Origin of the sequence: Cupriavidus gilardii, from assembly GCF_017598945.1 — a bacterium.
In the GTDB taxonomy this organism is placed as follows: Bacteria; Pseudomonadota; Gammaproteobacteria; order Burkholderiales; family Burkholderiaceae; genus Cupriavidus; species Cupriavidus gilardii_E.
In genome coordinates this window covers 1-57671 of the sequence record NZ_JAGFTW010000005.1, presented here as the reverse complement: position 1 = coordinate 57671, position 57671 = coordinate 1, and the positions used below count along the sequence as shown (strand labels likewise).

Annotated in this window: 45 protein-coding genes (1 of these 45 running past the window's edge); 10 read left to right on the top strand and 35 right to left on the bottom strand. The window is 64.5% G+C overall.

The window, feature by feature from the left end; translation table 11 throughout:
* Positions 1 to 680, top strand: partial view of a TolC family outer membrane protein gene (locus J5T34_RS02565; RefSeq protein WP_208578385.1) — the 3' end only. Its footprint begins 715 nt before the window's first position; the window shows 680 of its 1395 coding nt (coding positions 716-1395); its start codon lies off the left edge, out of view; it ends in the stop codon at positions 678 to 680.
* A 127-nt stretch (positions 681 to 807) separates the two neighbouring features.
* On the opposite strand, the gene J5T34_RS02560 is transcribed toward J5T34_RS02565, so the two are convergent.
* The 4 genes from J5T34_RS02560 to J5T34_RS02545 form a co-directional block, all read right to left on the bottom strand.
* Positions 808 to 1635, bottom strand: coding sequence for an META and DUF4377 domain-containing protein (locus J5T34_RS02560; RefSeq protein ID WP_244258663.1), 828 nt, complete (start codon positions 1633 to 1635; stop codon positions 808 to 810).
* A gap of 112 nt (positions 1636 to 1747) precedes the next feature.
* Positions 1748 to 3139, bottom strand: coding sequence for a lipid IV(A) 3-deoxy-D-manno-octulosonic acid transferase (waaA, locus tag J5T34_RS02555; protein ID WP_208578539.1), 1392 nt, complete (start codon positions 3137 to 3139; stop codon positions 1748 to 1750).
* 2 nt (positions 3140 to 3141) lie between these two features.
* Entirely contained in the window at positions 3142 to 4272 is a 1131-nt protein-coding gene (waaC, locus tag J5T34_RS02550; RefSeq protein ID WP_208578384.1) for a lipopolysaccharide heptosyltransferase I, read from the bottom strand.
* The gene (locus J5T34_RS02545) at positions 4253 to 5638 is read right to left on the bottom strand and encodes a phosphomannomutase/phosphoglucomutase (RefSeq protein ID WP_208578383.1); all 1386 of its coding nucleotides are present in this window, start codon (positions 5636 to 5638) and stop codon (positions 4253 to 4255) included. Before J5T34_RS02545 ends, waaC begins: the two co-directional genes overlap by 20 nt.
* Before the next feature lie 346 nt (positions 5639 to 5984).
* Between J5T34_RS02545 and J5T34_RS02540 the strand changes: the two genes are divergently transcribed.
* Genes J5T34_RS02540 through J5T34_RS02520 form a run of 5 tightly spaced genes read left to right on the top strand, consistent with a single transcriptional unit; the run spans position 5985 to position 12018 of the window.
* The gene (locus tag J5T34_RS02540) at positions 5985 to 7160 is read left to right on the top strand and encodes a glycosyltransferase family 4 protein (protein ID WP_244258662.1); all 1176 of its coding nucleotides are present in this window, start codon (positions 5985 to 5987) and stop codon (positions 7158 to 7160) included.
* Positions 7161 to 7170: 10 nt separating this feature from the next.
* On the top strand, positions 7171 to 8487 hold the full coding sequence (locus J5T34_RS02535; protein ID WP_244258661.1) for an exopolysaccharide biosynthesis polyprenyl glycosylphosphotransferase: 1317 nt from the start codon (positions 7171 to 7173) through the stop codon (positions 8485 to 8487).
* Positions 8487 to 9644, top strand: coding sequence for a glycosyltransferase (locus tag J5T34_RS02530; RefSeq protein WP_208578376.1), 1158 nt, complete (start codon positions 8487 to 8489; stop codon positions 9642 to 9644). The genes J5T34_RS02535 and J5T34_RS02530 overlap by 1 nt, the downstream gene beginning before the upstream one ends.
* 32 nt (positions 9645 to 9676) lie before the next feature.
* Positions 9677 to 10894, top strand: a complete 1218-nt coding sequence (locus J5T34_RS02525) for a lipopolysaccharide biosynthesis protein (RefSeq protein ID WP_347880629.1) — start codon at positions 9677 to 9679, stop codon at positions 10892 to 10894.
* Complete coding sequence (locus tag J5T34_RS02520) at positions 10891 to 12018, top strand: glycosyltransferase family 4 protein (protein WP_208578374.1); 1128 nt, start codon at positions 10891 to 10893, stop codon at positions 12016 to 12018. The genes J5T34_RS02525 and J5T34_RS02520 overlap by 4 nt, the downstream gene beginning before the upstream one ends.
* Here the strand turns inward: J5T34_RS02520 and J5T34_RS02515 are convergent.
* The 20 genes from J5T34_RS02515 to rfbB form a co-directional block, all read right to left on the bottom strand.
* Positions 11996 to 13114: a glycosyltransferase gene (locus tag J5T34_RS02515; protein ID WP_208578372.1), complete on the bottom strand. Its 1119-nt coding sequence runs from the start codon at positions 13112 to 13114 to the stop codon at positions 11996 to 11998. The genes J5T34_RS02520 and J5T34_RS02515 overlap by 23 nt on opposite strands.
* A gap of 1 nt (position 13115) precedes the next feature.
* Positions 13116 to 14219: a non-hydrolyzing UDP-N-acetylglucosamine 2-epimerase gene (gene wecB, locus J5T34_RS02510; protein WP_208578538.1), complete on the bottom strand. Its 1104-nt coding sequence runs from the start codon at positions 14217 to 14219 to the stop codon at positions 13116 to 13118.
* A 49-nt stretch (positions 14220 to 14268) separates the two neighbouring features.
* The gene (gene glf / locus J5T34_RS02505) at positions 14269 to 15420 is read right to left on the bottom strand and encodes a UDP-galactopyranose mutase (protein ID WP_208578537.1); all 1152 of its coding nucleotides are present in this window, start codon (positions 15418 to 15420) and stop codon (positions 14269 to 14271) included.
* Between the two features lie 11 nt (positions 15421 to 15431).
* Positions 15432 to 18737, bottom strand: coding sequence for a glycosyltransferase (locus tag J5T34_RS02500; protein WP_208578371.1), 3306 nt, complete (start codon positions 18735 to 18737; stop codon positions 15432 to 15434).
* A complete protein-coding gene (locus J5T34_RS02495) occupies positions 18724 to 20094 on the bottom strand; it encodes an ABC transporter ATP-binding protein (RefSeq protein ID WP_208578370.1) in 1371 nt (456 codons plus the stop codon). Before J5T34_RS02495 ends, J5T34_RS02500 begins: the two co-directional genes overlap by 14 nt.
* Positions 20084 to 20917, bottom strand: coding sequence for an ABC transporter permease (locus J5T34_RS02490; RefSeq protein WP_208578369.1), 834 nt, complete (start codon positions 20915 to 20917; stop codon positions 20084 to 20086). Before J5T34_RS02490 ends, J5T34_RS02495 begins: the two co-directional genes overlap by 11 nt.
* A 738-nt stretch (positions 20918 to 21655) precedes the next feature.
* On the bottom strand, positions 21656 to 22735 hold the full coding sequence (locus J5T34_RS02485) for an MraY family glycosyltransferase (RefSeq protein ID WP_208578368.1): 1080 nt from the start codon (positions 22733 to 22735) through the stop codon (positions 21656 to 21658).
* A gap of 5 nt (positions 22736 to 22740) precedes the next feature.
* The gene (locus tag J5T34_RS02480) at positions 22741 to 23532 is read right to left on the bottom strand and encodes a glycosyltransferase (protein WP_208578367.1); all 792 of its coding nucleotides are present in this window, start codon (positions 23530 to 23532) and stop codon (positions 22741 to 22743) included.
* Positions 23529 to 25574: a glycosyltransferase family 2 protein gene (locus tag J5T34_RS02475; RefSeq protein ID WP_208578357.1), complete on the bottom strand. Its 2046-nt coding sequence runs from the start codon at positions 25572 to 25574 to the stop codon at positions 23529 to 23531. The genes J5T34_RS02480 and J5T34_RS02475 overlap by 4 nt, the downstream gene beginning before the upstream one ends.
* Before the next feature lie 9 nt (positions 25575 to 25583).
* Complete coding sequence (locus J5T34_RS02470) at positions 25584 to 26975, bottom strand: glycosyltransferase family 4 protein (RefSeq protein WP_208578356.1); 1392 nt, start codon at positions 26973 to 26975, stop codon at positions 25584 to 25586.
* Positions 26976 to 27123: 148 nt separating this feature from the next.
* Positions 27124 to 28701 carry a glycosyltransferase family 4 protein gene (locus J5T34_RS24090; protein WP_208578355.1) on the bottom strand — a complete coding sequence of 526 codons (1578 nt, stop codon included), beginning with the start codon at positions 28699 to 28701 and terminating at the stop codon, positions 27124 to 27126.
* Positions 28698 to 29462, bottom strand: coding sequence for a glycosyltransferase family 2 protein (locus J5T34_RS02460; protein ID WP_208578354.1), 765 nt, complete (start codon positions 29460 to 29462; stop codon positions 28698 to 28700). Before J5T34_RS02460 ends, J5T34_RS24090 begins: the two co-directional genes overlap by 4 nt.
* Positions 29463 to 29566: 104 nt before the next feature.
* Positions 29567 to 32155, bottom strand: coding sequence for a methyltransferase domain-containing protein (locus J5T34_RS02455; protein ID WP_208578353.1), 2589 nt, complete (start codon positions 32153 to 32155; stop codon positions 29567 to 29569).
* Between the two features lie 62 nt (positions 32156 to 32217).
* A complete protein-coding gene (locus J5T34_RS02450; RefSeq protein ID WP_208578352.1) occupies positions 32218 to 33675 on the bottom strand; it encodes an ABC transporter ATP-binding protein in 1458 nt (485 codons plus the stop codon).
* On the bottom strand, positions 33665 to 34495 hold the full coding sequence (locus J5T34_RS02445) for an ABC transporter permease (RefSeq protein ID WP_208578350.1): 831 nt from the start codon (positions 34493 to 34495) through the stop codon (positions 33665 to 33667). The genes J5T34_RS02450 and J5T34_RS02445 overlap by 11 nt, the downstream gene beginning before the upstream one ends.
* 140 nt (positions 34496 to 34635) lie before the next feature.
* Positions 34636 to 35586 carry an NAD-dependent epimerase/dehydratase family protein gene (locus tag J5T34_RS02440; RefSeq protein WP_208578349.1) on the bottom strand — a complete coding sequence of 317 codons (951 nt, stop codon included), beginning with the start codon at positions 35584 to 35586 and terminating at the stop codon, positions 34636 to 34638.
* Complete coding sequence (gene rfbC / locus J5T34_RS02435) at positions 35583 to 36134, bottom strand: dTDP-4-dehydrorhamnose 3,5-epimerase (RefSeq protein WP_208578348.1); 552 nt, start codon at positions 36132 to 36134, stop codon at positions 35583 to 35585. The genes J5T34_RS02440 and rfbC overlap by 4 nt, the downstream gene beginning before the upstream one ends.
* A 7-nt stretch (positions 36135 to 36141) precedes the next feature.
* Positions 36142 to 37020: a glucose-1-phosphate thymidylyltransferase RfbA gene (gene rfbA / locus J5T34_RS02430; RefSeq protein WP_208578347.1), complete on the bottom strand. Its 879-nt coding sequence runs from the start codon at positions 37018 to 37020 to the stop codon at positions 36142 to 36144.
* Positions 37021 to 37027: 7 nt separating this feature from the next.
* Complete coding sequence (gene rfbD, locus J5T34_RS02425) at positions 37028 to 37945, bottom strand: dTDP-4-dehydrorhamnose reductase (RefSeq protein ID WP_208578346.1); 918 nt, start codon at positions 37943 to 37945, stop codon at positions 37028 to 37030.
* Positions 37935 to 38999 carry a dTDP-glucose 4,6-dehydratase gene (rfbB, locus tag J5T34_RS02420; RefSeq protein WP_208578345.1) on the bottom strand — a complete coding sequence of 355 codons (1065 nt, stop codon included), beginning with the start codon at positions 38997 to 38999 and terminating at the stop codon, positions 37935 to 37937. Before rfbB ends, rfbD begins: the two co-directional genes overlap by 11 nt.
* Before the next feature lie 236 nt (positions 39000 to 39235).
* Here rfbB and J5T34_RS02415 point away from each other — a divergent pair, with 236 nt between their 5' ends.
* Positions 39236 to 40084, top strand: coding sequence for a symmetrical bis(5'-nucleosyl)-tetraphosphatase (locus J5T34_RS02415; protein WP_208578344.1), 849 nt, complete (start codon positions 39236 to 39238; stop codon positions 40082 to 40084).
* 33 nt (positions 40085 to 40117) lie between these two features.
* Here the strand turns inward: J5T34_RS02415 and J5T34_RS02410 are convergent, their stop codons facing one another.
* From J5T34_RS02410 to J5T34_RS02380, 7 genes are all read right to left on the bottom strand, one after another.
* Positions 40118 to 40939: a lysophospholipid acyltransferase family protein gene (locus J5T34_RS02410; RefSeq protein WP_208578343.1), complete on the bottom strand. Its 822-nt coding sequence runs from the start codon at positions 40937 to 40939 to the stop codon at positions 40118 to 40120.
* Positions 40940 to 41077: 138 nt separating this feature from the next.
* Positions 41078 to 42388, bottom strand: coding sequence for a dihydroorotase (locus J5T34_RS02405; RefSeq protein WP_208578342.1), 1311 nt, complete (start codon positions 42386 to 42388; stop codon positions 41078 to 41080).
* A 106-nt stretch (positions 42389 to 42494) separates the two neighbouring features.
* Positions 42495 to 43466, bottom strand: a complete 972-nt coding sequence (locus tag J5T34_RS02400) for an aspartate carbamoyltransferase catalytic subunit (RefSeq protein WP_006575889.1) — start codon at positions 43464 to 43466, stop codon at positions 42495 to 42497.
* A 107-nt stretch (positions 43467 to 43573) separates the two neighbouring features.
* Positions 43574 to 44137 carry a bifunctional pyr operon transcriptional regulator/uracil phosphoribosyltransferase PyrR gene (gene pyrR / locus J5T34_RS02395; protein ID WP_208578341.1) on the bottom strand — a complete coding sequence of 188 codons (564 nt, stop codon included), beginning with the start codon at positions 44135 to 44137 and terminating at the stop codon, positions 43574 to 43576.
* Positions 44134 to 44601 carry a Holliday junction resolvase RuvX gene (gene ruvX / locus J5T34_RS02390; RefSeq protein WP_244258659.1) on the bottom strand — a complete coding sequence of 156 codons (468 nt, stop codon included), beginning with the start codon at positions 44599 to 44601 and terminating at the stop codon, positions 44134 to 44136. The genes pyrR and ruvX overlap by 4 nt, the downstream gene beginning before the upstream one ends.
* Positions 44594 to 45166 (bottom strand): YqgE/AlgH family protein, encoded by a 573-nt coding sequence (locus J5T34_RS02385; protein ID WP_174106782.1) that lies wholly within the window; start codon positions 45164 to 45166, stop codon positions 44594 to 44596. The genes ruvX and J5T34_RS02385 overlap by 8 nt, the downstream gene beginning before the upstream one ends.
* A gap of 162 nt (positions 45167 to 45328) precedes the next feature.
* Positions 45329 to 46069 carry a 16S rRNA pseudouridine(516) synthase gene (locus J5T34_RS02380; RefSeq protein ID WP_208578339.1) on the bottom strand — a complete coding sequence of 247 codons (741 nt, stop codon included), beginning with the start codon at positions 46067 to 46069 and terminating at the stop codon, positions 45329 to 45331.
* Positions 46070 to 46165: 96 nt separating this feature from the next.
* Between J5T34_RS02380 and J5T34_RS02375 the strand changes: the two genes are divergently transcribed.
* Positions 46166 to 46786, top strand: coding sequence for a deoxyribodipyrimidine photo-lyase (locus tag J5T34_RS02375; RefSeq protein ID WP_208578338.1), 621 nt, complete (start codon positions 46166 to 46168; stop codon positions 46784 to 46786).
* 95 nt (positions 46787 to 46881) lie between these two features.
* Here J5T34_RS02375 and J5T34_RS02370 read toward each other — a convergent pair whose 3' ends face one another.
* From J5T34_RS02370 to hemC, 3 genes are read right to left on the bottom strand one after another with little or no spacing between them, the layout of a single operon-like run.
* Entirely contained in the window at positions 46882 to 48072 is a 1191-nt protein-coding gene (locus J5T34_RS02370) for a heme biosynthesis protein HemY (protein WP_208578337.1), read from the bottom strand.
* Between the two features lie 3 nt (positions 48073 to 48075).
* On the bottom strand, positions 48076 to 50382 hold the full coding sequence (hemDX, locus tag J5T34_RS02365) for a fused uroporphyrinogen-III synthase HemD/membrane protein HemX (RefSeq protein ID WP_208578336.1): 2307 nt from the start codon (positions 50380 to 50382) through the stop codon (positions 48076 to 48078).
* Positions 50383 to 50391: 9 nt separating this feature from the next.
* The gene (gene hemC, locus J5T34_RS02360; protein WP_208578334.1) at positions 50392 to 51393 is read right to left on the bottom strand and encodes a hydroxymethylbilane synthase; all 1002 of its coding nucleotides are present in this window, start codon (positions 51391 to 51393) and stop codon (positions 50392 to 50394) included.
* A 171-nt stretch (positions 51394 to 51564) separates the two neighbouring features.
* On the opposite strand from hemC, the gene ppc reads away from it, so the two are divergent.
* Positions 51565 to 54648 (top strand): phosphoenolpyruvate carboxylase, encoded by a 3084-nt coding sequence (ppc, locus tag J5T34_RS02355; RefSeq protein ID WP_208578331.1) that lies wholly within the window; start codon positions 51565 to 51567, stop codon positions 54646 to 54648.
* A gap of 70 nt (positions 54649 to 54718) precedes the next feature.
* Here the strand turns inward: ppc and J5T34_RS02350 are convergent, their stop codons facing one another.
* A complete protein-coding gene (locus J5T34_RS02350; RefSeq protein ID WP_208578330.1) occupies positions 54719 to 55882 on the bottom strand; it encodes a PDDEXK nuclease domain-containing protein in 1164 nt (387 codons plus the stop codon).
* 184 nt (positions 55883 to 56066) lie between these two features.
* On the opposite strand from J5T34_RS02350, the gene argH reads away from it, so the two are divergent.
* Positions 56067 to 57476, top strand: a complete 1410-nt coding sequence (argH, locus tag J5T34_RS02345) for an argininosuccinate lyase (protein ID WP_208578325.1) — start codon at positions 56067 to 56069, stop codon at positions 57474 to 57476.
* Positions 57477 to 57671 lie beyond the last annotated feature (195 nt).

Sequence of the window (57671 nt, the reverse complement as noted above, 5' to 3'; positions counted from 1 at the left end):
AGACGAATCCGCAGGTCAGCCTGGCCCGCTACAACCTTGAGACGGCGCAGCGCGAATACAACAAGGCGCGCGCCGGCCATCTGCCCTCCGTCGATCTGGTGGCCTCGTACGGCTATCAGGATTCGTCGGGCCTGATACAGCAGCAGGTCAATGTCGCGAGCCGTTACAACAGCGCGCAGATCGGCGTGCAGCTGACCATTCCGATCTACGCCGGCGGACAGATCCAGTCCCGCGCGCGCGAAACCTTGGCGCTGGCCGACCGCGCCGCCAGCGACCTCGAATTCGCCCGCCGCACCGCCGCGCAGAACGCGCGGCAGACCTTCTCCGGCGTGTCCAACGGACTCGCGCAGGTGCGCGCGCTCGAAGCGGCCGAACGCTCGGCGCAGACCGCGGTGGAATCGAACCGGCTCGGCTACGAGGTGGGCGTGCGCATCAACATCGACGTGCTGAACGCCGAGGCCCAACTGTTCTCGACCCGCCGCGATCTCGCCCGCGCCCGCTACGACACCATCATGAACGGCCTGCGCCTGAAGGCCGCCACCGGCTCGCTCAGCGAAGACGATCTCGTGCAGATCAACACGCTGCTGACCTTGCCGCCCGGCTCGATGTACAAGCTGCCCGAGCCGCCAAAGGCCGCGGCGCCGGGGGCAAAACCGGCGCGGACGGCAAAGCGCGGTTAAAACCAGTCGGCGAGAAATCAGCAGCGGCTAGCGTGATGCCGGTTGGGTTCTCCCTCTCCCCCTCAGGGGGAGAGGGCTGGGGAGAGGGGGTGTTCACTACCACCCACGGTAAAAAACCAGCTTCCCTTCAATTGGCCCGCGTACGCCGCTGCACCTCCAGCAGCTCCCAGCGGATCGCCGATGCGTCGGCCGGGGGATTGGGCACGCGGTACTCGCGCACGCGCACCGTGTAAGCGATGCCCGGCTCGAAGTCGAGCCCTTCGATCGGCCCGTACCACAACTGCCAGGCGCCATTCGGATCCTCGCGGAAGCGATAGCAGGTCTGCTTGCCGACGCCGGTACATTCGACCCGCTGCGAGTCGATATAGACGATCTTCTCGACGCCCGGCGCGGCCTTGGCCTGCTGGTCGTCGAGCCGATCGCCGCGGCGGCCCACGCCCTCGCGCTCGACGAAATGCAGCAGATCGCCATCGGCGGTCTTCCAGATGATCTGACGACCGGTGGAGCCCCCCGACGGCTGCGTGCCGACCGTCGTGAACGGCGATTGCATCGCCTTGAGCAGGCCGTTTTCCACCTCCATCAGCGGCGCCGGGCAGGCGCGGCGGGTGGTGGCGACGCGATCGAAGCGCATGCCGCTGTCGGTCTTGCCGTAGCTGCCGGTCATGCGGTTGCAACCGGTGCTGCCGGTCACCGTGCCTTGCGCCGCATCGATGCCGGCGTTGAACTCGAACAGCACCGGCTCGCCGTTATCGCCGTGCGGGATCTGTTTCAGCGAGCCGTCGGGCATCTGCCAGCGCACCAGCTCCCAGCGGCTGGGCCCGCCGGGTCGGGTCTCGCTCAGGGTCGGTGTCGCCGACGGCGAGTCGGGGGCCGGCGCGGTGGCGCAGCCGGTCATCGCCGCGCCCAGCAGCGCTGCGGCCGCGGCGGCGGTACCCATGCGGAAGGACAGGGACATCGGTTCGCTCCTCGGGTTGGCGGAATGCATCGATGACGATGATGCATCCCGAAGCAAAGAGAATGCCGGACACGCCCGGCAAGTGTACGCAATCGTTTTGACGTGGCCGGGATCAGCGAGTGCCCTCGCTCGCGGCCGGCGCGGACCCGTCGGCCGCCTCGCCGGCATCGCGGGCATCGCCGGTCCTGGCCGGCGCCGGCAGCGCGGGCACCAGCGCCTCGACCGTGCGCGAGGTCGCGCCGCGATGCTCGCCGGCAAAGGCGCGCGCCTGCGTCTGCATGCGCGCCAGCCGCTCGCGATCGGACAGCAGCACCGCGGCGGTATGCATCAGCTGTTCGGCACTGTCGACGCGCAGGCAGGCGCCGGCGGCGATGGCATCGTCGGTGGCCTGGGCAAAGTTGAAGGTATGCGGACCGATCAGCACCGGCGTGCCGACCGCGCAGGCTTCGATCAGGTTCTGCCCGCCCAGCGGCAGCAGGCTGCCGCCGATAAAGGCGACATCCGACGCCGCAAAATACATGGCCATTTCGCCCATCGAATCGCCCAGCAGCACATCGGCCTCGATCGGCTGATCGAGCTGATCTTCACTGAGCGCGCTGCGGCGCTGCAACGTGAACCCGGTCTGCGTCACCATCGCCGCCACCGCATCGAAGCGCTGGGGATGGCGCGGCACCAGCAGCAGCGCCGGCGGACGCGCCGTGTCCGCTCCCTGGCCCCATACCTCTCCGCACAGCTTGTGCCAGCGCGACAGCGCGTCCAGCAGCATCGCTTCCTCGCCCTCGCGCGTGCTCGCCGCGGCCAATACCGGCCGCGTGCCGAAGGCCCGGCGCAGCCGTTGTCCGCGCTCGATCTGCTCGGCCGATGGCTGCATGTCGAACTTCAGATTGCCGGTCACGCGCACCGCCGCCACGCCCAGCGCCCGGAAGCGCTCGGCATCGCCCTGAGTCTGCGCCAGCACCTCGGTGAAGTCCGCATAAATCGCCGCCGCGGCGCGCCCGAAGCGGGCGGTACGGCGGAAGCTGCGCGGCGACAGCCGGGCATTGACCAGATACAGCGGCACGCCGGCCAGGCGCGCGCCGCGCACCAGGTTCGGCCAGACCTCGGTCTCCATCAGCATGCCGGCCTCCGGCCGGAAATGCGCCAGGAAACGCCGCACCAGCGCCGGCACGTCGTACGGCAGGTAGCACTGCACCAGCCGCGGCTCCTTGCCGAACAACTCGGCGCCGGTCTGCCGGCCGGTCGGCGTCATATGGGTCAGCACGATGCGATGGGCGGGATAGGCGGCCAGCAACCGCGCGATCAGCGGCTGCGCGGCGCGCGTTTCGCCGACCGAAACCGCATGGACCCAGATCCACGGGCCTTGCGTCGGCAGCCCATCGTAGCGCCCGAGCCGTTCGCCGACGTGCTGCAGATAGCCGGGCTCCTTGCGCGCGCGCCACGCCAGCCGTGCCAGCGCGGCCGGCAGGATCAAACCCCAGGCCAGGTTGTACAGAACACGCAGCAGCATCAGCCTTCCCGTCCAAGCCCGCGCACGCGGCGCGCCGCGGCATGGACCTCCTCGACCGTCGGCGCCTCGCCGTCGTCGCCGACATTGGCGATGCGTGGCGACCAATAGCCCTCGGTCTTCCAGCGCCAGGTCGCGGTATAGATTTCCACGGTCGGCCGGCACAGCGCCGCGGCGATATGCACCAGCCCCGTGTCGACGCCGACCACCAGTTCGGCGCGGTTGATCAGGCCAAAGCCCTGCATCACCGTGAAGCGCGGCAGCACGCGCGAGCCGGGCACACCGGCGGCGATGCGTTCGGCGGCTTGCCGCTCGGCCTCGTTGCCCCAGGGCAGCATCACCGCCAGCCCCTCGGCGAACAGCCGCCGGCCGAGCTCATGCCAGTGCTCCAGCGGCCAACGCTTCTTCGCGCCCGCGGTCGCATGGAAGCACACCGCGTAGCGCGTCGGCAGATCCGACCACAGCGGATCGTTGGCATGCAGCAGGCGTGCCTCGTCGCCGAAGAAACGCGGCGGCTCCGCAGGGGCCACGCCGGTCAGCGCGGCACCGAGCAGGCGCGAACGGCGCACCGAATGGGTCTGCAGCGGGACCTGAACCGGATCGGTGTAGAACAGCCGCGCGGCCGGCTCGTAGCCCGAGCCCTGCGTCGCATTGGCCAGCCCGATCACCGGCGCGCCCGCATAGCGGCGCGCGATGCGCGACACCACCGCGGTCTTCAGCAGGCCCTGCGTTTCGATCACCGCGTCATAGGCATCCTCGCGCAACGCGCGCCGAAAGCTGCCGAGCTCGCCCCAGACGTCGCCGGAAAACAGGCCCTTGCGCCAGCGCCGCAACGCGAACGGAATCACGCGCCGCACCTGCGGCAGCAGCCGCACCAGTTCGACATAGCCCTCCTCGACCACCCAGTCGATCTCGCAACCGGGCCAGCGCGCGCGCAGATCGTGGATCAGCGGCATGTTGTGCACCACGTCGCCGAGCGAGGACACCTTGACCACCAGGATGCGCGGCCGCTCCGGCATGCGCACGCCCAGCGGGCGCGGCATGCCGGCAACCTCGATCGCCTCGGCGGCGGCGCTGTCCTGCAACGGAACTGCCGGTTCGACCGGCATCCGCTCAGAACGGCAGCTGGGCATCCGGCTTCTCGGCCAGGATCACGCGCTTGAACTCCGCCTGGATGCGGGCCAGCGCGGCGTCGTTATCGGCCTCGAAGCGCATCACCACCACGGGCGTGGTGTTCGACGGACGGGCCAGCCCGAAGCCGTCGGGATATTCCACCCGCACGCCGTCGATCGTGATGACCTCGCGCGCGCCTTCGAACTTCGCGTTGGCGCGGATCTTGTCGAGCAGCGTGAAGGGCTCGCCCTCGGCGCACTTCAGCTGCAGCTCGGGCGTGCACAGCGAATTGGGCAGCGCGTTGAGCACCGCGCTCGGATCGTCATGCCGCGACAGGATTTCGAGCAGGCGCGCGCCGGTGTAGAGGCCGTCGTCGAAGCCATACCAGCGGTCCTTGAAGAAGACGTGGCCGCTCATCTCGCCGGCGATCGGCGCGCCGGTTTCCTTCAGCTTGGCCTTGACCAGCGAATGGCCGGTCTTCCACATCAGCGGCTCGCCGCCATGCTCGCGGATCCACGGGGCCAGCTTGCCGGTGCACTTGACGTCGTAGATGATCTGCTGGCCGGGATTGCGCGACAGGATCTCCTCGGCAAACAGCATCAGCTGGCGATCGGGGAAGATGACCTGGCCGTCCTTGGTGACCACGCCGAGCCGGTCGCCGTCGCCGTCGAAGGCCAGGCCCAGCTCGTTGTCGGTCTCGCGCAGGCAGCGCATCAGGTCCTGCAGGTTCTCCAGATGCGCCGGGTCCGGATGGTGGTTGGGGAAGTTGCCATCGACGTCGCAGAACAGCTCGGTCACTTCGCAGCCCAGCGCGCGGAACAGATCGCCGACGAAGGCGCCGGCCACGCCATTGCCCGCATCGAGCGCGATCTTCATCGGCCGCGCCAGCTTCACGTCGCTGGCGATGCGGTCCAGATACTGCTCGCGGATGTCGACCTGCTGGTAGGCGCCCGCACCGCTGGCAAAGCGCTCGTCGACGATGCGCTGGCGCAGGCCCTGGATCTGCTCGCCGTAGATCGCCTTGCCGGCCAGCACCATCTTGAAGCCGTTGTAATCGGGCGGGTTATGGCTGCCGGTGACCATGATGCCCGAGGTCGCGCGGCGGCCGGCGAGCTCGATATTGGTACCGAAGTACACCATCGGCGTGGCGACCATGCCGAGGTCGATCACGTCCATGCCGGCGGCGCGCAGGCCCTCGACCAGCGCCGACAGCAGATCCGGTCCGGACAGGCGCCCGTCGCGGCCGACCACGACCGCCGTCTCGCCGGCCTCGGCGGCAGCGGAACCGAAGGACAGGCCAATGGCGCGGGCGACGTCACGAGTCAGGGTCTTGCCGACGATGCCGCGGATGTCGTAAGCCTTGAAGATGGAGGGGTCGATTTGCATGCAGCTTCCTGGAAGTGAAGGGAGCGGGCGCCCCGCCAGGGGCAGGCAACCAGGCAGTTCGTATGCCCTGCCATGTGCCCGAAACGGCGCGCCAAAACCTGTATTTTGCCGGATTGCGATCAGGCACGGCAGTTATAATCGGTTCGGCCGGGCAGTTCGGTGTCCTGACACACGCCATCGCACGCATGATTTGCTGCAACGCCCGCCGCAATTTTGGCCGCCAATTGGGCCGCCATTTCCGATATCGCGCCCTCCTGCCACCGTGCCCTTGTCGCCGCGCTCGTTTCCCCATTTTCCGGCGCGCCGGTCCCTGCGCCGGTCCACGCGTTTGTCCGAGCCCCAGCCCTTGTCCTCGTCCGCCCTGCCGGCGGACCGGCAACAGGCCGGGCGGCCCCGCATCGCCTATCTGATCACCAATTCGGAGATCGGCGGCGCGCAGGCCCACGTGACCACGCTGCTGGAGGCGTTGGGCGACCGCGTGGAAGCGATCGTGCTGGCCGGGGGCGACGGGCCGCTGCTGACCATCGCCCAGGCGCTCGGCGCCCGCACGATCCGGCTGTCCCTGCTCGACAACGCGCTGTCCCCCGTGCGGGCGGTCGCCGCGCTGCGCGAACTGATGCAGGCGCTACGCGAGGCCGATCCGGACCTGATCCACGCACACAGCGCCAAGGCCGGTGCCTTGGGGCGACTGGCCGGCTGGCTGCTCGGCATCCCGGTCGTCTATACCGTGCACGGCTTCGGCTTCAAGCCCGCCGCGCCGCGCCGGCAACGGCTCGCGGCCCGCGTGGCCGAATGGCTGCTGGCCCCGCTGACCGCGCGCCTGATCTGCGTGGCGCAGGCCGAGCGCGAACTGGCGCGGCGCCTGCCCCTGCCGGCCCGGCGGATCGCCGTGATCCACAACGGCATCGCTGATGTCCACGAGCGCGCGGACGCTGGCGCCCCAATGCATCGCATCGTGATGGTTGCGCGCTTTGCCGCCCCGAAACGGCCCGATCTGCTGATCCGCGCCTTCGCGCAACTGGCCGATTCCACGCTGGCCGGCTGCGAACTGGTGATCGCCGGCGATGGCCCGCAACTCGCGGCCATGCTGGCGCTGGCCGAACGGCTTGTCCCTGGCCGCGTGGTGCTCCCCGGCAACGTCGCGGCGGTGCCCGCGCTGCTGGCATCGGCCCAGGCCTTCGTGCTGGCCTCGGACCATGAGGGCTTTCCGCTGTCGATTCTGGAAGCGATGCGCGCCGGCCTGCCGGTCGTCGCCACCGATCTGCCCGGTATCCGCGAACAGCTCGACGACGGCCGCTGCGGACTGCTGTGCGAGCCGGACAGCGTGCCGGCGCTGGCCGATGCACTGACGCGGCTGGCCAGCGACGCCACGCTGCGGATGTCGCTGGGCACGGCCGCACGCCAACGCTGGTCGCTTCACTATGGCGTGACGGCGATGGCCGATGCGACCTGGTCGATCTACGGTCAGCTTCTGCCCGCCGCCACGGGCGCCACCGGGCCGCTGGCCCGGGACAGGGTCTGAGGGGATGCGCATGAACAAGGCATCGGACACCGCCCGTCCCGCCCTGGCCATCCGCGCCCGCGGCTCCGAAACGATGCGCCGCGCCAGCCGTATGCTCGGCTGGGCCTTGCTCGGCCTGCTGCCGTTCGCGCTGAACATGGGACTGGCCGAAGCCGCCCACCAGGCCGGCTACGTGACCCACGTATTCCCGCGCACGCTGCTGTGGTCGATTGCCCCCTATCTGCTGGCCTTCGTACTGCTGCACCGCTCGCTGCATCTGCCGGCGATGGAAGGCAACAGCCTGGTCGGGCTCGCGGCGACGCTGCCCTTCGTCGCGCTGCTGTTCGCCTTCGCCGCCTTCCAGATCCCCTATTCCCGCGGCGCGCTGCTGCTCGGCTATCTGACCACGCTGGCGTGGATCTGGGCCGGCTATCGGCGCTACGTGCAGAACTACGTGCCGGTGTTCGGCTACACCGATCCGGCGGCGCTGGCCCAGCTGCAGCAGCTGCTGGCGATGCCCGGTGCGCTGCCGCCGGGCCGCACGCGCTTCGAGCCGATCGCATCGATCGAGGATGCGGTGCACTGCGACGGCCTGATGCTCGACCGCAGCGCCGCCGCGGACCCGGAACGCACGCGGCTGCTGGCGCGCTACAAGATGAGCCATGTGCGGATCTACTCGGTCGAGCGCGTCGGCGAGATGCTGACCGGCCGGCTGGGGCTCGACCATATCGACGAGAACTTCCTCGACGATCATGCCGCGCATTATTTCTACGGCTATCTGAAGCGCTTCATCGATGTTGCCACGGTGCTGTGCCTGGCGCCGCTGGCCTTGCCCGCCGCCCTGGCGGTGGCGGTGGCCATCCGCATGGATTCTTCCGGCCCCGCACTGTTCCGGCAGACACGCGTCGGCCTGCTCGGCAAGCCGTTCACGATGCTGAAGTTCCGCAGCATGGAAACCGCGCCGCAGGACACCGCGCGCTTCGCCGCTCGGCGCGACCCCCGCGTGACGCGCGTCGGCCGCGTGATCCGCAAATACCGGCTCGACGAGATTCCGCAGCTGTGGAATGTGCTGACCGGCGACATGAGCCTGATCGGCCCGCGCCCCGAGCAGGCGCCGATGGTCGAGCGCTTCGCCGACACGATCCCCTACTACCCGTACCGGCATCTGGTGCGGCCTGGCCTGTCCGGCTGGGCGCAGGTCCAGCAGGGCTATGCGGGCACGCATGAAGAGACCGTGACCAAGCTGAGCTACGACCTGTATTACGTCAAGCATTGCAGCTTCGCGCTGGATTTGCTGGTGGCGGTGAAGACGGTGAGGACGTTGTTGACTGGGTATGGGGCGCGGTGATGGACGTACCGACGATGCCGCGCGCACCGCTGCGCATCGCGCTGGTGACCACCGGGCTGCGGCTCGGCGGCGCCGAGCAGCAGGTCGCCGCGCTGGCGAGCCGCTTCGCGGCACTCGGCCACGCCGTGCTCGTTGTCAGCCTTACCGCCGGTCGCGAAGTCACGCTGCCGGGCGAAGTCACCACGGTGTCGCTGGCCATGAGCAAGACACCCTGGTCGATCGCCGCTGCCCTGTTGCACGCGCGGCGGTTGCTGCGGCAATGGCAGCCTGACGTACTGCACAGCCATATGGTCCACGCCAACCTGTTCGCGCGCGCCCTGGTGGCGCTGGGCGGCATGCCCCCGCTGGTCTGCACTGCCCACAGCGTGCGAGAAGGCGGCAAGGCGCGCATGCTGGCCTATCGCTGGACCGACCGGCTGGCCACGCTGACCACGCACGTCAGCGCCGAAGGCAGGCAGCGCATGATCGAACTGCGTGCCGTGCCGCCAGAGCGCATCGCGGTCGTGCCGAACGGCATCGACACGCAGCGCTTTCGGCCGAATCCGGCCTGGCGCGCCGACACGCGTGCCGCCCTCGGCATCGCGCCAGAACAACGGCTGGTATTGCATGTCGGGCGGCTGGTGGAAGAGAAAAACCAGGCGCTGCTGCTCGACGCCTTCGCCCATGTGGTGCAACTGAGCGGGCCCGACGCCGACGTCCAGCTGCGCATCGCCGGGGACGGTCCGTTGCGCAGCAATCTGGCGGCGCGCATCGCCGCGCTTGGCCTGGCCCGGCACGTGCAATTGCTCGGTACACGAGACGATGTCCCGCGGCTGCTCAACGCGGCGGACCTGTTCGTGCTGTCTTCCGATATCGAAGGCATGCCGCTGGTGGTGGGAGAAGCCCTGGCGTGCGGCTGCCCGGTCGTCGCGACGGACGCCGCCGGCGTGGCCGACATGCTGAGCCATCACGGCAAGGTCGTGCCGCGCGGCGACGCGCCGGCCCTCGCCCGCGCCATGCTCGGTGCGCTCGAGACCGGGCGTGGCAGCGCCGCCGACGAGGCGGCGCGGCATCGGCATATCGATACGACCCTGGGACTGGACGCCGTCAGCGCGCAATGGCTGGCCTGCTATGGACGGCTCGCCAGCACTCGCCATGCGCGCACGGAGCTGGCCTGATGCGGCGGCGGGTAGCGGGAAATTTGCTTTGGATGCTGGCCGAGCGCGGGCTGCAGGTGGTGGCGGGCATCGGCATCGTGGCGATGCTGGCGCGTGGCCTGGGGCCCGAGGGATTCGCGCATTTTCAGTATGCGCAGGCGGTGGTGACGATCGCGGCGTCGGTGGCCTTGATCTGCGGCGGCGAAGTCGTCGTGCCATGGCTGGTGCGGGAGCCCGCCGTGGCGGCGCAGCATCGGCTGCTGAGCCACGCGTTTCTGCTGCGCGCGATGGCGGGCGCGGCAGGCTATGCGCTGATGTGCGGCTATCTCGCCCTGGTTGGCGCGACACCGGAGGTCTGGATCGTCGCCCTGTTGCTCGGCGTGGCCATCCTGCTGCGCGAACCCGCCGGCGTCGTCAGCGCCTGGATGCAGGCGCATACCAATAACCGGCCGGGCACCGTGTTCAGCCTGGTGTCCTTGAGCCTGAAAGTCGCCGCGGTCGCCGGCCTGTTCCTCGCCGGCACGGCTTCCGCCCCCGCTTTTGCCATCGCCTTCGCCGCCGAACCCGTGGTGCTGGCCACCCTGCTCGGCGCCTACTACCTGCTGAAGGTACCGCTGCGGCGCGTGCCGTTCGACACGCGCATGGCCAGTCAACTGCTGCGCGGCGGCATGCTGTTCTGGGTCAGCTTCATGACGATGATGGCGGTGCGGCGAGTCGATCAGCTGATTCTGCAGCCGGTGGTGTCGGCGGAGACGTTCAGCGCTTATGCCGCCACCATGCAGATCCTGGACAACTACGCGGCCGCCGCGACGATCATTGCGGCGGGTGTCGCGCCGGTCTATGTCTACGCGAAAACCGATGCGCATGCCGCACGGCGGAATATCGGATGGCTGGCGCTGCTGCTCGGCGGCGTAGGGCTGGCCGGCGCCACAGTGATCGCCGCAAGTTCGCACTGGATCGTCCACCTGCTGTACGGCGAGCGGTTCGGGGCCGCCATCGCCCTGCTCGGCGTCGCCGCGTTTGCCAGCGTGCTGCTGTTTGTCGATATGGCGCTGACGTTGCTGCCGGTGTATTTGAGAAAGCCGCAGTGGATCGCAGCCAAGTGGGCCGGCACGTTGGCCGTGGTACTGGCGTTCGATTTCGTCGCCGTGCCGCGGTATGGCGCGTGGGGGGCAGTGGCCGGTTATGCGCTGGGCAATGCCGCAGCGGTGCTGGTGGGACTCGGCATCTGGTGGCGATGCCGGTCGGTGGCGCGAGTGCGAGTGGCATGACTGGCCGCCAGCAGAGACCGACGGTCTGTTTTCTGACAGGCACTCTGAATGCGTTCGCGGGCGCCGAGCGCATGACCGCGGTGATTGCCAACGAGCTGTCTCGGCGCGGCTACGCGGTGCATATCGTCAGCCTGTGGGATGCCGCCAGTTGCTTTGCACTCGAGCCCACGGTCCGGCACGAGGCCTTGTTTGCGCAGCGTCCCTCGTTCAAACGGCGGTATGTCGACACGGTGCTCGGCATTCGCCGGTATGTGAAGCGCCATCGGATCGATGTGCTGATCGAGGTGGACACCATGCTGACGCTGTTCACGCTGCCCGCCTGTGTCGGGCTACCGATCCGTCGGATTGCATGGGAGCACTGCAACTTCGATCAGGATCTGGGACGGCGCGCCCGGCGAATCGCCCGCCGTCTTGCCGTACGGACCTGCGAACACGTCGTCGTGCTGACCGACCGTGACCGCCGCAAATGGGAAGCCGCCCTTCCGTGCCGGAACATCGTCGTCATCCCGAACGCGTTGCCGCTGGCGATGCCGGTGGAGCCGGCGCCCGGCACTTCGACGATCGCGCTGGCGGTCGGGCGACTCACCCATGCCAAGGGCTTCGACGTCCTGCTGCATGCTTGGGCGCTCGTCCATCGGCAGTACCCCGATTGGCGGCTCGATATCGTCGGCGATGGAGAGCTGCGCGATGAACTGGTGAACCTGCGCGACGCATTGGGTCTGCAGCATTGCGTTCGCTTGCTGCCGGCACGAAAGGAGCTGGAACCGCTGTATCGGCAGGCGTCCCTGTTCTGCCTGCCGTCGCGCTACGAAGGGTTCGGGCTCGTGTTGCTCGAGGCCATGGCGTTCGGACTGCCCGTCGTGTCCACCGATTGCGAAACCGGGCCGAGAGAACTGCTGACCGGTCGCGATGTCGCGATCGTCGTCCCGCCGGACGATGCCGCAGCGTTCGGCACCGCGATTTGCACGCTGATTCGTGATCCGCATCGCGCCAGGGCGATCGGCCAGGCGGGCCGAGCATTCGCGGCGCGCTACGAAGCACCGGCAATCGGCCGGCAATGGGAGACGCTTCTGGGTGGGCCAGAAGGAAACGGCGAAACCGTCAGTCCCGCGTCCTCGATCTGAGCAGCGTGACGGCGTGGTTGAAGCGGCCTTGCCAGTCGTGCTGTTCGCGGAACTGCGCGATGTCGCTGGTCGAGGGTGAGTGCCGGGTGGTCCGCGCCCACAGCGAGCGCCAATCCATCCCCTTTTCGATGCGATCGGCCTGTCCGTATTCGATACGCCGCCGCATTTCTCCGAAGGCCGAGGACCACACCGGCACACCGAGCGCGCGCAGCTCGTAGAACTTGATGGGATCGACCGATGCCGTGAGCGCGTTGATCTTGAATGGGATCAAGCCGGCCGCGAAGGTCCGACAATGTTCGATCGCCTCCTGCATCGTGCATTCCGGAGCGACCCGAATGTTCGGTGGCAAGGACGGTACCAGGCTGCGTACCGGGCCGATCAGCTGGACCTGCTGCTCGGGCAGTGCCCGCGCGAGTTCCACGACCAGGTCCCAATCGAACCACTCGCCCATGGTACCGACAAAGCCGATCGCCGCGCCGGTCCGTCGCGTACAGTTCTCGACCGGGGGCAGCCTGCTCATGTCGTAGCCGTTCGGCACCACGTCCACCGCGGCTTTTCCTCCCGTCAGCCTCAGAAACTTCTGCTTCAGGCCATTCGCCGAGCAGATTACGACGTCGACCATGTCCGCAATCTGCCGTTCCACCCGGGACATGCTCCGGCGCGATATCCCCTGGTAGAACAGCGGATAGTCGTCCATTGCATCCAGAAACCGGCATTTCGCGTCGAAGGTTCGCAAAGCGCGCACTGCGAGCTTCGATGGCCGGCCGACTCCAACAATGGCCGGCCCGCGCAGACAGAACTGCTCGCATTGCCGCCAGGCCGCACGCCAGAAGAATTGATTGATCAGTTCCGAACCGGGAAGGGGCTCGATGGGCAGCGCGCGCGTCCGCTGCGTCGTCACGCGGCTCACCGGAACATGTCGCGCAACGGGTCCCTTTGCCAACAGCGAAAAATCGGCAAACCGCGGCAACCGTGTCGGATAGGGATCGACCCAAAGTACCTCGGCGTCCGCCTTCGTCACCATGTGCTGGACGAAGTAATGGGGCCGCTGCCAGTAGCTGGCCATCGGCACCGGAGCGAAATAGAGCAAGCGCATGTTATCCGGCGTAGCGCTCGCGCAGCACGTTGACGATGCGCTCGGCCGCCCGTCCGTCCCCGTATGGCGAGACGCCCCGCGCCATCGCCGCATACGCGGCAGGATCGTCGAGCAGCCGCTGGGTGTTCGATACGATCGCGTCGTAGTCCGGGCCCACCAGCCTGACGACGCCCTGCACCACGGCCTCCGGGCGTTCGGTCTCCCTGCGCATCACCAGCACCGGCTTGCCCAGAGCCGGCGCTTCCTCCTGGACGCCGCCGGAGTCCGTCAGGATCAGATACGCCTTCTTCATCGCCGCCACGAACGGCAGGTAGTCGAGCGGCTCGCACAGCGTGATGCGCGGATGCCCGCCGAGAATCTGGTGCGCCAGCGTATGAACGTTCGGATTCGGATGTACCGGGTAGAGAATCTCCACGTCCGGATTGCTGTCGGCAATATCGCGCACCGCCAAGAACGTTTGTCTCATCGCCTCGCCGAAGTTCTCGCGCCGATGCGAAGTGACCAGGATCAGGCGACGCCCGTCGGTGACGGCCGGCATGGCGCTATCGCAGCGAGCGGACACATCGAGCAGCGCGTCGATCACCGTGTTGCCGGTGACGTGAATCGCAGCCTCCGGTATCCCTTCTCTTCTGAGGTTTTCGCTGGAGTTCGTGGTCGGGCAGAAATGCCATTGCGCAAGCCGCCCTGCCACCACCCGGTTCATCTCCTCCGGGAAGGGATTCGCCATGTCTCCGGTGCGAAGCCCCGCTTCGACATGACCGATCGGAATCCGATGATAAAAACAGGTAAGCGCCACCGCCATGACGGTCGTGGTATCGCCCTGCACCAGCACGGCCTCCGGCTTCTCGGCTTGCAGTGCATCGTCCAGATCGAGCAGCAGTCTCGCGGTCAGCGTGGTCAGCGCCTGATTGGGCCGCATGATGTCGAGATCGATATTCGGCTCGATATTGAAGATCTTCAGGACCTGATCCAGCATGTGGCGATGTTGCGCGGTGGCCAATACCCGCACCTCGGCCCAGGGCTCCCGCGCCAGCGCGCGAATGACCGGGGCCATCTTGATCGCTTCCGGACGGGTACCCACTGCACAAAGGATCTTTCGTTTCATGGCAGGTCCGATACGACAGGGATGAACGGTGGACCGCAAGCGGCCGGGCTCAGATGGGGTCGACCACGAACGCCGGCATCGCTTCGCCCGCGGCAGTCGCAGCGATATATTTCTCCACCACGTCCAGCGCCTCGGCGATGGTGACGTGCATGTCCAGATACCGATAGGTGCCGAGCCGGCCGACGAACGTCACATGCGTTTCCGCGCGCGCTCTGTCGATGTATCGCGCCAGCTGCGCCTTCTCGTTGACCAGACGAATCGGGTAGTAAGGCGTATCGCCTTCCTCGCAGAAGCGGCTGTATTCCTTGAAGATCACGGTCGGCTCGTGACTTTCCCACGGCGCAAAATGCTTGTGTTCCGAGATGCGGGTCCACGGCACCTCGATATCGCCGTAGTTGATCACCGCATTGCCCTGGTAATCGCCCTGATGGCGCTCCTCTGCGAAATCCAGCGTTCGGTATCCGAGCCGGCCATCCGAATAGCCGAACCAGCCGTCGATCGGTCCGCTGTAGAACAGGTGGCGATACCCGGCCGCCATATCGCGCGACATGGGGGTATTCAGGTGCACCGTGATGGCCGGGTGTTCCAGCATCTTCTCCACGATGTACGTGTACCCGTTTCGAGGCATGCCCTGGAAGTTGCTGGCGTAGTAGTTGTCGTCGTAGTTGAAGCGAACCGGCAACCGTTTCAGAATGCTCGCCGGTAGTTCCGAGGGATGCATGCCCCATTGCTTCATGGTGTATCCCTTGAAGAACGCCTCATAGAGGTCACGCCCCACAAAGCGCAGCGCCTGCTCCTCGAAGGTCTTCGGCTCGACAATGGAGGTGTCGGCCTGCGATTCCAGAAACGCCTGCGCCTGCGCCGGCGAGAACGTCTTGCCAAAGAACTGGTTGATAGTCAGCAGATTGACCGGCAGCGAAAAGACACGCCCCTGCGTGATGGCCTTCACCCGGTTCGTGAAGGGCATGAATTCATCGAACTGCTGGATGTAGTTCCACACCCGTTCGTTGCTCGTATGGAAGATATGCGGGCCATACTTGTGGATCAGGATGCCCGTCCCGGCATCGCGCACCGCATGGCAATTCCCCGCGACATGGCTCCTTGCCTCGAAGACCTCGATCTCGTATTCCCCCGTCAGTGCCAGTTCACGCGCGATCACTGCGCCCGACAGACCGGCACCCGCCACAGCGATCTTCTTCATGGCCGCTCCTTTCAAAGGATGCGAAAGTTCCGATTCAGCTCATTGCTGATCGCCCAATTGGTCCGTTGCCACCACTGCATCAATTCGCGCTTCGCGGTGTCGTCATCGCTGTAGGTCAGGTAGAACCACGCGTGATGAAACGCGATATTGAGCAGATAAGGTCGACGCTCCGAACTCGCGGGCAACGACTCATACAGCGAAATGATGTTGCGCAGAATCCTGTGGTTGTCTGGCGCCCGCTTTCGTGCCACCTCGGGCGCGACCGACTGTCCCGGTCTGCCGATGTAGTAGCGGTAGAGCGCGAGGTTTTCGTAAGCCACCTTCCCGATGAATTTCTGCGGGAAGGCGATGTATTCCTGATCCACATAGAACGACTTTTCCGTGATGCGGATGTCGTTGTCCTTCAGCAAACTCGTGCGGTAGGTGATGGCATGCATGTGTGCATAGGACAGGCTCGAGTTGTCGACCATCAACTGCCGGTAGAAGTCGGCCACCGCATAGTCCCTTTCCTCCAGCCGTTCGGCATACGAGACCAGTTCACTGCGACCGCCGTCGAAGCTGCGCAGATAGTTAGTGACCACCATGTCGGTGTCCACCTTTTGCAGATAGTGGAGGTGCTCCGTCAGGTCGACCGGATCCAGCCAGTCGTCGGCATCGACGACCTTGAAGTACTTCCCGGTCGCCTCGCGAATACCGACGTTGATGCACGACCCATGGCCGCCGTTCTCCTTGTCGATGACCCTGACGGTATCGGGGTACTTTTTCTCGTATTCCCGCGCCAGCTCCAGGGAGCCATCCTTGGACCCGTCGTTGACGACGATCACCTCCAGCCGGCCGAGCTGGGATGGCGCGACCATGCTGTCCATGCAACGCGGCAGCAATGCCTCCATGTTGTAGGTCGGTACCACCACCGTCAGCAATTTGCCGTCTGTGGTATTCACCATGGACAGCATCGCCGTTTCGATGGCCATGGCGCGCGAGGCCCAGGTATTGGCCTCCGCGTCCCGGCGCAGCCTTTCGCGATGCTCCGGATCGTTCTTCAGCGTCAGCGCATGGCTGACCTTGGCCACAAAGTCCTCCTCGTCGTCGGCGACCAGGCACGACTCGTACTTGCGGCACTCGTCCATGCCACTGGTCACCACCGGAATGCCCTGCGCCATGTATTCGAACATCTTCAATGGCGAAACCGACTTGGTCAGGTCGTACTCGCGAAACGGCACGATCCCGGCATCGAAGAACCGCGAGAAGTACTTGAGGCGGTGGTATTTCTGCGCCGGCAGAATGTGGACGTTGGGCAGTTCGGAAATACGGCTCTGGGCAAAGGCGCCCTTTCCCCATTCGTAGTCGTAGCCGATCATGACAATGTTCACGTCCGGTCGGGCCCGGGACAGTGCCTTGATCAGGTCGTAATTCATCCAGGCGGCGAAGCTTCCGTAGTAGCCCACGATCGGCTTGCCTTCCTCGACGACCGCCTGGATCTCCTCCGGAACCGGAGGGTTGTCTTCCAACGTCCAGTCTTCCAGGCGCACGCCGTTCGGCGCGCAAATCAGGTTCCGCTTGCGGTAACGCGAACACTGCCGATAGAGATTGTCGGCCGACGCCACCACCAGCACGTCCTCGTCCCGCAACAGATATTCGTGACGCAGCAGACAGAAATCCGAAATCCCGGGATTGATGTCTTTCGAGATTTCGTCGATGAAGTCGTACATGAAGGTGTAGCCCAACCGCTTCAGCCGCTCGATATCCTGCAGCGAGGTGCCCGGCTCCGTTCCGACGAGGTGATAGAACAGCGGCGCCCGGCTCTCCACCGCGAGCAGGTCGATAAACTGGCGCCAGATATCGCGATCGTCGAAATTGACCAGAAAGAGGTGCTCGCTGTCGCGCTTGATGCAGTCGGTGAAGTCTTCCTGGTAGACCGGGTTCATCGCGCAAAGCACCAGATAACCGGCAGACATCAGGTAATCGGCGATATGGTGAGGCCGCTGTTTGAAGACCTCATGCCATCCCATGCAGCACGACCCCATGACAAAGACGCCCGCGTACTGCCTGTCGCGCAGGTAGGCCAGCAACTCGTCGGCGCGTCCGTTCGCCCGTACGTCGACGCGCATTACCGCGTGCTCGGCCGGTGCAAAGCTCTGTGCTCTGGAAAGGTAGGCTCGGGTTCGATCCACAGCCACCCGCGGCCCATATAGCCGCATGTAGTTCAGGAACAGTCCGAGATTGCGTCGGTTGGCGTTACGCGCGCAACGGGCCAGGAACCGTCCGCCGCGAAACAGCGTGCGGACACCGCGATAGCGCAGCGACCCTTCCGGCAAGACCCGCTTGCGTACCCGATGCAGTACCGTCAGGTACCGCCATCCTCTGGTGGCCTTGATCGTCGCCAATTCCCGTGCCACTCCCTGAAGTTCCTGGTCGCGGGTTGCCAGAACATCGCGGATCCGCTGAAGTTCGTTCCTGCCCTCGGCGACTTGCGCGTACAGCCGGGACGATCGCTTTTTCTCCGCTTTGAGGTCACCCGCCAATCCGACGATCCGGGCCTCACGCTCTTCGATCGCATCGTTCAACTGCGCAATGCTGGCATCGCGATTCGCAACCTCCTGCTCCGTATCGACGAGACGGTCGCGCAGCGCCGTAGCATGTTCATCGGTGATGCTAAGGTCCTTGAGAACGACACCGCTATCAGCCAGAAAGCTGGTACGTGCATAGACAAGCAAAATTTGCAGGCCCGGCCAGTAGCACGGGTGATGCCGGCTGGCGTCGATCACTGTCGAATGCACCAGCGCGTAATCGGGCGACGGCGCAAAGGCGAGATTCGATGCTTCGAACGTATGGTGATGCTCCGGGTGCCGTTCAAACTCGCGGTAAGGCAAAAGCAGGATCACGCATTTTCTGGCGGCCGACAGCAGGCGTTGCAGCGTCGACTGCGGGTCCCGGAAATGCTCCAGGGTGTTGGACGAGAACACCACGTCGTACTGTTGCGACGGCCCGGCCGTCAACCAGTCCTCCACCACGAAGTTGACCTGCGGATAAAACGAGGCCGCCTTCCTGATGGCCGCATCGGAGAAATCGATGCCGGTAACGGATGCCCCGCCGAAATACCCCGCCAGCACGTCCGTGCCATCCCCCTCCGCGCAGCCCCAGTCGCATATCGTCATTCGCTGGGACCGCGCGAGTTGCAGGAACCAGGAGGGCAGATTGTCGATTGCCAGCCGCGCGAAGTAACGGGATTGCTGGCGTCCCTGGCTTTCGTCCCAATCCGTCTCGAAGCGCAGATCCCAGTACTGCTTGTCGTTGATCTCGATGTCATCCCTGTACACGGGTCACCTCCTGGGTGATTTCCGGTTGAAACACGCCGAACAGGCGTGCCGCGGCCGAGGACGAGAAATAGTGCGCACCCTCGAGGTACTCGTAATAGTGAATGGCGGGACTTGCGCGGTTCTCGACCGCCGCGACCAGCAGATAGCGCCCCGTGACAAGCGGATTGCGAAAGCGAAAGGCGACGCGATACGTGCCGCTGTCGGAATCGAACCGCATGCGTTTCTGATCGTGTGTGGAAGAGACGATGAGGTCGCTACCCTTCAGGTCCTTGATCGAGAACGCCACGCTGAGGTCCTCTCTCTCCACCACTTGAGGCGGGCGGAATTCGATGCGCACCTCCATGTCTTCGCCTAGCTCGAAGACGTCGGCACGTTGTCCGTCCGCCCCGTAAATGCCGGCGTTGCGGATGCACCCGATATGTGAGCCCCAATGGGTGACGGGCTTGTTGTCGTAGCCCTTCTCGCTTTGCGAATGGTCGTGAGGCGAGCCGACGGCAGCCCCAAGCGTTGCTTCCTCGAGTTCCGCGATATCCCCCTCGAACAGGTGCGCCATGAAGCTGCCGGTCACCGGGAACACATCGCCATCCATGCGAAGTCTTCCCTCATCCAGCCAGATGGCGCGATCGCACAAGGTCCGCACCGAGCCGACGTCGTGGCTGACGAAGAGAATCGTCGTACCCGCCTGTTGCAGGGTTTTGATGCGCTTCATGCATTTGGCCTGGAAGCGCACATCGCCGACGGACAGGGCTTCATCGACGATCAGGATGTCGGGATCGACATTGATCGCCACCGCGAAAGCGAGGCGGACATACATGCCGCTGGAATAGGTCTTGACCGGCTGCTCGATGAAGCCGCCGATATCGGCAAAGGAAGCGATATCGTCGAAGCGGTCGTTCATCTCCGACCGCGTAAAGCCCTGAATTGCCCCGTTGAGGTAGACGTTTTCCCGCCCGGTGAATTCGGGATTGAACCCGGCTCCCAGCTCCAGCAACGCGGATACCCGACCCTGCGTCTCCACGGTGCCCAAAGTCGGCGTCAGGGTCCCGCAGATGATTTGCAGCAACGTCGACTTACCCGACCCGTTCCGCCCGATCACGCCCACCGTTTCGCCCTTGCGGATCCCGAAGGAAACATCCTGAAGCGCCCAGAATTCCCGGAAGTACTCTTTCGGCCGAAGACGGGCGAGACGCTGCAGTTTGGGAACAATGAACTGCTTCAACCTCGCTCGCCCGGATTCATAGATTTCATAGCGCTTCCCCAGGCCCATCGCTCGGATCGCGTAAGGCCGCGTCTCCGTCGCCACCGTCCGCGACGGCGGGCTCTCGATGGCGTCGAGCATTTCGACGTTAGAGGACATCTGCGAACCCCTTGCGCGTCTTCTGGAACCACCAGAAGCCGACCCACGCAACGGCGATGCTGATTGCGGCATACAGCAGCAGAACCGACCAGTCCGGGGGCTGCCCCAGCACCAGCACCTTGCGGCTCTCTTCGATGATCGAGGTCAGGGGATTGAGCTGCATCCAGAACTGGTACTTGACCGGCAGCGCAGACACGGGAAAAAAGACAGGCGACAGGAACAGCAGTACGGTGGCCGCGATGCCGGTGACTTGCGCGACATCCCGGACGAAAACACCGAGCGAGGACAGAAACCAGGCGAATCCCATCGATCCGAGGGCGAGAGGCAGTGCTACGAGGGGATAGTAGACCGCGGTCCACGGCAAGGCGCGATTGATCAGAAGCTGCGCGACCATCAGCACAAGCAGCCCGATCACCGAGTGGAACAGGGATGCACAGAACGCAACGAGCGGCAGGATCTCCAGCGGAAACACCACTTTCTTGACGTAGTTGATGTTGGAGGTGATGACGCTCGGTGAGCGCGTAATGCACTCCGCGAACAGGCCGTGCACGATCATGCCGACGAACAGCATGATGGCGAAGTCACCTTTGCTTTGGGCATCCACCGCCGATCCCCAGCGTGCATTGAACACCTCCGAGAACACGAAGGTATATACCGCGAGCATCAGCACTGGGTTGAAGAATGACCATGCCAGGCCCATCACGGAGCCCTTGTAGCGTCCCACGACTTCGCGTTTGGCCATCTGGAGGATGAGGTCGCGATTGCGGTACAGGCTGCGCAGGAGGTGAAACGGGCCGGTGGCGTGGGAAACGTGCGGATTCATGCGGCGGCCTCCTGTCGGGGAACGGCTTCTTGACCGTTGCGATCGTCCGGATTCCCTCACCGTTGTGCGAGAGCCAAGCAGCAAGAAGCGGCATTCGTCTGTCGCACGCTACAGCGCTACCGCTTCCGCCAGTTTGCCCGCGGAACGCGAATGTCTCATCCGAGAGGTCCGCGGGCGCCGTCGATTGTCATGGAAAGCGGGATCGCGGAGCCATCCGCCAAAAGTCTGAGATGACCGACATGGATTGACGTCTCTGACGTTATAGCCCACGCCTGGACCGTTGCAGAGCATCCGTGGCGACGGTTGAGGGGAACCGCCGCTCCTGAGACGCTTAAACGCTTGGAAGGCCTCTAAAACCGCTGGGAAACGCGTCGTGGGATATGAGGAACGATGGCGCTGGTTCTTTATGTCGGCTCGGGACACAGGTCGGATAGCCCTTATTTCAAGGGCCGAACATGCGCCAGACGCTGAGGCTATGTGATGCGCTAGACATCGCGGTAACTGAGTCCTGGCACATCGCCTCCTCGCGATGGCCAGTTGGTCCCGTATCTGACCTCTGTGAGACTTGGCGCTTGGCTCTGATAGGAGCCCGTTCGGTTCATGCGCCGGCGACAGAGAGAATAAGTGTGGAATGCCGCGCGATTGATGAGCCACTCAGGAGTCGAGAGAGGAACTCGACACACACCGCGCCCTTGAGCGCGAGTCCGGGCGATTTCCTCGTCCGAAATGCGGTTCAGGTCAGCCGCCACGGGCGCGCGTGATGATACGCCGCCCCACCCGTATGAATCGCCAGGCGTTGCGCATCACCAGTAGGTGGAATGCGGTGACGCCGAGAAACAGCAGGAACAGGACCTGCTCGGACACGCCGCTCTTCCATGCCGCGACACCAATCAGCCCCAGCGCGGCGTTGCTGGCCAGAATGATCAGTACGATGACATCCTGACCAATGCCCAGTCGGAGCAGTACGTGATGAAGATGGGTGCGATCCGCCGACAGAGGATTTCGGAGCTTGAGCGTGCGCCTGACCACGACGACCAGAAGATCGATCAGCACGACCCCGAAAACCCACAGCATGACGACCGGTGGCACGCGAACGCCGCCGTTGTATCGCGGTTGTGACAACTCGACCGCGAACCATAGGATGGCGAAACCGAGCATCAGGCTTCCAGCGTCACCAAGAAAGACCTTGAAGCGGCCGCGGAAGGGGTTACGGATATTGAAGATCAGGAAGCCGAGCAGCGCGCCGCAGAACACGACGCAGACCCTTTGCGCAGCACCATTGCCGATTTCGCCGGCAAGGTAAGCAAGCCACGCGAAAATGATCAGCGCCAGACCGCCGGCGAGACCGTCCAGCCCATCGGTCATGTTCATTGCATTGATCACCGAGACGCCGGCAAACAACGTCAGCGGAATGCCCCAGTTCGCCAGTTCGATCTCGCGCCGTCCAAACAGATCGCCCAGCGAGTCGAGATAGACGTTCCCCCACGATGTCATCAGGATGACCGCGAACAGCTGACCGCCCAGCTTGGTCACCGGCGCGAGCCCGCGCAGATCGTCCATCAGACCAATGAAGGCAAGCACCGTCAGCCCGCCCAACAGGGCGACATAGTATCCATGCGTGCGCAGGAAAAGCAGGCACCCGACCCAGACGGCAATGGTGACCGCAATGCCGCCAACGAGCGGTATCGCACCCTCATGGCGCTTGCGGGCATCCGGCCTGTCGAGTAAGCCGCCCATCATCGCCAACGGTCGCAGCAACAGGACCGCCAGCACGGATACCAAAAAGGTGAAGGAGGGTACCCAGAAGAAGTCGTACATTATCGTCAACTGGTAGGTTTCCGGGTTCGCATTCTACTCAGCCGGAAGCTCCAGTAAGCCCCGGATGTGAATAGGCGCGCAAAGCTTCCAAGGTGCCAGAGCAGATATCGCAACTGGCGGTGACTGTCCCGGCGAGCGTCATGGATAACTCTGACCTTTGCCAGGCGGACTACCGGCAGACCGGCCGACCAAGCCCGCAGGCAGATATCGACGTCTTCGCAATACAGGTGAAACCGCTCGTCAAAGCCTCCCAGTTCACGGTAGACATCGCTATTGAACACCATGAACATGCCGGCCGCCCAATCCACCTGGACGTCCATGCCGGCCGGATAATCGGAAGTACACCGGACACCGCGAACGCGCGCCATGACACGACCGAGCAGGCGTGTCATGGTCGGCACCCGCCGAACACTGTCTTCGACCGCCCCGTTCGGTGACACGATAGTCGGAACCACGATGCCAGGTTGCCGGGCCAATTGCTGAGTCAGCGGCCGAAAGGGATTTCCCTCCAGTACCAAATCAGGATTCAGTACGCAGAAATATGGCGTACGACAGCGCGCAAAGGCCGTGTTATGGTTCCCGCCAAAACCCTTCGGCGACGTGTTGGCAATAAAGTCGAACCCGTATTCGCGCACGGTGGTCTCACCAATTGCCGCCGCGTGAAGCGGCAGATTTTCCGTGACGATGACCTGCAATGGCATCGCATCCGCAAGCTCCCGCAATTGCGTCAGCATGGGCGTCAGGACATTTGATTGCCCGTGGCTTACGACGGAGATGGTGAGCGCGGGGTCATTCACAGCGCGTATTGAACCGTTGCCTCACCGCGTGGGTGCGAATCGCGCTGGGCCTCAGCCTCCTCCACACTATCTGTTGCATGCAGGATGTCATCCCAGACATAGCCCGTCAACGCGACCCAGCTGGCCGTATCCTGATACAGGATGCAATCAAAATAAGAATTGAACTCACGGAGGAAGTTGAGCGCCACTGGAGAACATTGCTTGCCAAGAACGGCACAGCACCGCTCCCCCCTTTGCCACAACGCCTTGAGCTGGTCGAGACTCGGCAGAGCAGCATCGGTGAAAATGACTGGCCGAGTGGGCTGCGTTTCACGCCGGGCACTGTCAGACGTCGGAACCAGCCACTTCAACTGGTATTCGCGCCTTAGCACATTTGATTTGTGAAACTGCCTGCGGGAATCCGAACGCGATACAGAACGGGCGTGAATTCGATGTCGGTAAAGCGGCTGAGGTATGTATCGGAAGCGACCGAACTCGGCAACACGAAGCGCCAGCTCCCAGTCTTGAATGCCAGAAAATCGGTCGGAAGTACCTCCCGCTCGGAGATATGCCGCACGGCGGATGACCTTCAAATGCGACGCGACCATGCCGTCGAGCAGGTCATCCCGGATATCCCGATCCCTTGAAGGAGCGATGTTTTCGTAGCCACCATAGACGGCGTGCCGGATGATCTTGTCGTTGTCATCGACATCGAGCCGATCGGTGAAGAAATAGTCTACGTCCGGGTGGCCCAGTATCTCGGCAGTCATTACCGCCAACGCGGTTTCCGATAGGGCATCGTCACAATCGAGAAACGCAATATAGTCACCCCTCGCCATCCGCACCGCTTCGTTCTGGTTGGCTGAAATGCCTTGGTTCTCCTCGCGCCTCAAGATGCGCAGACGCGGCGACGTTCCCTCGAGCGCGTCCAGAAGCGCTGCGACTCGCGCATCAGTGGAGGCATCGTCTATACAGATGACTTCAAAATTCATCGACGTCTGCGTGACTACTGAATCCAGACACGCAAACAGAAACTCGTAGTGATTGAAGATCGGGATGATCACCGAAATAAGAGGCGTGCCGTCAAGCCCCGGCAAGGTAGCGAATTTGGCCACGAGCTGGCGAACTCGATTGTTATCGTTTGCCACCGCCTCGCACGCCCCCTGCGCCTCGGGTAGCGATTCTTGAGCTCTGCGCGGACCCTCTCCGATCTGAGCGGATACGGCCAGTTCCTCGGCGTAGCTCGGGTGTTTCCGATAGCATTCAGCATGCCAATTTACCGCCGAATCCATGAAGTTGGGATACATGGTTGCCGGCATGGCAGCCCGGATCTTGGCCGCGGCGCACAGCCAGCTGTCCCCCATACGAAGGTAAGAGCGACGCATGCTCTGCGCGTGCTGGCGATAGACAGCCCCTCGCAGCGGGAAATAAGCCATTTTCGCGTTGCGCAACTTCAGCGTGCACCAAAATACCCAGTCTTCCTTCGCGCGCAGCGACTCGTCGAAGCGGACAGTGTCGAGCGTTTCCCGCTTGAATAACCCGCAGTGAATGGGGATGGACAGGCCTCGCTCCCAGTTGAATAGAAAATCCCCCAAACCGAAGGCAGATGTGGAGATAGCGCTCACTACCTTGCTGCACGAGGTTCTGGTCTCGTCGCAAAGCATATAGTCCGAAATAGAGACGTCGAGACGCGGAGCGATCGCGAAATGTTCGACTTGCCGATCAATCTTGCCCGGCACCAACAGATCATCGGCATCGAGAAACTGAATGAAGGCACCGGTAGCGCGAGCAAGGCCGGTATTGCGCGCGCTGGAGAGGCCTCCGTTGGCCTGCCGAACAATGTGGAGTTTCGCCCGATTCGGTCGGATTTCACGCAGCGCACGAATTGTTCGCGGCTCAGTACTGCCGTCGTCGACTACGATGACTTCCAGTGGCCCGCGGTATGCCGCCTCGACAGAATGCAACGCGTCTTCGAGGTATTCTCCCTGGTTGTAGCAAGGAACGATGACTGACACCAGCGGAAGCGCGGTTGTCGCGGTCGATTGTGTAATCGCGTTCATCATGACGGTGCTTCAGAGATAATTCGGCACGCTGGCCAGCCGAGAGGAAAAGGCTGGCCAGGTATGGCGAGACTCGATCAAGTTGAGCAGGTGCTCTGCCTTCCTCGCAGTCAGGACCCGGTCCTCGGCAATCTTGTTCAGTGCCGCGGCATAATCGGCGGCCGCGGGTTTTGCGGGTACCAGAAATCCCGTTGACTCTCCGATCAACTCGCGAACACCGCCCACATCCGGGGCGACGATCGGCACGCCAAGAGCACCGACCTCAAGCAGCATGTTAGGCATGCCCTCCCACCGTGACGTGAATAAAAAGGCGTCATATATCGTTGACTGGACCAAGTCGGCTGGATCTGAAAACGGGCCGTAATAGCGTAGATTATGCAAATCCGGCATGCCCAAACGCCCACCCACAACACTTTCGCCGTAAACATGGAAACGGATATGCGGACAATGTGCTGCAACCTGGTAGAGAAGATCAACGCGCTTCTCTTCGTCAAGCCGACCGGCCCAAAGCACGTTGAGCGGTTCGTGCGGCGGCGCGGAGCGCAACCGCATTAGTCGATTGCGCGCCGTTTCCTGCCAGTTGCCTTCGGCGATACGGCAAGCGTTGTACACGGCGTGGAATTTTTCCCGCGCGTATGTCAACCCATAGACATCCACCGCATCGTCCTGAAATCGAGCGTTGTCACTGAACAAGCCGTCAAGCGAATCGATGGCATCACGCAAGTAATATTCGGCATAGCCAATGCGGGAGGAGAAATCCGGCGTGAACTGAAACGCGAAAATACTGCCGAATAACCGCATCGCCTGTTGCAGCCGATGGCCCTCGCGGCAGATCAGTTTCCACCCGACGTCACTGTTGATCACGTGAAAAACTTCTGGCCGCAGCGTCATCAGGCAATCGCGTAGAAATGCTATCCGTCCGTCCTCGCTCGCTTCGCCGGGCAAATACTGCCAAAGGTTGATCAGCTTCACGCCGTCGGGTAACGCAAGCTCACCCGACACCATGTCGCGATCGGTCACCCATATACCAACACTGCGGGGGCTGCCATTTGCAACGATGGCGCGTGCGAATTGAAGCGCGGTGCGTTCCGCACCTCCCTTGCCGAGGAACGGCAGCGCGATGATGTGTGTCATTGGCCCATGCACCCGGCAATGGGCCGCAATTTCCGCGTACAACCGCAGTGCGGCGCGTTGGGCGTCATCCTGATCGAACGCGTCCCCTAAGCCGAAAGGGTTAAATGCGTCCTTCAGATTGCCGAGCAAGTCGCCATCGAGATCGGCTTTACGCAATGCCAGCAGCAATGGAGCGAGCTTTTCGCGCAGGCGCCATTTGACGGTTTGGGGTAGCGGAACGCGATGATACAGATAGCGCGCAACAGCGAGCATGCGATTTGACGGTGTCATGACGTTATGTTTCCTGCGCCGTAAAGTGTGGGCGCCTAGTTACTGCGTACCCGAGGCGCCCCGCTGCGTCGTGCGGCAATCGGGCGGGGTCTAGAGCAGAAAGGCACAGTCCGATGTGCACGCCCCGCATTAACGCCCACACCCGGGGTCACTGCAAATAGCGTGGAATCCCTTCAACGAGGGAGCGGAATCGTGCGGCCGTGTGCCGCTCCTCCAACAATTGGACGGCGCGTTCCCAGCGGGCGCGGGCCTCTTCTGGCTGGTCGATCAACAAGCGAAGCCCTTGCACATAGCTTTCCACGTCGTCGGTCTTTTTCACCGGGATGCCAGTCGCCTCCGAGATGAACTCCCCGACTCCGCCGACCGCGGAAGCGACGATGGGCAATCCCGCCGCCGTTGCATCGAGTAGCACGATCGGCAGTCCATCCCACGCCGAGGTGTAGAGAAACGCGGCATGACGGCCTTCCCCGGCAATTTGATCCAGGGACTCAAAGGATCCGTTGACGCTAACGTTGCCGAGCTCACGCAACCGAGTCGCAATGACTTCCTCTTCGGGAGTCTGACCGCAGCCATGCACTTCGAACTGCACCTCCGGCATCGCTCTTGCGATTTGTTCCAATAGGTCGACTCGCTTTTGGCGGCTAAATCTTCCCGCCCATAGCACCGACCGTGTCGCGCCTGCACGATATCGGGGGGCTGCAGCCACTGCATGGGGAAAATGGAGCGTGTGGAGCAACTCTCGACGCATGCCGTAACGCCGCACAAGCTCGCCCGGATAGTATTCCGTATCGCAGAACACCCCATCCAGATAAGGCAGGCAGCTCGGAAAATAGATCTGCGCGTAGCTCCATCGCACGCCGTTGGCATCATAGTCATCGCAGAAAACACTGGCGAAAATCGACTTGCCCAGCGCGCGCAGCGCCTTTCCGTGAAAACGCACGACGTCCCAGCCCAGCGGCGAATTGATTAGATGAATAGTATGAGCCGTCGATTGCAGCAGGATGCGGACCAGCACCGCAATCTGTTCCTCGTGCGGTAACCCTGTCGCCATTGTCCCTAGCGGCAAAAAGCGAACGCCTTTCGGCAAACGATTGGCCCAAGGGGATTCTGCGTCCAGCGTGGTAATCACGACTACCGACTTCCCCGCAGCCACCGCTGCTTCGGCATGGTGCAGGATCCCCTGGTCAGCCCCCCCTCGCTTCAGCCACGGCGCGAGAATGATTACGTCCGGCCTCGCATCCCGCACGGTCGGATAGCAGGCTGCATAAAGACTACCGGCGCCAGACCGAACAGGCGTGATGTAGCGTAGGAAGGACGAGATCAGCTCGGGCGAAGGGTACAGTGAGGGTTCGATCTCGGCGAGCTCTCGCATCTCTTCGATTGCCCAAGGGGGCAGTATCGCCTTCTCCGCCGAGTCGACGGCTATCGCGGCGACCGGCGGCAGGAGAGGATCTTCTGGCAGGCTATCCTCGTCGATCAGTTCCTCCTCCATCAGTTCGTCGGCGACTTCCGGAGCGATGACGGGCAAAGGCGCTTGAATAGCTGCCTCCTTCGTCTGCGTTTCCAACGATCGAAAAGGTATCACGTGGCCGCCGACCAGCGTCAGCTTCGTGTAATGCACCAGCGTTTCAATCCGATCGCTTTTGGATGGCGGCAATAGACGAACCAACGGCTTGACTACCGACCGCCAGATTGCACGCAAGGCGTTTTTGCTCCACTGCTTCACAGCTGGCTCCCTTCCAGTGCGAACCCGTCTCGCCATTTCTCGGGCTCATCAAAGAAACGGCTCGGACGAACTGTTGCTCCGCTTTGCACCATCTCAACCACCATCGACGATGCCTTGCGGCGGTAGAACAGCGCGGCGTCCGGTGCGGTGACGTGGCGCACTCCGTGGGCTAGCGTCTCGAGGTTCCAGTGCCAATCCTCATAACCGAACCCGGTGGTACGTACATTGGTGGGCTGATAGGGATACCTTAGATAAATGTCGCGCTTGCCGAAGGAACACGAAACCCAAGGATGGTCCATCATGCAGCCCGCGAGCGGATACTCTGCCGACTCCATGTCGAAGGTCTGGGCGACACAATGGACAGCGCCAAATGAGATGGTCAACTCTGGATGAACAATGACGTCCCGTGGATCCAACTGCGCCTTGCGCAGGGCAGACACAAACCAGTTTCGGCTGTAGTAGTCGTCGCCATCCAGGATGGCGATATACGGCGCAGTGGCCGCAGCAATGCCATCATTGCGGGACAACGCGAGGTCGGCGTTTCGGACCGGCAGCACACGGTCGGTCGATCGCACCGCGGGGTGCTCCATCACGATGCGGGCCGTTTCCTCGTCGGCGCAGTCGAGCACTGCAACCAGTTCGGTAGCAATGCCGTGGTTATCGGAAACCGCGCGCATCCGTTCTAGGCCTAGCAGTGCGAACTGGGCCAATACCTTCTCTCCATGGAAGGTCATGATGATGCTGATAGTGGGCTTTCCCACGGCATCTCCTGGCATAACTGAGGCTGGCATTTTTTTGAGTTGTTTGCGATGTGTTCTGCAATGTCGCGGCGGCGGACATGGCACCGCGCCGGCAAGCCTGATTCCTAATTGCGGTCCGGCGGTGACTTCTGTGCATCAGGATCGGAGAGCGGGTGCGCCGGTTCGCCAGCCCTGTCACGCAGCGAGGCCTCCAGTTGCTCGACATAGTCCATAGTGCGCGATCGGTTTTCCTCCAGCCACTTCTTGCCACGCGCCAGTGCCTCGTTTTCGGCGCGCAACTGCTGGAGCTCGACATCGCGTTCACGGAGCGATGCTTCCAGTTGCTCGACGTAGGTCATGGTGCGCGATCGGTTTTCCTCCAGCCACTTCTTGCCACGGGCCAGTGCCCCGTTTTCGGCGCGCAATTGCTCCAGCTCGGCATCGCGCTCACGGAGCGATGCTTCCAGTTGTTCGACATAGGGCATGGTGCGCGATCGGTTTTCTTCCAGCCACTTCTCGCCATGCAGCACCTGTGCTTCGTTTTCGGCGCGCAACTGCTCGAGCTGGAGATCGCGATCACGGAGCGATGCTTCCAGTTGCTCGACGTATGCCATCGTTCGCACACGGTTCTCCTCCAGCCAGCTCTTGCCATCCAGCACAGCGTCCAGATACACACGCAGCTCCTTGATCTCCGCTGCCATGCGCTTCCGTTCATCCGCCATAGCGTCAATGCGCGCCTGCGTAGCGAACGCCTCCTCTTCAATTTCCGCTTGATATACGGAGGGACGCGACCGTGCCAGATCAGCGAACTTTCCGCCGGCCAGCAGCCGGCCGATCTTGCGAACGACGGACGCCAGCTCCCGCGGCTCGAAAGTTGGAGGGTCATAGTCCTCCGACACCGAGCTCATATGCGCCCCGACCGCCTTCATCCAGCGAATCCCTTCGCTGCGCCACAACTCGCGTGCCAGGTCCGGATTCCCGTCAACCACGTGCATCGATCCAAGCAGCCATGCTGCGTCCACCGCCTTGGTCAGCAACGTCACGCTGTAGGCGGCCGGATCGTCGCGGAGCACCGCGGCGAGCGCGGCCTGCGCTTCCGGGCGGCGGTCAAATTCGAGATGGAGCAACGCCAGGACATAATTCAGCGAAATCACCCAGCGCTTGGCGTTGGGGTTTCGCGGTGGCATGGCGACATACTCTTCAATCAGCGCGCATACGTCGTCCGCGTTCCCCCCCGGGTGCTTTTCCAGCAAGCGGTACGCAAGAATCGCCAGAGCGGCACCCCGGTCCGCGCTGCCTGGAGCGCTGGTTGCCACTACTTGTTGCGCCCATTCGACCTGGAGATCCGCAGACTCCGTGCGCAAGCCGATCGAAACCATGGCACGGACCAGCCATGGATTATCGTAATCGCGCCCGAAGGCAAGCGCATGACCGGCAGCAAGCCGCTCTGACTCTGTGAAATGCCGTTCCCGATAAGGCAGGTCTGCACCGGCAAATGGGCTCTTCATGGCCACGCAAAGCCACCATTCCGCTTCGATGGGATCCGCGTCGGCGTTTTCGAGTTCGACGAGCGATCGCGGGCGCCGAACCCATTCGCACTTCGCCCCCAATTTCTTCACCCGGTCCGCAGTCTGGCTGAAAAATTTCTCAACCGCGAAACGTGCGCGCAACTGCTGGCGGAACTTGTCGAGGGTGTAGACGTGGAGATGAAACGGATTGGGATCCTCGCCGGTTTCGTCGCTCCAGTCATTGGGCACGCTGCCGATGAATCGTCCGCCCGGTGCCAGTACCCGGTCGAATTCCGCAAGCAGGCCTTCCGGATCCTCGACGTGCTCCAGCGTTTCGAAGCTGACCACAAGGTCGACGCTGTTATCCGGGATGGAATGCAGGCACTGCGGCAGAAAGCCCTCACGGAATTCGAGCCCTGCGTCGGCGTAGCCGAAATTGCTCGAAGCATACTTGGCCGCGTATTCGCTGCCATCGATGCCGATCACCTTGCTGGCCTTCGTTCCAGTCCAGATCAGATGACTGCCATATCCAAGCCCGCAGGCGGCGTCGAGCACGACGTCCCCCGGCCGGACGAAACGCGCCGCCAGCTGATACCGAAATACATGCGCGTCGGAGCGGCTGCCGCTCTCTCGCAGCATATCCATATGCAGATCGCGCTCCTCACGGAGCCGCTCCAGCGGGTACGTCTGCAAGGCCGCATCCGGGATCTTTTCCAGTGGAATCTCGATCCAGGGAGCATCGTGCTGCAGACTCGCATAGTCGGACGCCACATAGTAGCTCGGGTGCTTGCGCCAACCGGCAGCGAAGCAGGCAGCCTCCCACCAAGCACGATCACCAACGCTCAGGAACCGCTCCTGGCCTTCGGGCGGCTGTACCGTCGGAACGCGTAGCAGCATGAAGCGGTAAGCCACTCGGCGCAGCTCCCGCAGCGCTGGCACGATCTGTTCCTCGGCCAATTGCTCGAGATAGTCACTGACGACAACGGTGTCGAAAGCATCCGTAGCGAACGGAAGTTGGATGGCCGACGATGCGCCAACGGTTGACCCGCCCCCAAGCGAACCGATATCGAAGGATTCGCCATGAAAGCCAAACTGCCGTACTTCGCGGGAAACGTTGCCCGAGGCAAGTCCTATGTCGAGCACCTTACCGGGGCCGCAGAAGGCCAGCACCTGCCTGGTTAGGGAAGAAATATCGGTTGTGCTCACACTGAGGAATCCTGTACAAATGTTGGTCGACTTCGGCGCTGCAGTTCTACGATGCGTCCATGTCAGAATGTGGCTCGCATGCCGAGGTCGACGATGCCACCAAAAAAGTTTTCGTCTCGTTTGACCAATACCTGGAAGAACGCAGCTTCGTCGACCCAATGCAGTTGCCGCTGCGACATGTAGTCGGGCGTGGCCTCGTAGGTGATCGTGCTTTGGACTTCGTAAAGGTTGGAGCCCAACGAGCATGGAAATTCCAGCTCGACTGCAACGCGCTGATTGGCCTGAAAGCGCCGCTGCCAGAAGACCTCGCCCTCCTGCAGGCCAGCCAGCACGCGCATATCCTGATTCAGCGTGCCCCAGGAATAGATCTTGATCCCTTCCTTGTTGCGAATCCGCACGCCGACATTGAGGTGTTCCAGCGGTTGCGTGGTCTCGAACACGATACGGATCCGCGCCTTTTCGCCAGGATGGAAAACTGTACAGGGCTCGCCATTCGAGTCGAGCACCTCTGTGCTGACTACCGTCGCGCCGCCATCGCCAAACTCAAGTCGGCCCAACGTCGCGCTAGGCGCAGCTCGCACGACTGAACTGGTTGGCGCGGCGGCTTGGGGAGGGGACTCTTCTTGCTCTGGCGCCGCGTCGTCGCCCGCTAGCGCCAACGCCGGTGCGGGTGCCGGCACCGCTTCGACCACCGTTGCGTGCGCTGCCGCCCGCTGCTTCAACTCATTTGCAATCTTGCTGTAGTACTCGGACTCGCGCGCGTGCAACAGCTTGCGATACTCGAGCACCACTTCGGAGGAATTCCCGATGGCGGTCATACGGCCCGAGTTCAACAGGACCGCCCGATTGGTCAAGGTGCGAACGGTTTCCTGGTCGTGCGATACGAACAGAAGAGTCACCCCGTCGTTGAGCAGACGTTCGATCTGCTGATAACAACGCTTCTGGAACAGTGCATCACCGACTGCCAGCGCTTCATCCACGATGAGGATATCGGGAGACAGTTGCACCTGAACCGCAAACGCCAGGCGTACCAACATGCCGCTGGAGTACGTACGGACCGGCTGATCGATATGCTCGCCGATATCCGCGAATGCAGCGATGGCATCGAAGCGCCGCAGAATCTCTTCATTTGAGAACCCGAGCACCGCACCGTTCAGCATCACGTTCTCCCGGCCGGTGAAATCGGGGTTGAAGCCAGAGCCTAATTCCAGCAACGCCGCAATGCGACCCTGCGTCTGAACTTCGCCGGTGGTGGGCGAGAGCGTGCCGGTGATAATCTGCAACAAGGTACTCTTGCCGCTACCGTTGCTTCCAATGATGCTGACAGCCTCGCCTTTGCGCACATTGAAAGAGATGTCGCGCAGCGCCCAGAATTCGCGAAAGTACGGTCCCGCTTTCGCGCCCACCATGGAGGCCAACCGCGGCATGACGAACTGCTTCAGACGATCTCGAGGCGTGTCGTACAGTTCGTAGCGTTTGCTGACGCCGGCGACGGAAATTGCGAAATCGTTAGAGGACATCGGCGAACCCCCGGCGGGTCTTCTGGAACCACCAATACCCGAGCCATGCAACGACGCCGCTTCCTGCGGTATAGATGAGCAACTGGAGCCAGTCGGGCCAATGGCCAAACACCACTGCGGCACGCGCCTGCTCGATGATGAACGTCAACGGATTCAACAACAGAACTTTCCGATATGCCTCGGGCAATGCGTGCACCGAGTAAAACACTGGGGAGAGAAACATAATTACGGTAGTTGCAATGCCAACGGTCTGCGCAACATCGCGGACATACACGCCAAGCGACGAGAAGATCCATCCGAGCCCGAGAGAAAACAGCAACAGCGGCACCATGATCAGTGGCAGCGCCAACGCGGAAACTGGAATACTGCCCTGCGTGATCGCGAGAGCCGCAATCAGAACCATCACACCGATCAGTGTGTGAAACAATGCCGCCCCAAGTGCCACCACCGGCAGAACCTCGAGCGGAAAAATCACCTTCTTGACATAGTTCGCATTCGAAGTGATCAGCGTGGGCGCGCGATTAAGTGTCTCGGCGAACAATCCGAAGATGTTCATTCCAACAAACAGCACAATGGCAAACTGCGTCTTGGTTTCCTCAGTACCGACTCCCCAGCGTGCCTTAAACACGACGCTGAAAACGAACGTATAAACGGCCAGCATTAGGATCGGATTGAAAAAGGACCAGGTCAGCCCCATGACGGAGCCGCGATATCGGCCAAGAATTTCGCGCCGAGTCATCTGGTTGATCAATCCTCGATTGCGCCATACGGAGCCGATGGCTGCCCATGGCGAAACGGAAAGCTGTTGGTGTGGGTTCATACGATTGCAATTACCTCTTCGTTGGCGCCCGTTGTCCAAAGGAAACTACGGCGCCGTGAGCGTCGCTGGAGCTCCACGTTGTGGACTGGCGTGCGTAGACAACACCTGCCGGCCTTCGCCGCCCGGATGGCGTCGGCCATCTATCCGTGGTGCTCGCCGCCGTAAGTACTAAGAATCCAGTCCCAGGTCTGCGTAATGCCGGCCTGAAGGTCGATGGCGGCACGAAAGCCGCAGTGCTGTGCCAGTTTGGTGGGGTCGAGGACGTTGTACGCGACATCGACACCCCGTGGTTGCTCATAGCGCAAGTCGATCCGCACACCTTGTCCCGCTATGGCCGGCTGGATGAAATCGTTGATCAGTCTATTGATCGACGTGCCCAAGCCGGTTCCGATGTTGTAGGTTTCACCCGCTTGCCCGGCTTGAATCGCCGCCAGGATGCCTCGCGCGATATCGTCAACATGGATATAGTCCCGCACCGCGCTGCCGTCGCCGTAAATCGTGACCGGTTTCCCCTGCAGCGCCGATGCCATGACGGTCGGTATCAGCCCCTGTCCCTTGAACGGCTGCTGGCCAGGACCGTAGGCATTGCCCGGCCGAACCACAACGGCTTGCAAACCCCGTTGTACGACATATAGCCCCAGAACCTGCTCAATCAGGGTCTTTGAGGTGCCGTAGACGGAAATTGGCCGCAATGCCGCTCGTTCCGAGATGGGCGCCGGCTCTGCCGGCTCACCATAGACCGTACCCCCGGACGAAATGAACACAAGCTTCAGGTGCTTGTTGGCAAGGCATCGATCGAACAGCCGCACGGTCGGGGCGACGTTGCGATCTATCTCTTGCACCATGCTCGAATCCAACCCAAGTAGCATCGCGCGATGCACCAAGTGCACCACAACGTCCACACCGTCGAGCATGCGGTCTAGATCGGCGGGTCGATCAAAGTCTCCGATGACATATTCGATGGCATCGTCCGCCGTGTCAGCTGCGGACACCACATCGGCACAGCGGACGGAAAAGCCGGCCGCTACGCATTGCCGGGCGAGGCGAGCTCCGATGAAACCGCCGCCCCCGATAAGCAGCACCTTGGTCATGCGAAGTACTCAGCCTGCGCGAAAGGGCCGGCAAGACGGTCCTTGTTGGCCAGGATCGGCGCGCCATCCAAAGGCCATTGGATACCGAGTTCGGCATCATCCCACCGGACGCTGCGCTCGCATTCCGGCGCGTAGTAGTCCGTGGTCTTGTACAGGACTTCCGCAATATCGGATGTCACCAAAAAGCCGTGAGCAAATCCCTCCGGCACCCACAGTTGCCGCTTGTTCTCGGCTGAAAGAGAGGCACCCACCCACTTGCCGAAATTCGGCGAGCTCTTGCGCAAGTCCACCGCGACATCGAACACTTCGCCAACAACAACGCGCACCAGCTTGCCCTGCGGCTGGCCGATCTGATAGTGCAGGCCGCGCAGTACGTTGCGTACCGAGCGCGAGTGGTTGTCCTGCACGAATGCCGCGTGGATACCGGTGGCTTCCGCGAAGGCCTTCGCATTGAAGCTTTCGTAGAAGAAACCGCGCTCGTCGCCGAACACCTTCGGCTCGACGATCAGCACCTCAGGCAGCGCGGTCGGCGTAATAGTCAGATTCATGGTCGAATCAGCGGACGTTTTCGGAAATGATCTGGCGCAGATATCGGCCATAGCCATTCTTGGCGAGCGGCTCGGCCAGTCGCTCGATCTGCTCGGCAGTGATCCACTTGCTCCGATAAGCGATTTCTTCAGGGCATGCGACCATCAGCCCCTGCCGGTTCTGCAACGTCGCAATGAAGCTGGCTGCCTCGAGCAAGGAATCGTGGGTACCGGTATCCAGCCACGCGTAGCCGCGTCCCATGATCTCGACGTTGAGTTGTGCCATTTCAAGATAGCGCCGGTTGACGTCGGTGATCTCCAGCTCGCCGCGGGCGGAAGGCTTGATTTCCGCCGCAATATCGCAGACCTGGTTATCGTAGAAGTAGAGGCCCGTCACGGCGTAGTGCGAACGTGGCTTGGCGGGTTTCTCCTCCAGCGACACCGCGCGACAGTCCTCGTCGAACTCGACGACCCCATAGCGCTCGGGATCGTGCACGTGATAAGCGAATACTGTTGCGCCTTCCGTCGTTGCGGACGCCCGATGCAATTGAGCCACCAGATCGTGGCCATGGAAGATGTTGTCGCCGAGGATCAACGTGGAAGGATCGTTGCCCACGAAGTCGCGCCCGATGATGAAGGCTTGCGCCAGCCCATCCGGCGAAGGTTGCACCGCATATTGCAGGTTGATGCCCCAGCTGGCACCGTCGCCGAGCATTTCGACAAAGCGCGGCGTATCTTCCGGCGTCGAGATGATCAGAATGTCTCGGATCCCTGCCAACATCAGTGTCGACAGCGGGTAGTAGATCATCGGCTTGTCGTAGACAGGCAGCAGCTGCTTCGACACGGAACGCGTGATCGGATAGAGGCGTGTGCCGGAACCCCCGGCGAGGATGATGCCTTTGCGCATATTCGATTCAGTGCAGGATCTGGTCGAGCATATGGTGGATTCCGCTCTTCCAGTCCGGGAGAAAAACGCCGAAGCGCTGCCGCAATTTGGTGGTATCGAGCATGGAATTGCGTGGACGCGGCGCCGGTAGCGGATATTCGGCAGTGGAAATGGCCTCGATGGCGTCGGCACCAGCTTTTAGCTCGACGCCTCTGTCGGCGGCGTACCGCACCACCTCGCTTGCATAGGCGTGCCACGTCGCCTCACCCGTCGCAGCAAGATGGAACACACCGGTCATGGCCTCAACGTTCGCGCCTCGCACCTGACGACGTGCGATGGCATGGGCCGTGACATCGGCGATCAATGACGCCGTGGTGGGCGCACCGTACTGGTCGGCCACCACTCGCAGGCGATCTCGCTCTCGCGCCAGTCGCAGCATCGTCTTGGCGAAATTGGCACCATGCACACCGGCGACCCAGCAAGTGCGAAATATCAGCGAGTCGCCACCGACCGCCAGAATCGCTTGTTCGCCCGCAAGCTTGCTCTTGCCATAGACGGACTGAGGATTGGTGGCGTCCGTCTCGACATACGGGCTCGCCTTGGTGCCATCGAACACATAGTCGGTCGAGTAATGCACCAGCAAACTACCGAGTGCCTTCGCTTCCTCGGCCAGGATTCCAGGCGCTGTGCCGTTGATCGCGTAGGCCAGTTCAGCCTCGGATTCGGCCTTGTCCACGGCCGTGTATGCCGCGGCATTGACGATGACATCGGGACGCACGTCACGCAGGACGCGCCGAATCTCGTCAGGACGTGCGAGATTGCATCCAGTGCGGTCACGCGCCACGACCGGGCCGACAGGACTCAAGCTGCGTCGCAACTCGAACCCGACCTGCCCATTGCTGCCGAGGACAAGAAGCGTGGGCGCATCGGCCGCGCTATGCCGCATACTGCTTCGCCACCCAATTCCGATATTCCCCGGACATCACGTCCTGCACCCAGGCCTGATTGTCCAGATACCACTGCACCGTCTTGCGCAGGCCGGTCTCGAACGTTTCCGCCGGCTTCCAGCCCAGTTCGCGTTCGAGCTTGCGCGCGTCGATCGCATAGCGCCGGTCGTGGCCGGGGCGGTCCTTGACGAAGGTGATCTGGTCTCGGTAGGAGCCCGAGGACTTCGGCTTCAGTTCATCCAGCAGGTCGCACAGCGTATGGACCACGTCCAGATTGGTCTTCTCGTTCCATCCGCCGACGTTGTACGTCTCACCGACCCGACCGCGTGCCAGCACTTCGCGAATCGCGGCGCAATGGTCGCCGACGTACAGCCAGTCGCGCACGTTCAGCCCATCGCCGTAGACCGGCAGTGGCTTGCCGCCGAGCGCGTTGGCGATCATCAGCGGGATCAGCTTTTCGGGGAAGTGATACGGCCCGTAGTTGTTCGAGCAGTTGGTCGTCAGGACCGGCAGGCCGTAGGTGTGATGGTAGGCCCGGACCAGATGGTCGGAACCGGCCTTCGAGGCGGAGTACGGGCTGTTGGGCGCGTAGGCCGTGGTCTCGGAGAACGGCGGATCGTTCGCGTCGAGCGAGCCGAATACCTCGTCGGTCGACACGTGCAGGAAGCGGAAGGCGGCCTTGCGGGCGTCGTCGAGCCCGTTCCAGTACGCGCGCACCGCTTCGAGCAGCGTGAAGGTGCCGACGATATTGGTCTGGATGAATTCGCCGGGGCCATGGATCGAGCGGTCGACGTGGCTTTCGGCAGCGAAGTGCAGGACGGCGCGGGGCTGATACTCGGCAAGCAGCCGGTCCAGTGCGGCGCGGTCGCAGATGTCGGTGCGCGAGAAAGTGTGACGCGAATCGCCCTCCAGCGAGGCAAGCGTCTTCAGGTTGCCGGCGTACGTGAGCTTGTCGACATTGACGACGCTGTCGGCGTCGGCGTTGTCCAGCCAGTTCAGAACGAAATTGGCGCCGATAAAACCAGCGCCGCCAGTCACTAGAATGTGCGGCAAACCCCTTTCTCCCTAACAATCGATATGTTTCGAAAACGGGACAATAGCCCGGCGCCCGCCTTGATCCGTGGGTGGGACGGCAGGATCATCAGTGTTCTCAGAAGTGGCGGTATTCTATCCGAGCGCCCCCCCGGGATTACCCGGGCCAGTCATCTTTTTGTAGCCTGTTGTAACGGCTCACGCCCCCCCTCTTTACAATCGACAAAAAGTCTCCTCTGGCTCCCTTTTTTACCTCTATGCCCCATTCCCCGGTCCCCGCTTCCTACCCTTACGCCGTCGGCGACCTGCAAGGTTGCGCCCCTTCCCTGGAACAACTTGTCACCAAAATTCCCGCCGATGCGCCACTTCGCTTCGTCGGGGACCTGGTCAACCGGGGACCGGCGTCGCTCGCGACATTGCGGATGGTCCGGGCGATGGGCCAGCGTGCCGAGTCGGTGCTGGGCAATCACGACATCCATCTATTAGCGGTTGCCGCCGGCGTCCGCAATCCGGGTTCGTCTGACACGCTGGACGATGTCCTGCAAGCACCGGACCGGGAGGAGCTGCTGCATTGGTTGCGCCACCGGCCGCTGGCCCTCCACGACAACGGCTTTCTGCTGATCCATGCCGGGGTGCTGCCGCAATGGACCGTCGAGCAGACGCTGGAGCTTGCCAGCGAAGTCGAGCGGGAGCTACAGGGACCGGGCTGGAAAGCATTCCTCGCGGACATTTTCGGTAATGCGGCAAATCGCTGGCATGACGGGCTGCGCGGCATCGAGCGGCACCGGGTCGTGATCAATGCGCTGACGCGGTTGCGCTTCTGTACCGCCGACGGTGTGATGGACCTCAAGAGCAAGGAGGGGTTGGGCAAGGCACCCGACGGCTTCCTGCCGTGGTTCGATGTGCCGGCACGCCGGACCCGCGATACCACGATCGTCTGCGGCCACTGGTCGACGCTGGGGCTGGTGATGCGGCCCGACCTGATGGCGCTCGACACCGGTTGTGTCTGGGGTGGCCAACTGACCGCCGCCCGCCTGGCGCCGGAGCCGGCGGACCGTGAGGTCGTCCAGGTCGACTGTCCGCAATATTGTGATCCTTTAGGCTGATATTGTCAGCCCCTGGCCGGCAATGTCGGTGTGCTACCGCACCGAGGAGCAGGCCGGATCGCTGGTAGCCGTGGTTTCCGCCGGGAGGCCGGACGGCTCGCCGGCGGGCGGCACCGCTTCACCCTGAAGCTGTCGGCACAACCCGAGCACCGCCTCGCGCGACTGCTCGGCCAAGGTACGGCGGCCGGCCTCGTCCGCCTGCAGCGGCAGACCGAACGCGACCTGCGCCGTGATCGGCGGCGCCTGCAGGATCGCGTCGAGCGTCTGCAGCAGCGTCAGGTCGCCGATATAGGCCGGGGCGACCGTGCGTTCTCCGGTGGCGGCGTCGCAATAGCGCAGGGCCACCGGCAACACCGGCAGGCCCGCGGAGATTGGCGCCTGCATCAGGTTGGCGTGGAACGGCAGCACGTCGGTGCCATCGGTGGTGGTGCCTTCGGGGAACACGCAGACCCGGTCGCCCTGCAGCATGCAATCGGTGATGTCATGCAGCACGCGATGCGCATCGCGCTTGCGACCGCGTTCGATGAACAGCGTGCCGGTCTGCGCGCACAGCCAGCCGATCACCGGCCAGTCGCGGATTTCCGACTTGGCGACGAAGCGCGCCGGCTCCCAGCTGTGGATCACGAAGATGTCGAGCCAGGAGATATGGTTGGCGACGATCATGGCGCCGCGTCCGCTCTCCGGCATCGGCCCGATCAATTCGATATCGACGCCGCAGATGCGCAGCAGCCGGCGCGACCAGCGGCGGATATGCCATTGGCGCGATGCCTTGCCGAGCCACGGGAACAGGACCGCGCAGGTCAGCAGGCCGCGTAGCAGGTGCAGACAGAGGACAAGCTTGCGCAGGGCGATCATGGGATCGAGGCAAAGGGGCAAGAGCGAGCGGACATGGTTTGCCAGGTGCGGCTGCCCTCTCCCCCGGCCCCTCTCCCGCTAGGGGAGAGGGGAGTTCGGTATGCGAAGGGCGACGCAGTGGCGTGACTCGCCGCAATGTTAGCGGGCGGCCGCGGCCTCGCCGTTGCGCGACTGCCCGGCCAGCTCATGGACCAGCTGGCCGCCGACCAGCGTGGCCGTGACGCGGCCGCGCATCTCGTAGCCCAGCCACGGCGAGTTCTTGCCCTGGCTCTTCAGCGTGCGGCGCTCGACCTTCCACACGGCATTCGGATCGAACAGGCAGACGTCGGCCGCGGCCCCGACCGCCAGCCGCCCGGCCGGCAGGCCGATCACGCGCGCCGGCTCGCTGGTGATGCGGCCCAGCGCCTTGACCAGCGGCACCTTGTGCTCGTCGGCCCAGCGCAGCGTCAGCGGCAGCAGCAGTTCCAGCCCGGTGGCGCCCGGCGACGCCTCGGCGAACGGCAGCAGCTTCTCGTCGTCGTCGACCGGCGTATGGTCGGAGCACAGCGCGTCGATGGTGCCGTCGGCCAGCGCGGCGACGATGGCGTCGCGATCGCGTCCGCTGCGCAGCGGCGGCGAGAAACGCATCTGCGAGTTGAAGTACCCGATGTCCATATCGGTCAGGCCGACATGGTGGATGTTGACGTCGCAGGTGACCGCGAGCCCTTCGCGTTTGGCCTGCCGCACCAGCTCGAGGCCGGCGGCCGACGACAGCCGGCACAGGTGGACGCGCGCGCCGGTGGAGCGCATCAGTTCGAAGATCGTATGCAGCCGCACGGTCTCGGCGATCACCGAGACGCCGGACAGTCCGAGCCGCGACGCCACCGCACCGCTGGCGGCGACCCCACCGCCCAGATACGGGTCTTCCGGCCGCAGCCAGACGGTGAAGCCGAAGGTCTGCGCGTACTGCAGCGCGCGCAGCAACACCTGCGTATTGCGGATCGGCGCCTCGGCCTGCGAGAAGCCGACGCAGCCGGCTTCCGTCAGCTGCGACATCTCGGTCAGCACCTCGCCCTTCAGGCCCAGCGTCAGCGCGCCGAGCGGGTACACATGGGTCTGATTCAGCGTACGGGCGCGGTACTTGAGCATTTCGACGAGACCCGGCTCGTCGAGCACCGGGTCGGTGTCTGGCGGGCACACCAGGCTGGTGACGCCGCCGGCGGTGGCCGCGGCCACTTCGGATTCGAGCGTGGCCTTGTACTCGTAGCCCGGCTCGCGCAGCCGGGCCGACAGGTCCACCAGGCCCGGGCAGACGATCAGTCCGGTGGCGTCGATGGTCTTGTTGGCCTGGAAGTCGGCCGGCGCATTGCCGATTCCGACGATCTTGCCGGCGGCGAGGAACAGGTCCTGCTGGGCATCGATATTGCCGGCCGGGTCGATCAGGCGGCCACCCTTGATGTGGATCTTCATATCGTGTCGCTTGCTATCGCTTGCCATTGCGGCTTGTAGTTGCGGCTTGTTTTGGTGCCTGGCGCCCCGTCGTAGAAAGAGAGACGCTCGCCCGTTGGATCGCGCTTCAGTCGTTGTTGCCGGCGACGATGCCCATCACCGCCATCCGCACCGCAATGCCAAAGGTCACCTGGTTCAGGATCACCGACTGCGGACCGTCCGCCACCGCCGAATCGATCTCGACGCCGCGGTTCATCGGCCCGGGGTGCATCACGATCGCATCGGGCTTGGCCAGCGCGAGCCGCTCCGGCGTCAGGCCGAACGCCTTGAAGTATTCCTGCGCCGACGGCAGCAGCGCGCCGCTCATGCGCTCGTTCTGCAGCCGCAGCATGATGATCACGTCGACGCCCTTCAGGCCCTCTTCCATGTTGTGGAAGACCCGCACGCCCATCTGTTCCAGGCCCGACGGCAGCAGCGTACGCGGACCGATCGCGCGCACTTCCGGCACGCCCAGCGTGGTCAGCGCGTGAATGTCCGAGCGCGCGACCCGCGAGTGCAGGATGTCGCCGACGATGGCCACGGTCAGCTTGGTGAAGTCCTGCTTGTAATGCCGGATCGTGTACATGTCCAGCAGGCCCTGGGTCGGGTGCGCATGGCGGCCATCGCCGGCGTTGATCACGTGCACGTGCGGGGCGACGTGCTCGGCGATCAGATAGGGCGCGCCCGAGCTGGCATGCCGCACCACGAACATGTCGGCCGACATCGCCGACAGGTTGTTGATGGTGTCGAGCAGCGATTCGCCCTTGCTGGTCGACGAGGCATTGATGTTCAGGTTCAGCACGTCCGCCGACAGCCGCTTGGCCGCGATCTCGAACGTGGTGCGGGTGCGCGTCGAGTTCTCGAAGAACAGGTTGAACACGCTCTTGCCGCGCAGCAGCGGCACCTTCTTGACGTCGCGGTCGGAGTCCGACAGCGACACGAACTGGCTGGCGGTGTCGAGGATGTGCGTGATCATGTCGCGCGACAGCCCCTCGATGGACAGCAGATGCTTGAGCTCGCCGTTCCTGGTGAGCTGCGGGTTGCGGAACGTCTTGGTCATGGGTGAGGCGTGGGCGGGTGCGGTTTGGCTCGGTACGGGTGCGCGGATGCTGGTGTTGCCTTTGTTCGGGCTTGTTCTGCTTATTCTGCTGCTGGTCTGCCTGCGGCTCAGCCGGCGGCAGCGTCGTTGTTGCCGTTCAGCGTCTCGGTGGCGAAGGAGAAACGGATGCCGGCGCCCTCGCCTTCGCGCGACAACACCAGATTGGTGCCGAACGGCAGCGTGATGCGCTCGCCGACGAAGTCGGCCGCGATCGGCAGTTCGCGCCCGCCGCGATCGACCAGCGTGGCCAGCGCCACGCGGGCCGGCCGGCCGTAGTCGAACAGCTCGTTGACCGCGGCGCGGATGGTGCGGCCGGTGGCCAGCACATCGTCGATCAGCAGCACCTGGCTGTCCTGCACCGAAAACGGCAGCGTGCTCGGCTGCGCCTGGCTGTGCAGGCCCTTCTTCGCGTAATCGTCGCGGTGGAAAGCCACATTGATCACGCCGTGATGCGGCAACTGCAGATCGGCAGCCAGCCGTTCGGCGATCCAGGCGCCACCCGAGTAGATGCCGGCGATTGACCACGGCGTACCGCCCGAGGCGGGGTCCGATGCCGCGGACAGCATCGCTTGCACGTGGTCGCGCAGCGCGCGGTAGAGCGCCTCGGCGTCGAGGGTGACGTTGGAGATCATAGCGGGAGTTGGTCGAAATACTGTTGCAGGATGATGCGGGCGGCTTCGTGATCAAGCGCCCCCGGCCTGGCGCCGTTCGACTGGGCCTCCAGCGAGCTGTAGCGCTCGTCGACCCAGGTCACCGGCAGATTGAAGCGGCCGTTGAGCTGATTGCCGAAGCGCCGCGCCAGCTTGGTTGCCGGCTGTTCGCCGCCTTCGGGCGTCAGGGGCAGGCCCACCACCAGATGTACCGGCGCCCATTCGGCGATCAGCGCAGCGACGGCCTCGAAGCGGCCTTCGACGGTGATGTTCGGCACGATCGTCAGCGGCCGCGCCTCGCGCGTGATGAAGTTGCCCAGCGCCACGCCGATCTTGCGCTCGCCGTAGTCGAAGCCCAGCACGGTGCCGTCGGTTGGCACGGCGGACACTGGTGCGCCTTGCGGCGCCGGCTTGTGGAGCGGCGTGGCCGCGTCCGCGCTAGGCATGCCCCGCCTCGCCGGAGAGCATGGTGACATCGATGCCCAGAAGGCGAATGGCGGCGGCGAAGCGTTCCTCGGGAGGCACGCTGAATACGATCTCGGGGTCGGCCTGCACGGTCAGCCAGCCGTTGCGGCTCAGCTCTTCCTCCAGCTGGCCCGCGCCCCAGCCGGCATAGCCGAGCGTCAGCAGGAAGCGGTGCGGACCGCTGCCGTTGGCGACCGCCTCGAGCACGTCCTTGGAGGTGGTCATCTCCAGCCCCCCGGGCACCGTCAGCGACGACACATAGACGCCGACCGGGTCGTGCAGCACGAAGCCGCGCTCGGTCTGCACCGGGCCGCCGAAATAGACGGGCTGTTGCGCAACGGGCTGGATTTCGAGCTTGAGATCGATCTTGTCGAACAGCGTGGCCATGTCGATGTCGATCGGCCGGTTGATCACCAGGCCGAGCGCGCCACGCTCGTTGTGTTCGCAGATGTAGACGACGGCGCCGGTAAAAGTCGGATCCGCCATGCCGGGCATGGCGATCAGGAATTGATTCGTCAGATTGATGGGGGCTGCGGACGTCGCCATGCGTTGCATTTTATCAAATCAGCGCCAATGTTCCGGAAAAGATTCCCTCGTCCGGGCCCGCGCGGGGGGTCGAATGGTGCGCGCTGCCTCGCAGCCGTTGCGTCGCAGCATCGGCGCCTCAGTCAGTCCCTGCCTTCAGTCCCCACCTTCAGTCCCCCCGCCTCAGTCCTTGCGTACCAGTTCCGCCAGATCGGCCGGCGTCAGCCAGCGCCACTCGCCGGGCGCCAGCGCCGGGTCCAGCGCCAGTCCGCCGATGCGGCTGCGGTGCAGTGCGGCGACATGATTGCCGGCCGCCGCGACCATGCGCTTGACCTGATGATACTTGCCTTCGGCCAGCGTCAGCCGCAGCGCCCGCTCGGCGACGATCTCGCATGCCAAGGCGGCGATCGGCGCCGGTTCGTCCTCCAGCTGCACGCCTTCGCGCAGCGCCGCGGCCTGGGCCTCGGTGACGGGCTCGGCCGTGGTGACCTCGTAGATCTTGGGCACCTTGCGCTTGGGCGAGGTCTGCGCGTGAATGAACTGGCCGTCGTCGCTAAGCAGCAGCAGCCCGGTGGTGTCCTGGTCGAGCCGGCCGACCGCCTGCACGCCGCGCTCGCGCAGCGGCACCGGCAGCAGCGTGTAGACGCTGGGATGATGCAGCGGCCGTTGCGAGCATTCGTATCCGGCGGGCTTGTGCAGCATCAGATAGGCCTTCTCGTGGCAGACCCACGCCTCGCCATCGACGGTCAGCCGCAGCCCTTCCAGCACGAATTCGGCGCGCGGATCGTCGCACAGCTCGCCCTCGACCTCGACCATGCCGGCCGCCACCAGATCGCCGCAATAGCGGCGCGTGCCGAAGCCCTGCGATTGCAGGATGCGGTCCAGCGGCGTGGTCTTGGGCGGCTTGGCGGTCTTCGAGGTCATCGGCGGTCAGCGGGAGGTCAGTGAGAATGGGAGGTGCCGGGGGAATGGCCCAGGAGGCCATGCTACGGTAAACGATCGCGCGCAGAGCGCAGCGCAATGCTGCATGGAGAATCGAGCTTGCACCCATCCCCTCACCGCGAGCCGTACCGCGTCGGCCGCTCGTTCGAGCGCGCGCTGGTCTGGTTTCGGCGCGACCTGCGCGTAGACGACCATGCGGCGCTGCATTATGCCCTCAAGCATGCGCGCCGGGTATGGTGCGTGTTCGCATTCGATCGGGAGATCCTGGACCCGCTGCTGGCGCGCGGCCTGCGCACCGATCGTCGCGTGGCGTTCATCCTGGCCTCGCTGGCACCGCTCGATGCCGCCTTGCGCGCCGCCGGCGGCGGCCTGATCGTGATGCACGCCACTGCGCGCACGGCGATACCCGAGCTCGCCCGCGAACTGGACGTGCAGGCCGTCTTCGCCAACCACGACTACGAGCCTGCGGCCATCGAGCGCGACCACGCCGTGGCCGACGTGCTGGCCGGCCTGCCGGACAAATATCTGCATGCGCCATGGACCGCGCCGGAAGCGGTGCTCGCCGCGGCGGGGATCGTGTTGGGCAAGGACTATCCGCGCCCTGTCGTGCAGCACGACGTGGCGCGGCAGGAAACGTTGGAGCGGTATGCGGTGGTGAAAGCGGGAGCCGTCGCGGCAGCAGGGACGCGACCGGCATAGCGAGCGCTTTACTCTCTCCCCCGGACCCCTCTCCCCCCACGCGGGAGAGGGCAGGAAACCACGGCCCGCGGATTCGCGTGGTACGGCCAGCCGTGTTACGCCGCCAGCAGCGCGCTTTCCCGATAGTGCCGCTGCGCATCCTCCGGCCGTTCGGTCTGCTCGAACAGCCGCGCGAGCGACAGATGCGACCGAATGCGCAGGCGCCGCTGGTCCTCGCTGGTGGCGTACTTCAGCGCGCGCTCGAAGTTCGACTGCGCCTTGCCCCACAGCTGTTCGCCCAGGCAGAGCACGCCCAGCGTGAAATGCAGCTCGGCATCGTTCGGATGCTGGGCCAGCCATTTCTCCGCCTGCTGGATCTGCGGCAGCGCCTGGCCGGGCTCGGCGCAGTCGGCGTAGCGCAGCACCAGCCGGCTGTCCCAGTTGACCTTCAGCGCTTCCTCGACGATCTTGCGCGCCTCCTGCTGGCGGCCCAGCGCGGAGAAATAGCGCGCGGCCGGCTCGGCGATGCGGGCGGCGCGGCGCTCGTCGTTCGACAGCGAACGCCAGAAGTCCTGCAGCGCGTCGGCGTCGTGGCGGCGCTCTTCCAGCATGGCCTCGCAGGCCAGCTGCTTCAGACGCAGCGCCAGCACCGGATGCAGCGCGTTGCGCTTCTCCAGCGAGCGCGCCAGCCGCAGCACCTCGCTCCAGTTCTTCAGATGCTGATGCGCGCGCAGCGCGATCCGTTGCACATGGATCTGCCGCCCGCCCTGCGCCTGCAGCTGGGCGATCGTCTCCAGCGCGCCATCGGCATCGCGCGCGTCGACCAGCATCTCGGCCAGCGACACCAGCCGCGCCTGCTCGCGCTCGGGCGCGGTCACCTGGGCCAGCCAGCCGTCGCGCCGTTCGGCTTCCTGCATCTGGTGCGCGGCGCGAGCGCCGATCAGCGCCGCGGTCTGCGCCTGCTCGGGCCAGACCTGCGCCTCGCGCGCGGTGCGCTCGGCGCGGGCGAAGCGGCCCGCGAACAGGTTCTCGATCGCCTCGCGCAAGGCGGCCTGCGCCTTCAGCATCCGATTGCGCTCGCGATAGGCGGCGGCGCGCCGCGGCATCTCGGACAGATGCCGGATCGCCGACAGCACGGTCCACGCGACGAAGAACAGCAGCAACAGCAGCGCCAGCGCCAGATTGAGCGACAGCTCGACCCGATACGGCGGGTAGAACAGCACCACATTGCTCTGATTGAACTGCGTGAACAGCGCCAGCCCGACGGCGCCGCCAAACAGGATCGCCACCCAGAATAGAAGTCGCATGCGCTACTCCTTCTTCAGGGAACGCAGCGCGCCGAGGCTGTCGGACATCGTCGGCAGCTGCACGGCCACCGCACCGGCCTGCGCCTGCTTCAGCAAGGTCTGCACGGCCTGCACGCGACGGCTCTTGGTATCGAAATAGCGCTCGATCATGCCGTGTGCCGCGGCCAGATCGTTGCGGAACACCTGCTCGTTGCGCGACAGCAGCGCCAGCCGCGCGTTGAGCAGCCGCAGCTTGACGTTCTCGCGCAGGAACCAGCCCTGGTCGCCGGTCAACAGCAGCGCCTCGGTATCGTCGACGCGGCGAACGCGAATCACGCGCATCAGCTCGTCGCGCACGGTCGCCCAGACGCCGGCGAACCACTGCGTCACGCGATTGCCGGTGCCGTCGCCATCGCCCGCGGCGGGGGCCGAGGCCCCGCCGGGTTGCGATGCGGCCGTGCCGCGGGTCGCGCCTTCGCTGCGCTCCAGCATCCGTTCGCTGGACAGCAGCGGCAAGGCGTCGATCTGGTTGATGGCTTCGTCGAGCTTGATCGCCGCGCCGGTCAGATCGGTGTCGGGCATCGCCTTGAGCCGGCCAATGTCGCGCGCGATCGCCCGGCGCAGCTGGTTGTATTCGGGCTTGTCGGAGCGGGCCAGGCGAACGTCGGCGCTCTGCAGCGCGGCCAGCGCGACCTGGACGTTGCCGGTCAGCTGCAATTGCTGGCCGGCGCTGGTCAGCAGCTGCTGGATCTCGGCGATCTCCCAGTCGTCGCGGTTGCGCATCAGGTCCTGGTAGACCTGCTCGAGCGTGGCCTGCTTGTCGCGGGTCTCGCCGACCTGGGCTTCCAGCGCGCCGACCTTGGCCTGCATCTCCTTGACGGTGGTCTGGGCCTCGCGGGTCAGCACGCGCGACTCCTGCACCAGCGCGTCGTTGGTCTGCTGGCGACGAGCCAGCTCCTCGGTCAGCCGGTCGACCCGCTGCTGCAGCCACCAGAACGCGCCGCTGGCGACCAGCACGAGGACCGCGAGCAGCAGCCAGGCCAGGCTGCCGCGGCCGCGGGAGGTCGGCCGCTCACCGGGCGAGACGCCGGAGGGCGCCGCGCCGGGCGGCATGCCGGCCGGTGGAGGGGTGGAGGAAGCGGTGGAGGTTTGCTGTTGCGTCACGCGATCGACCTTCGTTGACGTGGATGGCGGTGATTCGGTGGGCGTGGTTGGGGGCGGCGCGGCGGGCGCGCTGCCCCGGGTAGCTGGGGCGGCCGATGCGGCCGTCCCGGCGGTCATGGATGGCGCCTGCGATTGCGCGGCGGGGCCCGTGGCCGGAGCTTGCGCAGCTGGAGCGGGCGCCGCTACCGGCGCGGCAGTCGCGTCAGGTTCGGACTTCGACGCGGGCTGCGGCCCCGCTTGCGACCCCGACGGCGACCCCGCTTGCGATGCCGCCTGCAATGCTGCTGCCGCCGCCGTTTTTGATGCCGCCTGCAACTGGCTCAGATACGGCTCGGCCCAGCGCAGGCAGGCCGCCAGCAGACCCTCGTCGCCCGGCGCGGCCAGCAGGACACGCGTGAAGCCCAGTGTTGCTGCCTGCTCGGCGATTCTCGCATGGGGGGCAATGCACTGCACTTCGCGGAGCGCGGCGTCTTCCTGCGGCGACAGATTGTCGCGGGCCAGGCGATCGAGGTTGCGCACGGCCTCGGAGCTCGTCAGCAGCCAGGCTTGCGGCGGCGCGCCGGGCTTCAGACCGTCGCGTACCGCTTGCCACTGCATCGATCCCGGAACGGGCATGGTGCGTTGATAGGCCTCGACGGCGTGCACGGTGGCACCGGCCTCGCGCAGTTGGTCGCCGAGCCATTCGCGGCCGCCGTTGCCGCGGACGATCAGCACCTCGCGGCCGGCCAGCGCCGGCACGTCGAGCTGCGCCCACAGCGCCTCGGAATCGAAGCGGGCGTCGGCGGGATCGAGATCGGCCGCGCGGCCATCGGCCCCGGCCGGCGATATCACGCGATGGCGCGGCGCGGCGATGCCGCGCTCGGCAAGCGCCGCCACGCTGGCGGGTCCGACCACCGCGACCGGCACCGATTCCGGCCAGACCGGTGCGGCGCCCTGCGCCAACGCGAGCGCATCGAGCGCATAGGCAATCGCGTTGGGGCTGACGAACACGACCAGCGCGAAATCGGGCAGCCGTGCCAGCGCGGCGCGCAGCGGCGCGTCATCGGCCGCGGGGCCAATCGCCAGCAGCGGAAAGCTCAATACGTCCACACCCGCGGCCTGCAGCGCCTCGGTCAGTTGCCGGGACTGCCCGGCGGGTCGTGTGACGACGACGGTCGGGCGGGGCATCGCTTCCCTTCAGTCGCCGCTGGGGCGCACCGGTGCGCCGTCGTTGTTCAGCGCGACGGCCAGCAGCGCATCGGCGCCCTGTGCCAGCAGCGCGTCGGCCACGGCGTTGCCCAGCGCTTCCGCATCGGCGGCGCTGCCGACCTCGGCCGCGCGCTGCGCGTGCACGCTGCGCGAACCGTCCGGCGTGGCGACGAAGGCGTCCAGTTGCAGGCGGGCGCCCTCCCAATGGGCGTAGGCGGCCAGCGGAACCTGGCAGGAGCCGCCGAGCCGGCGCGATACCGCGCGTTCGGCACCGACTGCCAGTGCGGTGGGAACATGATTGAGCGGCGCCAGCCACGCGGCCAGCTCAGGCCGGTCCGAGCGGATCTCGATGCCGAGGGCGCCCTGACCGGCCGCCGGCAGCGAGATCGCGGGGTCTAGCAGCGCGCGGATGCGGTCGGTCAGGCCCAGACGCTTCAGTCCGGCCGCGGCGAGGATGATCGCACCGTAGTCGCCGCGATCGAGCTTGGCCAGCCGGGTATCGAGGTTGCCGCGCAGCGGCTGCACGATCAGATGCGGATAGCGGCTGCGCAGCGCGGCCTCGCGGCGCAGGCTGGAGGTGCCGACCACGGTGCCGGGCGGCATCTCGTCGAGCGAGCCGAAGCGCGCCGACACCAGCGCGTCGCGCGGGTCCTCGCGTTCCATCACGGCCGCCAGCGCGAAACCCTCGGGCAGCTCCATCGGCACGTCCTTCAGCGAATGCACCGCCAGGTCGGCACGGCCTTCGGCCATCGCCACTTCGAGCTCCTTGACGAACAGGCCCTTGCCGCCGACCTTGGACAGGCTGCGGTCCAGAATCTGGTCGCCCCGGGTAGTCATACCCAGAATGGACACATCGCACGCGGGATAGTATTGTTGCAACGCAGCACGCACATGTTCGGCCTGCCACATGGCCAGTCGGCTTTCGCGTGACGCGATCACGAGCCTGCCCGGCGCGGCGGATGAGGATGCGGAAGGGACGGAAGCTTGCATGCCGCGAATGGTAGCACGCACCCCCGGCGGTCCCGCCGCTGTGGCGGACTGTAGCCGGCTGTGGCGGCATGGCGCCCGAAGGCCGAAGAGCCGGGCGAAAGCGGGTCGGGACGACGATCGGCAACGATCGGAAACACCAGCAGCATCAGAACCAAACGCAGAGGAGATTGCATGACGCAGCCAGCTGCGCGCCCGGCCGGCCGCCGGATCCGCGCTGTCCGAGGAGGCCGTTCGGAAACCGCCGGGAAAGATGTAAATGGGGCGAATGGGGCGAATGGGGCGAACGAGCCGAACGGGCCCGACGGCTCCGGGACACCCACCGGTTCCCCCGAGACCGCTGAAACCGCCCGGCCCGCGCCGTCCACCGCCCGCTCCGCACGCCGCGCCGCCGCAAAGCCGGCCTCCCACCTGGAAGTGGTGCCAGCCGCACCGGCGCGCAAGGCCGCCAGTGACAAGGACCTGCCGCTGCGCGAGGACATCCGCTTCCTGGGCCGCCTGCTGGGCGACGTGCTGCGCGAGCAGGAAGGCGAGGCGGCCTTCCAGATCGTCGAGACGATCCGTCAGACCGCGGTGCGCTTTCGCCGCGAGAACGACCGCGCCGCCGCGGCCGAGCTCGACCGGCTGCTCAAGCGGCTGTCGCGCGACCAGACCAATCAGGTGGTACGCGCCTTCAGCTATTTCTCCCATCTGGCCAATATCGCCGAGGATCAGCATCACAACCGGCGCCGGCGCATCCATGCGCTGGCCGGCTCGCCGCCGCAGCCGGGCAGCATGGCGCGCGCGCTGCAGGCCATCGATGCTGCCGGCGTCAGCGGCAAGCAGCTGCGCAAGTTCTTCGACGAGGCGCTGATCGTGCCGGTGCTGACCGCGCACCCGACCGAGGTCCAGCGCAAGAGCATCCTGGACGCCGAGCGCGAGATCGCCCGCCTGCTGGCCGAGCGCGATCTGCCGATGACGGCGCGCGAACTGGCCCACAACACCGCCCAGCTGCGCGCCAAGGTCACCACGCTGTGGCAGACCCGGATGCTGCGCAATACGCGGCTGATGGTGGTCGACGAGATCGAGAACGCGCTGTCGTACTACCGCACGACCTTCCTGCGCGGCATTCCGCAGCTGATGACCGAGCTCGAGGAGGACATCGCCGCGGTCTACCCCGCCTCGCGCCGCGCCAAGACCGAGCCGGGCCCGCTGCCGCCGTTTTTCCAGATGGGCTCCTGGATCGGCGGTGACCGGGACGGCAATCCCAATGTCACCGCCGACACGCTCGAGCACGCCGCTTGCCAGCAGGCGCTGCTGATCCTCGAGTGGTATCTGGACGAGGTGCACGCGCTGGGCGCCGAGCTGTCGATGTCCACGCTGATGGTCCAGGCGAGCCCCGCGCTGCTGGCGCTGGCCGATGCCTCGCCCGACCGTTCCGAGCACCGCGCCGACGAGCCGTACCGGCGCGCGCTGATCGGCATCTACGCGCGGCTGGCCGCGACGTGCCAGGCCCTGACCGGCCGCGCGGCGCCGCGCCATCCGGTTGCCGACGCCGAGCCTTACGCGAATGCCGAGGCCTTCGCCGCCGACATCGAGGTGGTGATCGACTCGCTGCGCGAGCACCACGGCGAGGTGCTGGCGCGCGCCCGCATCGACGCGCTGCATCGCGCGATCGGCGTGTTCGGCTTCCATCTGGCTTCGATCGACATGCGCCAGGTGTCCGATGTGCACGAGGCCGTGATCGCCGAACTGTTCGCGGTCGCCGGCGTCGAGGCCGATTACGCGGCGCTGCCCGAAGCGCGCAAGCTCGAACTGCTGCTGAACGAGCTGCGCCAGCCGCGGCTGCTGACCCTGCCCTGGCACACCTATTCGGAGCAAACCCGAAGCGAACTGCGCGTGCTGACGACCGCGCGCGAATTGCGGGCCCGCTACGGCGCCCGCGTGGCGCGCAACTACATCATCTCGCACACCGAGACGCTGTCGGACCTGGTCGAGGTCATGCTGCTGCAGAAGGAAACCGGCATGCTGCGCGGCACGCTGGGCAGCAAGAACGATCCGGCGCGCATGGAACTGATGGTGATTCCGCTGTTCGAGACCATCGAAGACTTGCGCAACGCCAGCGGCATCATGCAGGCGCTGCTCGACCTGCCCGGCTTCTCCGCGGTGCTGGCGAATCAGGGCGGCGAGCAGGAGGTGATGCTCGGCTATTCGGATTCGAACAAGGACGGCGGCTTCGTGACCTCGAACTGGGAACTGTACAAGGCCGAACTGGCGCTGGTGCAGCTGTTCGCGCAGCGCAAGATCAAGCTGCGGCTGTTCCACGGCCGCGGCGGCACGGTCGGACGCGGCGGCGGCCCGACCTACCAGGCGATCCTGTCGCAGCCGCCAGGCACGGTCAACGGCCAGATCCGGCTGACCGAGCAGGGCGAGATCATCAACAGCAAGTTCGCCAACGCCGAGATCGGACGCCGCAATCTGGAGACCGTGATCGCCGCCACGCTGGAGGCGTCGCTGCTGCCGACGCAGAACGCGCCGAAGGACCTGGCGACGTTCGAGAACATCATGCAGAAGCTGTCGGACCGCGCCTTCGTCGCCTACCGCGACCTGGTCTACGACACCCCGGGCTTCAAGGACTATTTCTTCGCCACCACGCCGATCACCGAGATCGCCGACCTGAACCTCGGTTCGCGGCCGGCCTCGCGCAAGCTGATGGACAAGAAAAACCGCCGCATCGAGGACCTGCGGGCGATTCCCTGGGGCTTCTCCTGGGGCCAGTGCCGCCTGCTGCTGCCGGGCTGGTTCGGCTTCGGCAGCGCGGTGCGGTCGCTGCTCGACGAAGCGGGCGACGACAAGGCCCGCAAGGCGCTGGTCGCGACGCTGCGGCGCATGGTCAAGACCTGGCCGTTCTTCTCGACGCTGCTGTCGAATATGGACATGGTGCTGGCCAAGACCGACCTGGCGGTGGCCTCGCGCTACGCCCAGCTGTGCGACGACGCGGCGCTGCGCAAGGCGGTCTTCAACCGGATCAGCACCGAGTGGCATCTGACCGCAGAGATGCTGGGACTGGTCACCGGCAAGCACGAGCGGCTGGCCGACAACCCGCTGCTGGCCCGCTCGATCAAGAACCGTTTCGCCTACCTGGACCCGCTGAACCACCTGCAGGTGGAGCTGCTCAAGCGCTACCGGGCCGGCAAGGACGGCGACGACGTGCGCGTGCGGCGCGGCATCCATCTGACCATCAACGGGATTGCGGCGGGGCTGCGGAATACGGGTTGAGAGACCGGGGCCGGAGGCGGCAGCCTGCCTTCAGCCCCGTAGTCAAGCTGTGTGGCCAGTGCCGAGCGGTTCAGCGACGACTCGCCGCGTCGACCTCGCCGGAGGTCGAGGGCGGCCGCCGCATCGACTCCAGTTCCCGCTGCGTCTGTGCCATTTTTTCTGCCAACAGCTGCTCCTCTGGCAATACCGTCCGATACTCGGCTGCAACGACGGTATTCCCCAGGCCACTGAGCGCATAGTGCGCCTCCGCCTCTCCTTTCGCCGCGCACAGGATCAAGCCAACGGGCGGGTTCTCACCCGGCTTCATCCAGTGTTCCCGGGCGTAGTTGAGATACAAGTGCATTTGCCCGGCATCCGCATAGCAGAACCTGCCGATCTTCAGGTCGATGATCACCAGACACTTCAGCCGGCGATGAAAAAACACGAGGTCGACCCGAAACCAGTTGTCGTCGATCCGGAGTCGCCGTTGCCGACCGACAAAGGCAAAATCGTCACCGAGCTCCAGCAGGAAGTCTGCAAGGTGCTGGATCAGCGCCTCCTCCAGCTCGGATTCGGAGTACTCGTCCTTCAGGCCAAGAAACTCAAGGACAAACGGATCCTTGATCGCTTGTTCGGCGGTGACAAGGTCGTCGGTAGCGACTAGCGCCGCGCCTTGGAGCATGCCTGCCTTGTTGCGCGAAAGTAGGGCTCGCTCATAAAACTGGCTGTTGATCTGCCTTGCCAGCTGACGTACCGACCATCCGCAACGCAATGCCTCCTTCTCGTAAAAATGGCGGGCGCGTTGGCTTTTGACACCGAGCAGCCTGACATACGCCGACCATGGCAAAGGGAATGCGCGAGCGAGACTGCTCAGTTCGGTGGCCGCCTGACTGGGCCCGCCTTGCTGCGGGAATTGATCAGACAGTGTCTGATCAATCTGTTTCGGGGGCCAGGCAAGATAGAACTGCCGCATCTGCTGCAGATTGATCATGCCGAAGCCCCGACCGAAACGCCGCGACAACTCTTCCGATAGGCGTTTGAGTAATCCCGCGCCGTACGCGGCGCGACGCTTGCCACCCTGCTCCGACTCGACAATACGGCGGCCGATCAACCAATAGGTCGCTGTCATCCAGGCATTCACGCTGCGGGCCGCGCCCTCGCGGGCGGCCTGGACCAGCCGGACCACATCGGTACAGACAGCTTCATAGTCAGGGCGCGACGGTGGCAACGGGGACGTGGGATCGGTAAGGGCCATGACGGACGGCTTGAGCGGAAACGGCTGGAGAGGTCAACTCGACACTCGAGCGTAGCCCCGCAGCCATCCCCGAACTGTTTCCGGCAGTCCAGGCAGCCCGGCAACGATATAATTCCCGCTTTTCCTATCCTTTCCGTTGCCCGGCACGCCTCGGTGCGTGGGCACTGTCCAGTTCCCTACCGCCATGACCTCCCAACTAGCCAAGAAAGGCGAAGCCTGGTCCGCCCGCTTCTCCGAACCGATGTCCGACCTGGTGAAGCGCTATACCGCTTCGGTGTTCTTCGACAAGCGCCTGGCGCTGTTCGATATCCAGGGCTCGCTGGCGCATGCGGCGATGCTGGCCCGGCAGGGCATCATCAGCGACGCCGACCGCGCCGAGATCGAGCGGGGCATGGCGCAGATCCGCGGCGAGATCGAGGCCGGCAGCTTCGAGTGGAAGCTGGACCTGGAAGACGTCCATCTGAATATCGAGGCGCGGCTGACAGCGCTGGTCGGCGATGCGGGCAAGCGGCTGCACACCGGCCGCTCGCGCAACGATCAGGTGGCTACCGATATCCGCCTGTGGCTGCGCAGCGAGATCGACAATATCGTCGGCCTGCTGGGCGACCTGCGTCGTGCGCTGCTGGATCTGGCCGAGCAGCACGCCGACACGATCCTGCCGGGCTTCACGCACCTGCAGGTCGCGCAGCCGGTGACCTTCGGCCACCATCTGCTGGCCTACGTGGAAATGTTCACGCGCGATGCCGAACGGATGCAGGACGCCCGCAAGCGCGTCAATCGCCTGCCGCTGGGCGCCGCCGCGCTGGCCGGCACCAGCTATCCGATCGACCGCGAGTTCGTCGCGCAGCAACTGGGCTTCGACGGCGTCTGCCGCAATTCGCTGGACGCGGTGTCCGACCGCGACTTCGCCATCGAATTCTGCGCAGCCTCGGCGCTGGTGATGACCCACGTGTCGCGCTTCTCGGAAGAGCTGGTGCTGTGGATGAGCCCGCGTGTCGGCTTCATCGATATCGCCGACCGCTTCTGCACCGGCAGCTCGATCATGCCGCAGAAGAAGAACCCGGACGTGCCCGAGCTGGCACGCGGCAAGACCGGCCGCGTCAACGGCCATCTGATCGGCCTGCTGACGCTGATGAAGGGCCAGCCGCTGGCGTACAACAAGGACAACCAGGAAGACAAGGAGCCGCTGTTCGACACGGTCGATACCGTGGTCGACACGCTGCGGATCTTCGCGGACATGGTGCCGGGCATCACGGTCAAGCCTGAAGCGATGCGCGCCGCCGCGCTGCAGGGCTATGCCACCGCGACCGACCTGGCCGACTATCTGGTCAAGAAGGGCCTGCCGTTCCGCGACGCGCACGAGGCGGTGGCCCACGCGGTGCGCGCCTGCGACGCGCGCCAGTGCGATCTGGCCGACCTGACCGTGGCGGAGCTGCGCGACGCCACCGGTCTGGGCGACCAAGCCGCGCTGATCGGCGATGACGTCCATGGCGTGCTGACCCTCGAAGGGTCGGTAGCCGCCCGCAACCATATCGGCGGCACCGCGCCGGACCAGGTCCGCGCCGCGATCGCGGCCGCCCGCAAGGCCGGATAACCGGTCCGGTCCGCTGAATCGACTGATCCGCCGATCGACCGATCGGCGGATCGGCTGCCTGGCCGATCGGCTTGCGGCGCCACGGCGCCCTCGTTCCCCGCGGGGACCTGTCTCTTATATAAATCTCAAAAAAAAAAACAATACATCTCAGTACTTCGTTACTCTTTCTCTGCTTTAATCCTACAATTGTCGCTC

Coding starts and splice junctions, on each gene's coding strand:
- J5T34_RS02560 (WP_244258663.1), bottom strand. CDS start 1,635: ATGTCCCTGTCCTTCCGCATGGGTACCGCCGCCGCGGCCGCAGCGCTG.
- waaC (WP_208578384.1), bottom strand. CDS start 4,272: ATGCCCAGCTGCCGTTCTGAGCGGATGCCGGTCGAACCGGCAGTTCCG.
- J5T34_RS02545 (WP_208578383.1), bottom strand. CDS start 5,638: ATGCAAATCGACCCCTCCATCTTCAAGGCTTACGACATCCGCGGCATC.
- J5T34_RS02535 (WP_244258661.1), top strand. CDS start 7,171: ATGAACAAGGCATCGGACACCGCCCGTCCCGCCCTGGCCATCCGCGCC.
- J5T34_RS02530 (WP_208578376.1), top strand. CDS start 8,487: ATGGACGTACCGACGATGCCGCGCGCACCGCTGCGCATCGCGCTGGTG.
- J5T34_RS02525 (WP_347880629.1), top strand. CDS start 9,677: ATGCTGGCCGAGCGCGGGCTGCAGGTGGTGGCGGGCATCGGCATCGTG.
- J5T34_RS02520 (WP_208578374.1), top strand. CDS start 10,891: ATGACTGGCCGCCAGCAGAGACCGACGGTCTGTTTTCTGACAGGCACT.
- J5T34_RS02515 (WP_208578372.1), bottom strand. CDS start 13,114: ATGCGCTTGCTCTATTTCGCTCCGGTGCCGATGGCCAGCTACTGGCAG.
- wecB (WP_208578538.1), bottom strand. CDS start 14,219: ATGAAACGAAAGATCCTTTGTGCAGTGGGTACCCGTCCGGAAGCGATC.
- glf (WP_208578537.1), bottom strand. CDS start 15,420: ATGAAGAAGATCGCTGTGGCGGGTGCCGGTCTGTCGGGCGCAGTGATC.
- J5T34_RS02495 (WP_208578370.1), bottom strand. CDS start 20,094: ATGTCCTCTAACGTCGAAATGCTCGACGCCATCGAGAGCCCGCCGTCG.
- J5T34_RS02490 (WP_208578369.1), bottom strand. CDS start 20,917: ATGAATCCGCACGTTTCCCACGCCACCGGCCCGTTTCACCTCCTGCGC.
- J5T34_RS02485 (WP_208578368.1), bottom strand. CDS start 22,735: ATGTACGACTTCTTCTGGGTACCCTCCTTCACCTTTTTGGTATCCGTG.
- J5T34_RS02475 (WP_208578357.1), bottom strand. CDS start 25,574: ATGATGAACGCGATTACACAATCGACCGCGACAACCGCGCTTCCGCTG.
- J5T34_RS02470 (WP_208578356.1), bottom strand. CDS start 26,975: ATGACACCGTCAAATCGCATGCTCGCTGTTGCGCGCTATCTGTATCAT.
- J5T34_RS02450 (WP_208578352.1), bottom strand. CDS start 33,675: ATGTCCTCTAACGATTTCGCAATTTCCGTCGCCGGCGTCAGCAAACGC.
- J5T34_RS02445 (WP_208578350.1), bottom strand. CDS start 34,495: ATGAACCCACACCAACAGCTTTCCGTTTCGCCATGGGCAGCCATCGGC.
- J5T34_RS02440 (WP_208578349.1), bottom strand. CDS start 35,586: ATGACCAAGGTGCTGCTTATCGGGGGCGGCGGTTTCATCGGAGCTCGC.
- rfbC (WP_208578348.1), bottom strand. CDS start 36,134: ATGAATCTGACTATTACGCCGACCGCGCTGCCTGAGGTGCTGATCGTC.
- rfbA (WP_208578347.1), bottom strand. CDS start 37,020: ATGCGCAAAGGCATCATCCTCGCCGGGGGTTCCGGCACACGCCTCTAT.
- rfbD (WP_208578346.1), bottom strand. CDS start 37,945: ATGCGGCATAGCGCGGCCGATGCGCCCACGCTTCTTGTCCTCGGCAGC.
- J5T34_RS02415 (WP_208578344.1), top strand. CDS start 39,236: ATGCCCCATTCCCCGGTCCCCGCTTCCTACCCTTACGCCGTCGGCGAC.
- J5T34_RS02410 (WP_208578343.1), bottom strand. CDS start 40,939: ATGATCGCCCTGCGCAAGCTTGTCCTCTGTCTGCACCTGCTACGCGGC.
- J5T34_RS02405 (WP_208578342.1), bottom strand. CDS start 42,388: ATGAAGATCCACATCAAGGGTGGCCGCCTGATCGACCCGGCCGGCAAT.
- J5T34_RS02400 (WP_006575889.1), bottom strand. CDS start 43,466: ATGACCAAGACGTTCCGCAACCCGCAGCTCACCAGGAACGGCGAGCTC.
- pyrR (WP_208578341.1), bottom strand. CDS start 44,137: ATGATCTCCAACGTCACCCTCGACGCCGAGGCGCTCTACCGCGCGCTG.
- ruvX (WP_244258659.1), bottom strand. CDS start 44,601: ATGCCTAGCGCGGACGCGGCCACGCCGCTCCACAAGCCGGCGCCGCAA.
- J5T34_RS02385 (WP_174106782.1), bottom strand. CDS start 45,166: ATGGCGACGTCCGCAGCCCCCATCAATCTGACGAATCAATTCCTGATC.
- J5T34_RS02380 (WP_208578339.1), bottom strand. CDS start 46,069: ATGACCTCGAAGACCGCCAAGCCGCCCAAGACCACGCCGCTGGACCGC.
- J5T34_RS02375 (WP_208578338.1), top strand. CDS start 46,166: ATGCTGCATGGAGAATCGAGCTTGCACCCATCCCCTCACCGCGAGCCG.
- J5T34_RS02370 (WP_208578337.1), bottom strand. CDS start 48,072: ATGCGACTTCTATTCTGGGTGGCGATCCTGTTTGGCGGCGCCGTCGGG.
- hemDX (WP_208578336.1), bottom strand. CDS start 50,382: ATGCCCCGCCCGACCGTCGTCGTCACACGACCCGCCGGGCAGTCCCGG.
- hemC (WP_208578334.1), bottom strand. CDS start 51,393: ATGCAAGCTTCCGTCCCTTCCGCATCCTCATCCGCCGCGCCGGGCAGG.
- ppc (WP_208578331.1), top strand. CDS start 51,565: ATGACGCAGCCAGCTGCGCGCCCGGCCGGCCGCCGGATCCGCGCTGTC.
- J5T34_RS02350 (WP_208578330.1), bottom strand. CDS start 55,882: ATGGCCCTTACCGATCCCACGTCCCCGTTGCCACCGTCGCGCCCTGAC.
- argH (WP_208578325.1), top strand. CDS start 56,067: ATGACCTCCCAACTAGCCAAGAAAGGCGAAGCCTGGTCCGCCCGCTTC.